The 57,236-nt window shown below is 63.3% G+C and carries 49 protein-coding genes and 1 pseudogene (2 of these 50 cut by a window edge); 37 read left to right on the forward strand and 13 right to left on the reverse strand.

The window, feature by feature from the left end; all coding sequences use genetic code 11:
* The 12 genes in view from LOY53_RS11720 to LOY53_RS11775 are tightly spaced (at most 34 nt apart) and all read left to right on the forward strand, a layout consistent with a single transcriptional unit that may run on beyond the window.
* Positions 1-1,351, forward strand: partial view of a GspE/PulE family protein gene (locus LOY53_RS11720; protein WP_258704042.1) — the 3' portion only. The gene continues 320 nt to the left of window position 1, outside the view; the window shows 1,351 of its 1,671 coding nt (coding positions 321-1,671); its start codon lies beyond the left edge, outside the window; the stop codon is at positions 1,349-1,351.
* A complete protein-coding gene (locus LOY53_RS11725; RefSeq protein WP_252823886.1) occupies positions 1,332-2,126 on the forward strand; it encodes a hypothetical protein in 795 nt (264 codons plus the stop codon). The genes LOY53_RS11720 and LOY53_RS11725 overlap by 20 nt, the downstream gene beginning before the upstream one ends.
* A gap of 1 nt (position 2,127) precedes the next feature.
* Positions 2,128-2,670: a pilus assembly protein gene (locus LOY53_RS11730; RefSeq protein ID WP_099429181.1), complete on the forward strand. Its 543-nt coding sequence runs from the start codon at positions 2,128-2,130 to the stop codon at positions 2,668-2,670.
* On the forward strand, positions 2,657-3,220 hold the full coding sequence (gene pilO / locus LOY53_RS11735) for a type 4a pilus biogenesis protein PilO (protein WP_252823888.1): 564 nt from the start codon (positions 2,657-2,659) through the stop codon (positions 3,218-3,220). The genes LOY53_RS11730 and pilO overlap by 14 nt, the downstream gene beginning before the upstream one ends.
* Positions 3,220-3,729, forward strand: a complete 510-nt coding sequence (locus LOY53_RS11740; protein ID WP_252823890.1) for a hypothetical protein — start codon at positions 3,220-3,222, stop codon at positions 3,727-3,729. The genes pilO and LOY53_RS11740 overlap by 1 nt, the downstream gene beginning before the upstream one ends.
* Positions 3,726-5,591, forward strand: coding sequence for a secretin N-terminal domain-containing protein (locus LOY53_RS11745; RefSeq protein ID WP_258704043.1), 1,866 nt, complete (start codon positions 3,726-3,728; stop codon positions 5,589-5,591). The genes LOY53_RS11740 and LOY53_RS11745 overlap by 4 nt, the downstream gene beginning before the upstream one ends.
* Positions 5,588-6,061, forward strand: a complete 474-nt coding sequence (locus LOY53_RS11750; protein WP_033694024.1) for a type II secretion system protein — start codon at positions 5,588-5,590, stop codon at positions 6,059-6,061. Before LOY53_RS11745 ends, LOY53_RS11750 begins: the two co-directional genes overlap by 4 nt.
* A 5-nt stretch (positions 6,062-6,066) precedes the next feature.
* Positions 6,067-6,441, forward strand: coding sequence for a type II secretion system protein (locus tag LOY53_RS11755; protein ID WP_085272959.1), 375 nt, complete (start codon positions 6,067-6,069; stop codon positions 6,439-6,441).
* The gene (locus tag LOY53_RS11760; protein ID WP_099454327.1) at positions 6,416-6,943 is read left to right on the forward strand and encodes a type II secretion system protein; all 528 of its coding nucleotides are present in this window, start codon (positions 6,416-6,418) and stop codon (positions 6,941-6,943) included. The genes LOY53_RS11755 and LOY53_RS11760 overlap by 26 nt, the downstream gene beginning before the upstream one ends.
* Positions 6,940-7,341: a curli production assembly/transport protein CsgE gene (gene csgE, locus LOY53_RS11765; protein ID WP_085272957.1), complete on the forward strand. Its 402-nt coding sequence runs from the start codon at positions 6,940-6,942 to the stop codon at positions 7,339-7,341. Before LOY53_RS11760 ends, csgE begins: the two co-directional genes overlap by 4 nt.
* Entirely contained in the window at positions 7,338-7,751 is a 414-nt protein-coding gene (locus LOY53_RS11770) for a curli assembly protein CsgF (protein ID WP_258704044.1), read from the forward strand. The genes csgE and LOY53_RS11770 overlap by 4 nt, the downstream gene beginning before the upstream one ends.
* Before the next feature lie 34 nt (positions 7,752-7,785).
* On the forward strand, positions 7,786-8,637 hold the full coding sequence (locus LOY53_RS11775) for a CsgG/HfaB family protein (protein ID WP_252823893.1): 852 nt from the start codon (positions 7,786-7,788) through the stop codon (positions 8,635-8,637).
* A 112-nt stretch (positions 8,638-8,749) separates the two neighbouring features.
* Here the strand turns inward: LOY53_RS11775 and LOY53_RS11780 are convergent, their stop codons facing one another.
* From LOY53_RS11780 to LOY53_RS11805, 6 genes are read right to left on the reverse strand one after another with little or no spacing between them, the layout of a single operon-like run.
* Positions 8,750-9,022, reverse strand: coding sequence for a PAAR domain-containing protein (locus LOY53_RS11780; protein WP_258704045.1), 273 nt, complete (start codon positions 9,020-9,022; stop codon positions 8,750-8,752).
* Between the two features lie 3 nt (positions 9,023-9,025).
* Positions 9,026-9,964 (reverse strand): hypothetical protein, encoded by a 939-nt coding sequence (locus LOY53_RS11785; protein ID WP_258704046.1) that lies wholly within the window; start codon positions 9,962-9,964, stop codon positions 9,026-9,028.
* 2 nt (positions 9,965-9,966) lie between these two features.
* Positions 9,967-11,841 (reverse strand): hypothetical protein, encoded by a 1,875-nt coding sequence (locus LOY53_RS11790; RefSeq protein WP_258704047.1) that lies wholly within the window; start codon positions 11,839-11,841, stop codon positions 9,967-9,969.
* On the reverse strand, positions 11,834-12,676 hold the full coding sequence (locus tag LOY53_RS11795) for a hypothetical protein (protein ID WP_258704048.1): 843 nt from the start codon (positions 12,674-12,676) through the stop codon (positions 11,834-11,836). The genes LOY53_RS11790 and LOY53_RS11795 overlap by 8 nt, the downstream gene beginning before the upstream one ends.
* Complete coding sequence (locus LOY53_RS11800) at positions 12,673-13,248, reverse strand: DUF4123 domain-containing protein (protein WP_252823898.1); 576 nt, start codon at positions 13,246-13,248, stop codon at positions 12,673-12,675. Before LOY53_RS11800 ends, LOY53_RS11795 begins: the two co-directional genes overlap by 4 nt.
* The gene (locus LOY53_RS11805; protein WP_258704049.1) at positions 13,245-15,347 is read right to left on the reverse strand and encodes a type VI secretion system Vgr family protein; all 2,103 of its coding nucleotides are present in this window, start codon (positions 15,345-15,347) and stop codon (positions 13,245-13,247) included. Before LOY53_RS11805 ends, LOY53_RS11800 begins: the two co-directional genes overlap by 4 nt.
* Positions 15,348-15,606: 259 nt before the next feature.
* On the opposite strand from LOY53_RS11805, the pseudogene LOY53_RS11810 reads away from it, so the two are divergent.
* The 7 genes and pseudogenes from LOY53_RS11810 to LOY53_RS11840 form a co-directional block, all read left to right on the forward strand.
* A pseudogene (locus tag LOY53_RS11810) lies at positions 15,607-15,816 on the forward strand (CsgG/HfaB family protein); the annotation flags it as partial.
* Positions 15,817-16,352: 536 nt separating this feature from the next.
* Positions 16,353-16,829 carry a hypothetical protein gene (locus LOY53_RS11815; RefSeq protein WP_252823901.1) on the forward strand — a complete coding sequence of 159 codons (477 nt, stop codon included), beginning with the start codon at positions 16,353-16,355 and terminating at the stop codon, positions 16,827-16,829.
* A 442-nt stretch (positions 16,830-17,271) separates the two neighbouring features.
* Positions 17,272-17,745 (forward strand): hypothetical protein, encoded by a 474-nt coding sequence (locus LOY53_RS11820; RefSeq protein WP_252823903.1) that lies wholly within the window; start codon positions 17,272-17,274, stop codon positions 17,743-17,745.
* 426 nt (positions 17,746-18,171) lie between these two features.
* Positions 18,172-20,082, forward strand: a complete 1,911-nt coding sequence (locus tag LOY53_RS11825) for a sigma-54-dependent Fis family transcriptional regulator (protein WP_258704050.1) — start codon at positions 18,172-18,174, stop codon at positions 20,080-20,082.
* 1 nt (position 20,083) lies between these two features.
* On the forward strand, positions 20,084-21,817 hold the full coding sequence (locus LOY53_RS11830; RefSeq protein ID WP_258704051.1) for an ABC transporter ATP-binding protein: 1,734 nt from the start codon (positions 20,084-20,086) through the stop codon (positions 21,815-21,817).
* Positions 21,807-22,484, forward strand: a complete 678-nt coding sequence (locus LOY53_RS11835) for a peptidase S8 and S53 subtilisin kexin sedolisin (protein WP_252823908.1) — start codon at positions 21,807-21,809, stop codon at positions 22,482-22,484. Before LOY53_RS11830 ends, LOY53_RS11835 begins: the two co-directional genes overlap by 11 nt.
* On the forward strand, positions 22,477-23,769 hold the full coding sequence (locus LOY53_RS11840; protein ID WP_258704052.1) for an NAD(P)/FAD-dependent oxidoreductase: 1,293 nt from the start codon (positions 22,477-22,479) through the stop codon (positions 23,767-23,769). Before LOY53_RS11835 ends, LOY53_RS11840 begins: the two co-directional genes overlap by 8 nt.
* A 36-nt stretch (positions 23,770-23,805) precedes the next feature.
* Here LOY53_RS11840 and LOY53_RS11845 read toward each other — a convergent pair whose 3' ends face one another.
* Both LOY53_RS11845 and LOY53_RS11850 read right to left on the reverse strand, forming a co-directional pair.
* A complete protein-coding gene (locus LOY53_RS11845) occupies positions 23,806-25,119 on the reverse strand; it encodes an alginate export family protein (RefSeq protein ID WP_252823911.1) in 1,314 nt (437 codons plus the stop codon).
* A 135-nt stretch (positions 25,120-25,254) separates the two neighbouring features.
* Positions 25,255-26,748, reverse strand: a complete 1,494-nt coding sequence (locus LOY53_RS11850; RefSeq protein WP_099454318.1) for an aldehyde dehydrogenase — start codon at positions 26,746-26,748, stop codon at positions 25,255-25,257.
* Between the two features lie 495 nt (positions 26,749-27,243).
* Here LOY53_RS11850 and peaA point away from each other — a divergent pair, with 495 nt between their 5' ends.
* From peaA to LOY53_RS11875, 5 genes are all read left to right on the forward strand, one after another.
* Positions 27,244-28,809: a quinohemoprotein amine dehydrogenase subunit alpha gene (peaA, locus tag LOY53_RS11855; RefSeq protein WP_258704053.1), complete on the forward strand. Its 1,566-nt coding sequence runs from the start codon at positions 27,244-27,246 to the stop codon at positions 28,807-28,809.
* Between the two features lie 47 nt (positions 28,810-28,856).
* Entirely contained in the window at positions 28,857-30,287 is a 1,431-nt protein-coding gene (gene peaB / locus LOY53_RS11860; protein WP_252823915.1) for a quinohemoprotein amine dehydrogenase maturation protein, read from the forward strand.
* A 1-nt stretch (position 30,288) separates the two neighbouring features.
* Entirely contained in the window at positions 30,289-30,612 is a 324-nt protein-coding gene (gene qhpC / locus LOY53_RS11865) for a quinohemoprotein amine dehydrogenase subunit gamma (RefSeq protein ID WP_008091708.1), read from the forward strand.
* Between the two features lie 32 nt (positions 30,613-30,644).
* The gene (peaD, locus tag LOY53_RS11870; protein ID WP_252823917.1) at positions 30,645-31,766 is read left to right on the forward strand and encodes a quinohemoprotein amine dehydrogenase subunit beta; all 1,122 of its coding nucleotides are present in this window, start codon (positions 30,645-30,647) and stop codon (positions 31,764-31,766) included.
* A 131-nt stretch (positions 31,767-31,897) separates the two neighbouring features.
* Positions 31,898-33,571 carry a fatty acid CoA ligase family protein gene (locus tag LOY53_RS11875; protein ID WP_258704054.1) on the forward strand — a complete coding sequence of 558 codons (1,674 nt, stop codon included), beginning with the start codon at positions 31,898-31,900 and terminating at the stop codon, positions 33,569-33,571.
* 36 nt (positions 33,572-33,607) lie between these two features.
* Here LOY53_RS11875 and uvrA read toward each other — a convergent pair whose 3' ends face one another.
* Complete coding sequence (gene uvrA / locus LOY53_RS11880) at positions 33,608-36,124, reverse strand: excinuclease ABC subunit UvrA (RefSeq protein ID WP_258704055.1); 2,517 nt, start codon at positions 36,122-36,124, stop codon at positions 33,608-33,610.
* 509 nt (positions 36,125-36,633) lie between these two features.
* On the opposite strand from uvrA, the gene LOY53_RS11885 reads away from it, so the two are divergent.
* The 4 genes from LOY53_RS11885 (at position 36,634) to LOY53_RS11900 (ending at position 41,498) form a co-directional block, all read left to right on the forward strand.
* Positions 36,634-37,809, forward strand: a complete 1,176-nt coding sequence (locus LOY53_RS11885) for a M20 aminoacylase family protein (RefSeq protein WP_252823922.1) — start codon at positions 36,634-36,636, stop codon at positions 37,807-37,809.
* Positions 37,810-37,889: 80 nt separating this feature from the next.
* Positions 37,890-39,200, forward strand: coding sequence for a citrate-proton symporter (locus LOY53_RS11890; protein WP_252823924.1), 1,311 nt, complete (start codon positions 37,890-37,892; stop codon positions 39,198-39,200).
* The gene (locus tag LOY53_RS11895) at positions 39,197-40,654 is read left to right on the forward strand and encodes an amidase (RefSeq protein ID WP_252823926.1); all 1,458 of its coding nucleotides are present in this window, start codon (positions 39,197-39,199) and stop codon (positions 40,652-40,654) included. Before LOY53_RS11890 ends, LOY53_RS11895 begins: the two co-directional genes overlap by 4 nt.
* 70 nt (positions 40,655-40,724) lie before the next feature.
* Positions 40,725-41,498 (forward strand): IclR family transcriptional regulator, encoded by a 774-nt coding sequence (locus LOY53_RS11900; protein WP_186678111.1) that lies wholly within the window; start codon positions 40,725-40,727, stop codon positions 41,496-41,498.
* On the opposite strand, the gene LOY53_RS11905 is transcribed toward LOY53_RS11900, so the two are convergent.
* The gene (locus tag LOY53_RS11905; RefSeq protein ID WP_252823928.1) at positions 41,487-42,401 is read right to left on the reverse strand and encodes a helix-turn-helix domain-containing protein; all 915 of its coding nucleotides are present in this window, start codon (positions 42,399-42,401) and stop codon (positions 41,487-41,489) included. The two genes, LOY53_RS11900 and LOY53_RS11905, sit on opposite strands and share 12 nt — an antisense overlap.
* Positions 42,402-42,578: 177 nt before the next feature.
* Between LOY53_RS11905 and LOY53_RS11910 the strand changes: the two genes are divergently transcribed.
* From LOY53_RS11910 to LOY53_RS11930, 5 genes are all read left to right on the forward strand, one after another.
* Positions 42,579-43,406 (forward strand): SDR family NAD(P)-dependent oxidoreductase, encoded by an 828-nt coding sequence (locus LOY53_RS11910; protein ID WP_252823930.1) that lies wholly within the window; start codon positions 42,579-42,581, stop codon positions 43,404-43,406.
* Positions 43,403-45,121: an FAD-dependent oxidoreductase gene (locus LOY53_RS11915; RefSeq protein ID WP_258704056.1), complete on the forward strand. Its 1,719-nt coding sequence runs from the start codon at positions 43,403-43,405 to the stop codon at positions 45,119-45,121. Before LOY53_RS11910 ends, LOY53_RS11915 begins: the two co-directional genes overlap by 4 nt.
* Positions 45,121-45,450, forward strand: a complete 330-nt coding sequence (locus LOY53_RS11920; protein ID WP_186678116.1) for an NIPSNAP family protein — start codon at positions 45,121-45,123, stop codon at positions 45,448-45,450. Before LOY53_RS11915 ends, LOY53_RS11920 begins: the two co-directional genes overlap by 1 nt.
* A gap of 68 nt (positions 45,451-45,518) precedes the next feature.
* Positions 45,519-46,862, forward strand: a complete 1,344-nt coding sequence (locus tag LOY53_RS11925) for an aromatic acid/H+ symport family MFS transporter (protein ID WP_252823934.1) — start codon at positions 45,519-45,521, stop codon at positions 46,860-46,862.
* Between the two features lie 164 nt (positions 46,863-47,026).
* Entirely contained in the window at positions 47,027-49,087 is a 2,061-nt protein-coding gene (locus LOY53_RS11930) for a TonB-dependent receptor (RefSeq protein ID WP_252823936.1), read from the forward strand.
* 51 nt (positions 49,088-49,138) lie between these two features.
* On the opposite strand, the gene LOY53_RS11935 is transcribed toward LOY53_RS11930, so the two are convergent.
* The gene (locus LOY53_RS11935) at positions 49,139-50,050 is read right to left on the reverse strand and encodes a LysR substrate-binding domain-containing protein (protein ID WP_027593440.1); all 912 of its coding nucleotides are present in this window, start codon (positions 50,048-50,050) and stop codon (positions 49,139-49,141) included.
* Positions 50,051-50,329: 279 nt separating this feature from the next.
* Positions 50,330-50,986, reverse strand: coding sequence for an HAD family phosphatase (locus tag LOY53_RS11940; RefSeq protein ID WP_027593439.1), 657 nt, complete (start codon positions 50,984-50,986; stop codon positions 50,330-50,332).
* A 92-nt stretch (positions 50,987-51,078) separates the two neighbouring features.
* Here LOY53_RS11940 and lexA point away from each other — a divergent pair, with 92 nt between their 5' ends.
* From lexA to LOY53_RS11960, 4 genes are read left to right on the forward strand one after another with little or no spacing between them, the layout of a single operon-like run.
* Positions 51,079-51,696, forward strand: coding sequence for a transcriptional repressor LexA (gene lexA / locus LOY53_RS11945; protein ID WP_252823938.1), 618 nt, complete (start codon positions 51,079-51,081; stop codon positions 51,694-51,696).
* Positions 51,696-52,310 (forward strand): translesion DNA synthesis-associated protein ImuA, encoded by a 615-nt coding sequence (gene imuA / locus LOY53_RS11950; RefSeq protein WP_252823940.1) that lies wholly within the window; start codon positions 51,696-51,698, stop codon positions 52,308-52,310. Before lexA ends, imuA begins: the two co-directional genes overlap by 1 nt.
* 12 nt (positions 52,311-52,322) lie before the next feature.
* Positions 52,323-53,741, forward strand: coding sequence for a DNA polymerase Y family protein (locus tag LOY53_RS11955; RefSeq protein ID WP_258704057.1), 1,419 nt, complete (start codon positions 52,323-52,325; stop codon positions 53,739-53,741).
* Positions 53,738-56,818 carry an error-prone DNA polymerase gene (locus tag LOY53_RS11960; protein ID WP_258704058.1) on the forward strand — a complete coding sequence of 1,027 codons (3,081 nt, stop codon included), beginning with the start codon at positions 53,738-53,740 and terminating at the stop codon, positions 56,816-56,818. Before LOY53_RS11955 ends, LOY53_RS11960 begins: the two co-directional genes overlap by 4 nt.
* 139 nt (positions 56,819-56,957) lie before the next feature.
* On the opposite strand, the gene LOY53_RS11965 is transcribed toward LOY53_RS11960, so the two are convergent.
* On the reverse strand, positions 56,958-57,236 hold the 3' end of the coding sequence (locus LOY53_RS11965) for an aldo/keto reductase (protein WP_258704059.1). The gene runs 543 nt beyond the window's last position; the window shows 279 of its 822 coding nt (coding positions 544-822); the start codon falls outside the window, past its right edge — the gene reads right to left on this strand; its stop codon occupies positions 56,958-56,960.

Here is a 57,236-nt window from a genome sequence, read left to right on the forward strand (position 1 = left end):
CGTGCTGCAAGGCGCGCCGCTGTACCTGGCGCACGCCGCCGAGCTGGCGACGTTTCTGGCCCGCCATGAAGAAAGCTTCCACGCGGTCGATGCGCTTGACCACGACAGTGAAGCCAGCAGCGAAAGCGACCCGCTGCAGCGCCTGTCGCTGACCAGCATCAGCGAAGACCAGAGCCGCGTGGTCAAGCTGGTCAACTCGACCCTCTACGACGCCCTCAAACTGCACGCCAGCGACATTCACCTGGGCATGACCGGCCAGGGCCTGACCATCAAGTACCGTATCGACGGTGTGCTCAACGGTGCCGGCAAGGCCAGCGGCAGCGCCTTCGCCGACCAGGTGATCTCGCGCATCAAGGTTATGGCCGAGCTCGACATCGGCGAGAAGCGCGTGCCCCAGGACGGCCGTTTCAAGGTCGCCGTGGGTGAGCGGCAGATCGACTTCCGCGTCTCGATCATGCCCAGCATCTTTGGCGAAGACGCCGTGCTGCGGGTGCTCGACAAACAGGACCTGTCCGACAAGGTGAGCGGCGTGCAGTTGCAGGCCCTGGGCTTTGCCGACGAAACCCTGCGTGCCTTGCGCCGGCTGGCCGCCGAACCCTACGGCATGATTCTGGTCACCGGCCCCACCGGCAGCGGCAAGACCACCACCCTGTACGCCATGATCAGCGAGATCAACCACGGCGTTGACAAGATCATCACCATCGAAGACCCGGTCGAATATCAACTGCCCGGCGTGTTGCAGATCCCGGTCAACGAGAAGAAGGGCCTGACCTTTGCCCGCGGCCTGCGCTCTATCCTGCGCCACGACCCGGACAAGATCCTGGTCGGCGAGATCCGCGACCCGGACACAGCACAGATCGCCGTGCAGTCGGCCCTGACCGGGCACCTGGTGTTCACCACCATCCACGCCAACAACGTCTTCGATGTGATCGGCCGCTTCAGCCAGATGCAGGTCGACCCCTACAGCTTCGTCTCGGCGCTCAACGCCATCCTGGCTCAGCGCCTGATCCGCCTGGCCTGCCCGCACTGCGCCAGCGCCTGCGAAGTGGACGAAGAAACCCTGCTGGCCTCGGGCCTGACCCGCGCCTCCGTGGCCGGCTGGACGTTCGTCCGCGCCCAGGGCTGTGGCCAGTGCCGCGGCAGTGGGTATCGCGGCCGCAGCGCCATCGCCGAGCTGCTGCACCTGGACGATGACCTGCGGCAGATGATCGTCGAACGCCGCCCCCTGTCGCAGATCAAGACACTCGCCTGCCAGCGCGGCCTGCGCTTGCTGCGGGCCTCGGCCCTGGACCTGGTCCGTGACGGCCGCACCACCCTTGAGGAGATCAACCGTGTCACATTCATTGCGTGATCGTGCTGCTCATAAATACTGTGCCGTGCTTGGCGCCGAGGGTGTTGGCCTGGGTTGCTGGAAAGGCAATCAACACCAGTGGCTGGGCAGCCGCGAATTCAGTTGCGACGCCGCCCAACCGGCCTGGGAAGCTGCCGTCGAAGCGCTGGGCGCACTGCTGGCCGAGCACGCCGTACGCGGCGCCCAATTGCGGGTGTTGCTGTCAGCCCGCTACAGCCGCTTCTGCCTGGTGCCGTGGAGCGATGCCATTGGCCATCCACGCGAGCTGGATGCTTATGCGCGGGCCTGCTTCGAGAACCTCTACGGCCAGTCGCTGGGTGACTGGCGTATCGTCCTCTCGCCGGAGCCGGCAGGTGCCGCACGCATTGCCACGGCGTTGCCCGAGGCCTTGCTGCAACGGCTGCAGGGGCTGGGCCGGGAAAGCCGCCTGAGCCTGCGCTCGGTGCAGCCGTACCTGATGGCGGCCTACAACCGTTGTTCGGCGCAGCTGGCACAAGGCGACTTCCTGTTCGTCCTCGCCGAGCCGCGCCGCAGCGTGCTGTTGCTGGCTGCTGGCGGTGCCTGGCAGCAGGTGCTGGCGCAAGGCTGTGCCGATACCGACCAGGCCCTGCAAGCGCTGATCGAGCGCACCTGCGAGCTGTACGGCGAGCATCTGCCACGGGTCTACCTGCATGCCCCCGGCCGCGGCGACGTGCCGCAACTGGCAGCGGTGCAGCTGTGCCAGCCGGCCAGCGAAGCCGACCCGCTGTGCGCCATGTGGCGGGCGGTGGCCTGATATGCGCCGCCTCGACCTGGAATTCCAGCCCCGCCGCAATGGCGCCTTGGCCTGGTCGCTGCTGGCCCTGGGCTGTGCAGGGGTGGCCGCACTGGTGCTGCTGCAACACCACCTGCAGGGCGAGCAAGTCGACCTCGAAGGCCGCCTGCACAGCCTGGAGCTGCAACTGGGCCGGCGCCCAGCCACCGCGGCGCCGCAAAGCAGTGCAGCCAGCCGCGAGCAGGCCGAGCGCCTGGCGCAGATGCGCAATGTCTCGCAGCAGCTGCAACGGCCCTGGCAGCAACTGTTCGCCATGCTCGAAGCACTGCCGCAGGACGATGTGGCGCTGCTTGGCCTGACCCCGGACGCCCGCAAGGGCCAGGTCCGCATTGCCGCCGAGGCGCGCAACCTGGAGGCGATGCTGCAGTACCACCAGCGCCTGGAGGCCAGTGCCGAGCTCAGCGATGTTTCGTTGCTCAATCACGAGGTGATGGTGAGCCAGCCGGAGCACCCGGTGCGTTTCACCCTGACCGCCACCTGGGAGACCGGCCATGCGCGCCCCTGAACCGCTAAGCAGCCTGATCATTCAGGAGCACCTGCGCCGTATCGGCCCGGTGGGCCTGGCCGCCGTTGCCGCTGGCCTGCTGGTGGTCGGCGTGGCAGTGGCCGGCGTATTGCCGCAATGGCAAAGCGTGCGCGAACTGCGGGCCAGCGAGGCAGACGCCAGTGTGCAAGTGGGGCGGGTGCAGCGCGGTGAGTTGAAAATCGCGGTCAAGCCCGAGCAGCAGGCCCTCGACACCCTGCGTCAACAACTGCCCGGTCAGCCGCAGGCCAGCGAACTGATCGAGCGCCTGTATCACCTGGCCAGTGCCGAGCATATCAGCCTGGCACGCGGCGAGTACGCCCTGGGCATCGACCCGAAAACCCAGTTGGCGCGCTACCAGATCGTGCTGCCGGTCCGCGGCAGTTACCCGCAAATCCGCGGCTTCCTCAAGGGCCTGCTTGGCCAGCTGCCGACCTTGGTGCTGGAAGACCTTGAGCTGCAACGCAAACGCATCGGCGACAGCGAGCTCAACGCCCGCCTGCGCATGACCCTCTACCTGTCGAGGTCGTGATGAATACTCAACGTGGGCTGGTCTGGCTCGGGTTTTTTGGGCTTTCTGCCGCGCTGGCGTGGGCGCCTGGGCATTGGTTTGGCCAGCAAGTCGAGGACGCCCCAATCGCCGGCAAGCCGGCTTCCACAGGTTCGGGGGTGCCCATGGAACCGGTGGGGGCGGGCTTGACCGCGAATAGGCCAGAACAGGCCTCCACCGACCTGTTCCCGAGCCAGCGCTGGACCAAACCCAAGGCGCTGGCCACCGTCACTGAACAACCGGTCATCGCCGCACCCGTGGTGGTTGCCGCACCCACGGCACCGGCGTTGCCCTTCCAGTTCGTCGGCCGCCTGGGCGATCGCGACGACCTGCAGGTGTTTCTGCAGAGCGGCGAAAAACTCTACGTCGTGCGCCAGGGCGACGTCATCGAAGACACCTACCGCCTCGACCGGGTCTCGGCCAACGAGCTGAGCCTGGTCTACCTGCCTTTGCATCAGTCGCAGACCTTGTCTGTCGGGAGCGCACCATGAAGTCATCGAAGCTGTGCAAGCCTGCTCCGTTCCTGCTGTTGGCGCTGTGCGTGGCCATCGCCGGCTGCGGCTCCAGTGCGGTACGCGAAGACAGCGCAGAACTGATGAAGGAGGGGCAGTACGAAGCCGGCATCGCGCGCCTGGAAGAGGCCCTGCGTGAAGACCCGCGTGACACCGAACTGAACATCGCCCTGGCCCATGGCCGCCAGGCGGCGGTCGAGGCACTGCTGAGCCAGGCCGACAGCGACCGTATCCGCCACGACTTTGCCGGTGCGCGCATGGGCTACGGCCGGGTGCTGAGCATCGAGCCCAACAACCGCCGCGCCCAGGAAGGCATCCGTCAACTGGAGCTGATCCGCACCCTCGACGAACGTGTCGCCCTCGGCCAGGCGGCCCTGCGCCAGGGCGACCTGTTCGGTGCCGAGCGCTACATGCGCGAAGTGCTGCGCCTGGACCCGCAGAACCAGAAGGGCATGACCCTGCGCAGCGACATCGAAAACGTCCAGGCACGCACCGCGCAGCCCTTCCCACAGCTGCGTAGCAAGCTGGAGCGTCCGGTCACCCTGGAGTTTCGCGATGCCAACCTGAAGACCATCTTCGAAGTGCTGTCCCAGGTCGCTGGCATCAACTTCATCTTCGACAAAGACCTGCGCCCGGACATGAAGGCCACCATCTTCGTCCGCGACGTCCGCATCGAGGACGCCGTGGCCCTGCTGCTGGAGCAGAACCAGCTACGCCAGAAGATCGTCAACGACAACACCCTGATGATCTACCCCGACTCGCCGCAAAAGGCCAAGGACTACCAGGAACTGGTCATGCGCACCTTCTACCTGACCAGCATCGACGCTAACACCGCGCTGAACATGGTCAAGACCATGCTCAAGACCCGCGACGTGTTCGTCGACGAGCGCCTCAACACCTTGACCATGCGCGACAGCCCCGACGCAGTGCGCATGGCCGAGAAGCTGTTGCAGTCCCAGGACCAGTCCAACCCCGAAGTGGTGCTGGAAGTGGAGGTTATGGAGGTGGCCACCTCGCGCATCCTCGACCTCGGCCTGCAATGGCCCAACACCTTCGGCGTGCTGACCTCAGACGGCAAACCGGTCAGCGTACTGGACCAGTTGCGCGGCATCGACTCCAGCCGCATCAGCATCTCGCCAGCCCCACAAGCCAAGATCAACGCCCAGGACAAGGACATCAACACCCTGGCAAGCCCGGTGATCCGCGTCAGCAACCGCGAGCAGGCACGCATCCACATCGGCCAGCGGGTGCCGATCATCAGCGCCACCTCGGTGCCGTCGACCCAGGGCCCAGTGATCACCGAAAGCGTCACCTACCTGGACGTGGGTCTGAAGCTTGAAGTGCAGCCTACCGTGCACCTGAACAACGAAGTGGCGATCAAGATTGCACTGGAGGTCAGCAACGCCACCCCACTGGAGGCCACGCGCCAGGGCACCATTCCGGTTCAGGTCGATACCCGCAACGCCCAGACCAGCCTGCGCCTGCACGACGGCGAAACGCAGGTGCTGGCCGGGCTGGTGCGTAACGACCACAACGCCAGCGGCAACAAGATTCCCGGCCTGGGCGACATCCCCGGCCTGGGCCGGCTGTTCGGCAGCAACAAGGACGACATGAGCAAGTCCGAACTGGTGCTGGCGATCACCCCGCGCATCGTGCGCAACCTGCCGTACCAAAGCCCGTCGGACATGGAATTCGCCACCGGCACCGAGTCGAGCCTGCAAGTCCGCCAGATGGCGCCGCTGCCGCCAAACGATGTACCGGGCAATACGCCGTCCGGTGACACGCCGGTGGTGGAAAGCCAGATGGCCGTGGTGCCTGCCAACGGGAGCCCGCGGCCATGAAACGCCGCATGCAAGGCTTCAGCCTGATCGAGGTGGTGCTGACCCTGGCACTGCTCGGGCTGCTCGCCAGCATGGCCGCGCCGCTGACCGAAACCGTGGTGCGCCGCGGCAAGGAGCAGCAACTGCGCGAGGCGCTGTACCAGATCCGCGATGCCATCGATGCCTACAAGCGCGCGTTTGACGCCGGCTACATCGAAAAGCGCCTGGATGCCAGCGGCTACCCGCCCAACCTGCAGGTGCTGGTCGACGGGGTGCGCGATGTGCGCAGTGCCAAGGGGGCCAAGTTCTACTTCCTGCGGCGCATCCCCCACGACCCGCTGCTGGCGGCCAAGGAGGACGATGAGGGCGCCTGGGGCCTGCGTGCCTACGACAGCAGCCCCGACAGCCCACGGGAAGGCGAAGACGTCTTCGACGTGTATTCCAAGGCCCGCGGCAAAGGCCTCAACAACATCCCCTACGGGCAATGGTGACGGCCATGAAACGCAGCCGAGGCTTCACCCTGATCGAACTGCTGGTGGTGATGGCGATTATCGCCACGCTGATGACCATCGCCATGCCGCGCTACTTCAACAGCCTGGAGAGCTCCCGCGAGGCCACCCTGCGCCAGAGCCTGGCAGTGCTGCGCGAGTCGCTGGACCACTTCTATGGCGACACCGGGCACTACCCCGATTCGCTAGAGCAACTGGTCGAGCTGCGCTACCTGCGCAACACCCCGGTGGACCCGATCACCGAACGCAGCGATGCCTGGCAACTGGTGCCACCGCCAGAAGGAGTGGCCGGTGGCGTGGCCGACATCAAAAGCGGCGCTACAGGGAGGGCGCGTGATGGCAGCCTCTATGCTGAATGGTAAAGCCTGTGCCGGCTTCACCTACCTGGGCGTGCTGCTGCTGATCGCGGTCAGCAGCGTGGCCCTGGCCGCCACCGGGACGGTCTGGTCGAGTGCCGCCCAGCGCGACCATGAGCGCCAGTTGCTGTGGGTCGGCAGCCAGTACGCCCAAGCCCTGCGCAGTTACTACCGGGCATCGCCGGGGCTGGCCCAGTACCCCCAGGACCTGGCCGACCTGTTGCAGGACAACCGCTTCCCCGAGGCCAAGCGGCACATCCGCAGGCTCTACCCGGACCCGATCACCAACAGCGACGACTGGGGCCTGCTGCGCTCGATCGACGGCCGCATCACCGGCGTGCACAGCCGCTCGGACGCCACCCCGTTCAAACGCAGTGGCTTTGCCGCCGAGTGGTCGGGCTTCGAAGGGCTGGAGCACTACAGTGACTGGCAGTTCGTCGCCGAGCAGGCGTTCGCCGACAGCCCCAACGGTGCCCAGCCCCATGCCGGCCCGGGAGACGCGCCATGAACCGCCTGGCTGCGCTGTGCCTGAGCCTGTTGCTGGCGAGCTCGCTGAGCAGCGCGCTGAAGGCGGCTGAAGAAGACGAGATGATGGGTTTTATCGTCGACAACACCATCTCGCACATCGGCCACGATTTTTACTACTACTTCGCTGACCGCCTGCGTGCCACCAGCCGCCTGGACTTCAACCTGGTGGTGCGCGAACGCCCGGATGCCCGCTGGGGCAGCCTGATCACCGTGGAGTTCGAGCGCGACGTGATGTACCGCCGCTTCCTGCCACCCAACACCACGGAACTCAAAGAAGAGGCCGTCGCGGCCGCCGACCTGGTCAAGCAGCAGATCATCCAACGCAAGTTGCAACGCCTGCTGCAGGACACCACCGATCTGGAGAGGGACGAGCTATGAAAACCCGCATTCCCCGTTGCATCGCCGCCTGCCTGCTGGCCAGCGCCTGTGCTGCCCAGGCCACCGAGCTGGTGTACACCCCGGTCAACCCGGCCTTCGGCGGCAACCCGATCAACGGCACCTGGTTGCTGAACAACGCCCAGGCGCAGAACGACTACGACGACCCCGACCTCAAGGACCGCGCGTCTGCCTTCTCGGGCACCTCGGCCCTGGAGCGCTTCAGCAACCAGCTGGAGTCGCGGATGTTGTCGCAGCTGCTGGACAACATCAGCAATGGCAGCACCGGAAGCATGGCCACCGATGCCTTCCTGATCGACGTTATCGACGATTCAGGGGCGCTGAGCATCAAGGTCACCGACCGCGCCACAGGAGAAATTTCGATCATTGAGGTCAGCGGCCTGAACCCCTGAGAGGGAAAGGCATTTATGTTGGGGAGAGAACACCATGAAACGTCTGCTGAGCACGCTGCTAATCCTCACCGCCCTTGGCCTGCAAAGTGGTTGCAGCCTGCGCGAACCCATGTCCGCCGAACAGGACTCGGAAACCCCGACCCTGACCCCGCGCGCCTCGACCTACTACGACCTGATCAACATGCCACGCCCCAAAGGCCGGCTGATGGCAGTGGTGTATGGCTTCCGCGACCAGACCGGGCAGTACAAGCCGACCCCGGCCAGTTCGTTCTCGACCAGCGTCACCCAAGGCGCGGCGAGCATGCTGATGGACGCCCTGAGCGCCAGTGGCTGGTTCGTGGTGCTGGAGCGTGAAGGCCTGCAGAACCTGTTGACCGAACGCAAGATCATCCGCGCCTCGCAGAAGAAGCCGGATGTGGCAGAAAACATCATGGGCGAACTGCCGCCGCTGCAGGCCGCCAACCTGATGCTCGAAGGCGGCATCATCGCCTACGACACCAACGTGCGCAGTGGCGGGGAAGGGGCGCGTTACTTAGGCATAGACATCTCCCGCGAGTACCGCGTCGACCAGGTGACCGTGAACCTGCGCGCAGTCGATGTGCGCACCGGGCAGGTGCTGGCCAACGTCATGACCAGCAAGACTATCTACTCGGTTGGGCGCAGTGCCGGGGTGTTCAAGTTCATCGAGTTCAAGAAGTTGCTGGAGGCGGAGGTGGGGTATACCACCAATGAGCCGGCGCAGCTGTGCGTGCTGTCGGCGATCGAGGCGGCGGTGGGCCATTTGCTGGCGCAGGGGATCGAGCGGCGGTTGTGGCAGGTGGCGGGGGATGCGGGAGATGGCAAGGCGACGGTGGACAAGTTCCTCACTCAGAATCAACAGCCGTGATTGGCTTTGATGGCCTCTTCACGGGTAAATCCGCAGGTCAGGGACCCCTGGTCCCTGTGGCGGCGTTACCCGGGAAGAGGCCTGTGCATGAAACCAATGATCTCCAGATCGTTCACCCCATTTTGGCATAAGGTCCCGAACAGGTAGATGAGACCCTGCAGCCACAAGCAAGCTCTGCCGGCTCGAACACCATCGAAATACCGTTGAACAAGACACTCCCGTCACCGCCAGAGATCAGTGCAAATGTCCCGCCATGGAGCGGGCACGGCGCACGATCACCGAGAATGCAGTGTTGCCGCCCACTGACAAGCACTCCACTCCCTTCACCCATACGACCACCCCCGCTGTGAGGGTCGCCTTTTCGAATCGCACCTTGTCTTGACATCGCTTAACCTTCTGCGCCGTTTTGCAGGATTGCTTCGTAAAGGCCCGCCGGTACGGCATCGGGATCGTGTTTGCAGGCGGCAGCCATGAAACGCATCAGCAGGTCATCGGCCTCGAAGCGCATGCCTGGCGGGCAGGTCAGCTGAGCGTAGGGCGTTTTCATCAATGGGTGGTCGATGGGAGGGTTCGGCAGGCCCAACGAACGGCGCAGGTTGAGAATGGCCAGGATCTCGGCGGGGTAGACGGCTTCGAAGGGGGAGCCGAACTCAAAATTGCCGGAGTCGAGTTCGCGGGATGTCAGGGCGATGCGTTGGACATGGGTATCGCAGGCCGCCACCAGAATTGGTGCCAGTTTATCGGGATCAGGCTCGCGCCAATGGGCGACCAATTGACCCCAGGCAGGGTCGCGGGGCAGGGCGTGCTTGTCGAGGTCGAGCGGCTTGCCCAACCAGTCGCCGATGATGCTCAGACCGAAGGCGGCGTAGCGTAGAGTGGTACCAATTGGCAGGTTGTTCCCATCCTCGACGCCATATCCACCCTCCAAAGCTGAGAGTACGGTTTGATTAAAGGGTGCTACGAGTCGGAGTTGCCCTGTTGCAATGGTACATAATATTACAAACGTTAAACCATCTAGGTCCTCAATGGCCATCTGTCGAGTTTTTTCAAGATTCTTGATGAGTATTAGGTCGGCGACGAGTCTCTTGGCAACTCCAGAAATGAAGCTCAATGACACGCAGTTGTAAGAGTGCTTGGCCGCATATTGCAGCCCATTGCCAATACTGTTCATTCCAGTTCGGTGTAGTTCGCCGCAAGCAAGGTCAAGTGAACCGCCATTTCCGATGTAGGAGGTTAGGGTTTCGGTCCTTACGATCAAGTCATCAGAGGCCCAGGTTTGGATTTGATTAAGACTGATTGGAAGCCTGTTTTGGTTTTTTTTGCTCATTGCTAATTCCAGAGATTTATTTGTATTCCGGCGCTATTGCCTGTAAGAGCGTTTGGGGCACCGTTGGAGTCAAAAAATACTTGAGCGTGCAGGTAGGCTGTTTTTCCTGAGCTTGTACTTTCTTTGATTGCTTGTAATTTATTTGAAAAATTTGGATCTGCTGTTGATAAAGGCTTTTCATTCCATCCTTGTCGCTTGTTTTCAATTAATCTTCGTATACGTACAAGGCTGGTCTCACCTCCTGACTTTTGAGTGCTGATGAACCCAGGTGTCTTACTTTTCCCCAACGTCGTCTTCACTTCGATCACCAACAACGTCCCAGCCTCGAACTTCAACTCTTCCAGCGGCGCCGTTCCCTTCAGCCCATCAATGTGGTGTCGCATCTCCAGCGTCGTTGGATTACGCACCGTCATCGAGGGCGGTGGTGGTACGTACACCAGCATGTCGATCCCTTGGTCGCTCTTGTTCTTCAATCCGAACTGGCTGGGCCGGGAAGGGTGGGTGCTCAGGCCGAGGATGTTTTCCGGCTTGACCTTCCAGTGGCTGACCAGGGCCGCCGCCAGGGCTTCTTCGCCGGCATCGGCGACGACCCGGGTCAGACTGCCGCCCATGCGCACCGGCCCGATGCTGTGCTGAATCATGGCCACCAGCCGGTCGCGCAGGGTGGTTGCCATGTAGGCGTAGTCGGCCTTGCCGCCGACCACATTGAGGGCAACCAGGCTGGCATTGCGCTCCACCGAATGCAGTTCATGCGCTGTCACCGGCAGTTCACCATCGCGGGGGCGTCGCTGGATGCGGGTTTCCAGTACGGTGACGTCGCCGGCGCTGCGGTTGCCAAGGCGGCGGGCTTCCTCTTGCGACAGTGCGGCGTTGTCGAGGCGGACGGTAGTCATGCTGCCGGGCCGCAACTTGTGCATCAGCCAACGGGCGCCGCCCAGGGCGGCTGGCAGCAGCAGCGCCAGGTTGATGGCCATGAACACCTGCTTGCCACGTGCCTGGGCAGTGTCGGGGTTGGCCAGGCGCGCCAGGTCGGTGAAGAACTGCTCGCCGATACTCAGGCCTTCGCCGGTGATCATGCGGCTGCTGCCGTCGACCATGGCATCGGCGGCCAGCGCGGCCTCCAGGGCGACGAAGGCATAGCGGCCGAGCGTTACGGCGCCTTTGATGCCACGGACCACTGGCACCATCGCCAACACCCCGAAAGCGAATTCGCCCGCACCGATAACGCCTTGCCAGAAACGGGCCCGGGCCTTGGCTTCGGCGTAGTGCCGGGCCATCTGTTCACAGGCTTGCCTGACCGGGTACAGGCCACTGGGCGTGTGCCAGGTGTACGGCGGGCTGATGCGGAGCGTGCCGTATTCGTCGACGTACTCTTCCCGTTGCGCTTCGGCCCACTGCACATGGGTGAAAGTGGCGAAATAGATCTTGTGGTCGGTGAACAAGAAATTGCTGTGCAGGGCAAAGCCATAGCCGTGCTGGCTACGCTCGCCCATGTGGTCGAGTACGGGTGGGGGCAGTTCGTCGAGGCGGATCTCGTCATCGATGCACACCAATTGAAGCTTTTCGCTGGCGGCAAAGGCATAGAACTCTGCTAACCAGGCATTGCCCAGCGTGTTGCCGGCATGCTCCAGCACCTGCTGGAGGAAAGTATCGCGGTGGTTACGTGCCTGATCACGGATCCAGGGGTTGTTGCGAAACCACGTGGGGCCAACGCCGCTCTGGGAAGGGATGCCCAGCAACTGGTCGCAGCCATCCCCGCCGTCGAGGGAGAACAGCGCGCCGGGCAGGGAGCAGGGTACGCAAGTGTCGGGTGGAACAGGCAGCGTACTGTTGAGTGCTGCTTGCCCCAGTGTTTGTAAAACAGATGCTTCAACCATGCGGACTAGGCCCCTTGAGTACTTGTTGGTGAGCTGCAAGTTGACTTGCCAACACCCGACAGCGCTCGCGGGGAGAGTCGGTGGCTTCCAGCAACTTCACCCAAGGGGTGAACAATGGGTTGAGGTAAAAGTGTCGACCGAACGCGATCGCCAGGAACACATGCAGCAGCACTTGGTTGCGGGATAGCGGGGGCAGCTTGTACAGGTCGTCGGACGGCTGCGGTAGCCGTTTGCCGTAATAGCGATAGGCGCGGATCTCGTTCTCGTTGAGTGCCATGTGGTTGATGGCGGGCAGCGCATAGCGGCTGCTCGCATCCGACTCATAGCAGCAATAGCAGGCCTGCTGCGCGTCAGCGGGTATGCCGCGCAGGGTCATCAGTTGCTCCAGTGATCGCCACTGCCGGTCGTGGTCGCAATCGTCGTCGGGCAAGCGCAACATCTGCCGTGTGACGTCATGCATAAGGGTAAGTTGACCTTCCCACTGTGAACGGTGAGCTACCGCGTGCACGGTCAGCATGTCGAGTCGCTCATCCTGGGTAAGGCCAGGAGCCTGGGTGATTGACCACACCGATTTGCTTGCGGGGTCGTTCCACCAGCTCAGGCCCAGCAAGAAGTGGCTCAGCACCAGCAAGCTGTATTCCCTGCCGCAGGTGTAGCCACTGTTGCTGACTAGAGCCCCCGCATCGGCTACCAGCAGGGGGACATCTTCGGGACGGGTATGAAAGCGCGCAAGGGAACCGCCCAACGTCTCCAGCACGAAGCGAGTCAGTTGGCGGTTGGTGGACCGTAGCGATGCAGCTTGTACCGCACCCAGATCCAGACCCGGTAGATTCATGCAGGAACCTCCTGGCGCAATGGCAGCCAAGCCAGGCAGCCTTCCTGTTCGGTGCTGCCTTCTGTTTGCTCGAACAGCGGCTGTGCGCCAAGTGCGAGCCCGGTGCGTGAATCGTGGAAGTAGAGCCTGCGTATCCGTCCGTGATCGAACAGCCGGGCCAAGATGTCGGGCCGGTGTGTCAGTGAACCGACGTACACACTTAATGACCGAGGGTCACCCAGCCTCAGAAAGTAACGACGTCGGCCTTGCTGGACTTTGCCAAAGCGGCGCAGGTGCCGTGCGAGGGTTTCGAGGGGCAGGGCGGCCTCGACCACGGTACAGGCGAACGCCCCATCCCGGCCGCCAAACCAGGCATCCAGTTCGCTGCCTGCGACCAGCTGGAACAGTATTGGTGCATGCTTCTCCAGCCCGGTGCCATGTTCCAGGTGCCACAGGCATTGGTGTTGGTTGGCATGAAATTCCAGCCTGCCCAGCAGGCCCGCATTGGCTGATGCTTCGGCAAGCACGAACAGGCTTGCGCTGACGACACCCGTGTACAGGCCGCCTTCACTTAATTGCTGATGCAGGCTCATGCGTCGTCCTTCCCGGCAAAGGGGCATTCTTCGATCAGCGGTGAGCCTTCTCGAATGGCGGTCTCGATGGCTTCGACCTGGGCCTGCACAGGGGTCTGGTAGGTGACATTGCCTTTGAAGCGGATGTTGGGCGCTTCGATGGTAATGCCGTCGGCATCGAAGATGATCTTGCCGCTCGGGCCACGGATGTAGATGCGTTCCGTGCCCTGAAGCATGTAATTCCGGGTGAGTAGGCGTTGTGCGGTACGGGCTTCAATGGCACGCGTACCTTCGATGACAAGCGACTGATTGCCGCCGATACTCAGGCTGTGGTCGGCGGCGATGGTGATTCGGCTTGTGTTGCCGACGGAGTGGATATCGTCACGGTCGATGCTCGTGAATCGGTTTTGGTGGACATGATCGCGGCGATCACGCCCCGTATCGATCGACTCGTCGCGTGCAATGCTGGTGGTGTGGTCCCGGCCAGTCGCAGTGGCGCGATCATTGCCGACGCTCAGGGTTTGGTCGTGTTTGACCTTGGTGTTCATGTCCCTTTCGGCATGCACGAACACTTCCTGCCGACCCAGCTCATCTTCGAAACGCAGTTCGTTGAAGCCATTACCCTTATGAGTCTGGCTCTTGATGGTCATGCGGGTCTTGTGTTCCGGCAGGTCGTAGGGCGGCATTTGATCACCGCAGTAGGTACGCCCGGTGATCATCGGCTGGTCCGGGTCGGCATTGACGTACTGGATGATCACTTCCTGGCCGATGCGTGGGATGGCCATCGAGCCCCAGCTACCGCCTGCCCAACCTTGTGACACTCGCACCCAGCAGGAGCTGAACTCGTTGTTTTCGCTCTCACGGTCCCAGGGAAAGCTGACTTTGACCCGGCCCCATTCGTCGCAATAAATCTCCTCGCCAGGTGGGCCGACGACAGTAGCCATGTGCGGGCCGTCGATGCGTGGCTTGGGCAACGGTGCCGGTCGCCATTCGACCCGGCCTGGCACCAGCACTGCTTCCTGCGTGTAGCGCGTTCCTTGTTTGGCTCCGGCAGCTTCTTCTTGCAGGCTGGTGAATTGGCTGCCCTCGTGATGCACACGCATCACGCGCCAGTGTGCGTTGAGGTCTTTGCGCGGGTGTTCGATGAGGGTGAAGCTCAGGCCTGGTTGCAGCCGCACATCGTCACCCTCTACCTCAGCAATTCGGGCGTCATGGCGCAGGGCCGTGAGGCGGGTGGCGGTGAAGGGGACGCCGACCACATCGCGCTTGTAGCGGCCGGGGAAGTCGAAGCGCTCATAGTCCTGGGACTGATGCGTGATGCCACTGTCATCTGCGCGGTGTTCCTGCCGGTACTGCGGGTGGGTGAAAGCGTAGTCTCGCTGTACCTGTCGTGAGGTGCGTACCTGCTCGCTGTAACGCAGGCGGTGCAGGCAAGGCCTCGGCTGATCACCACCGCTGTTGGCGTGGTACAGCACCTGGTTGGGGCCTACGTCATCGGTTTCAAAAAAACCTTCATCGTCGTCTTCGGTCTTGATCGCGCCTCGGCTGATCTGCCCCAGCGACAGCAACTGGTCGGTCATGACCAGCAGGTGGTGTTTTGGCGTGTGCTCGAAGCGATAGACAAACCCCTCTTCGGCAGCCAGGCGGGCAATGAAATCGAGGTCGGTTTCACCGGCCTGTACGCAGAACTCGCGCACCTGATGGTCGCCGAAACTGTGCAACTCGAAATGGAGGATACCCTGGCGCTGAACCATGCAATCGAGAATCTGTGGCACGGTTTTTTGCTGGAAAATTCGCCAATTCGAACGCAACCCGCCGCGGGCCAGCAGGGGCTCGACGAGGGCATGGTAACGGGTGTGATAAAAGCCCGTTTGACCCTGACTGAAGGTGCTGACCAGGCCGTGCACGTAGCGCAGTGGGCGTTCGCGCTGCCAGATCGTGAACAGCACCGGCTTGTCGAGCAACTGACCGAAGTCGACTTCATCTTCGTGACTGATGAGCGCCAGCTTCAACTGGAAGGGTGTGCTGATGGATTCGTCGAGTTCGAATGAAATAACCTCGAATTGAAGGTCGCCAGCCAAGAGTTGGAAGCTGAAGCGCAGATCAAATTGTCGGTACATGGCGTGTCTTCCTTTGTTAAGGATTACTCCGGTATCAGGCGCAGCATTGATGCAGAGGGGGAACCCAGTGACCGCTGCTGCGTGGGGTAAAGTTGAGGGCGAGGCGGACTTGCAGGGTAGGAGGACTGTGGAGGGATTTAAATGAACAGGGTGTGATCGTTTTGGCTATAAGTTAGGAACTTTCTGAAGCTTGTAAGTTAATGTGTATTTTTAGTGCTTGGATTGACTTTTGGCTCCCTTAGGGGGCGTGTGGGGTGTTCAATTCATCGAGTTCAAGAAGTTGCTGGAGGCGGAGGTGGGGTATACCACCAATGAGCCGGCGCAGCTGTGCGTGCTGTCGGCGATCGAGGCGGCGGTGGGCCATTTGCTGGCGCAGGGGATTGAGCGGCGGTTGTGGCAGGTGGCGGGGGAGGCGGGGGATGGCAAGGCGACGGTGGACAAGTACCTGAGTCAGTATCAGCCGCCGTGAGTGAATTTAGTTTGGCATTCGAGTGTGGACAGGTATGGCGAGCATTGGGACGATGCTATACCTGTGATGGTTAAGTAGTCTTGCGTATATCGCGGTTATGAAGGTTAATTTCACTGAGGCTCTCGAATAGTCGATTAAAATCGATTGAAACCTCGAAAAAAGACGAGGTTGTGTCCTGCTTGCACAGTGGCTTGCAAATGAATGCCACTATAAAAGTAATCGATGGTCTTCACTGTCGCAGCACCCAGGGGTCGTGTACTCGTTGCTGCAGTCTGAGGCCTTACGGATTGATGGCTACTAGCAAAACTGACAGTTCCGCGGGGCGGATGTTGCTGGCACCCGGCTGGAGCGGACAAGGCTAGCGTGCGCAAGCACTTGATCAGCCACAGTCGAAGGCGTTTTGCGGCGTCATCGCTCTCGCAAATTTGAATGCTATCACCTGACATTTTTATCAGTAGTCACAGGCTGTGGCTTGGCGTAGTTTGCCTAGGCAATGTGCGTAATCAAATTCCATCAATCGTAGTGAGGGTGATGCCATGGTCGAGTCAAACAACAGTGCCTCCAAGAAGAAGCATGCCTATAAAGCGCCGGTAGTAAACGGTTGGCGCTCGGGCACAGGTAAAGCACTATTTAAGGAAGAGATTAGAAAAGGCGGCTACAGCTATGGCAGTTTTGAAACGAAATCAGACTGTTATGTTGAGCGGTCCAATGATGGCACCATTCTTTTTGTTCAGGCACGGCAAAATGGGCTTTTAGGGGTGGGTTTTCTAGGGGCAACTTTCGAGCTGAAGCAAGGGCAGCAGGGATTAACGGTTGACGTAGCCCACATGAGCATTGATGGCGACGGGGCGAAATCAGGTGACGCTAGTAAATGCTACGTTTCATGGGATAAGGGAAGTGGCCTTCTCACTGTGACCTTTGAGTTCAAATTTGAATTCAATGGGGTTGCGAATTCGGCGTCTAAAGGTCTGATAGAAGTCAACGTGGAAGAGGCTCTTATGAAGTGGTCTTGAGTGGGTAGCGGTCCATTTCTCAAACCACCCTTTGCCCGAAGGAGACTTCGTTTCTGGCTAGGTGGGTGCAGACCGAGGGCGGCCCCGCGAGCGTGATACCTCATTCCGAGAGTTGATAGTGCTAGCCTTTCGCGGGTAAGTCTCTGCCACAGGTTCCGCATGATGCCAAGGACGGCGCGACTAACTCTTCCGTAATGGCACGAGGGCGGCCAACGCGCGGCTCATCGTTCAAACCAGCAATCCCAATTTTGAGAAGCGTTGGCGCCAGGGTGACACCACATCCTTTTTTAGACGTGTCCAGCACTTTTTCTATAGGGTTCGATGTTTGTTGATGTCAACTGCTATTTTTGCTAGTTGTCAAGTGGTCCGTATTTGAATTTAGATTGCGGGGTGCGTGAACGGTGGGTTTACGTGCTGATGAATCTTAATGCAGAGGTGTGAAATGGTTGATAAAAATAGGCAGTGCCCGGACTTACTTTATTATTCTTACCATTATCAAGGTGGTGCCACGGCGTGCTCGACAAATGAGTTTTACGTTCGTGATGCTAAGATGTTTATGCTCGATGTTATGTTTGAAAACAATACGGGCGAGGCCCTCCGCTTGGGCAAACCTTCGCTGTGGACCAACGAAGCGCTTGGTGATTACACCACGTTCTTGCCTGATTTTAAGTATTCTATTCCGACAGGTGATGTTTCTCCTGGCGAAAAATTTATGATTAAATTCAAATGTGATACTGGGGACGTTCCTGATAGCCATCAATTCATCACAATACGCCCCCAGTTGGAGAGAGGTGGGTGGTACCACCCGCTAGAAAAGGCAACACCGATTTCAAAGTATAATTTCCAGTGTGATGGCGGCACGCTGGAAACCAGCTTTAGAATTTTGAAATTGGTGCCAGGTAGGATAGATGTTTGAGGGGCTTAGCCCACCTGCATTGCTCCGGCCTTTTTACACGTTAGCTTCATAAAAAGGTCGGCGCTTGCTCGCGATGCGCCGCGCTCAATCGCTGTAGCCTCTTCTGGCGCCGTAAAACAAGGGCCTGACGAGTCTGCTGATTTACGCGCCAGGCCGCAGTCGTGGTGGCCCGTGAAAAGCATCAATAAAAGTGCAACCAGCCAACCCAAGGCCACGGTCTGGTTGCCGATGATCCAGTGCTGTGGCCGTCGCGGCAGCCCGAGCATCGTCTTGGCGTCAGCGCTCGATCTCAAGGGCAGTGCAAAATCAAATCCGGTCCTTCCCCATTCAACGATTCCCTAATGACGCGCAGAAAAAACTCCCGCACACTGCGGAAAAATCTCAAGCCAGTTGCCCCGCCGTGAGGAGGCACAGCCGGAGTAGAAAATGGCGCGACAACTAATAACAAACGCCCAAGACCCGCTACACGAATCCCGCCAGGCCCGGCTCAAGCTGGCCAGCGAAGGCGAGCTGCCACTGGGCATGCTGCGCGATGAAATCGACGCATCCTGGCGCCGCAGCCTGGGCCATGGCCTGGACTGCCTGCAAGGCGAGCAGGTCGGCCTGGGCCTGGAGCAAGGCCATGACCTGCGTATGTTGCTGGAGCGCAACCGCCTGCTGGTCGATGCCGTCACCCCCGAGCTGGATTACCTGGTCTCGCGCCAGGGCAAGGCGGGCATTATCATCCTCGGCGACGCCCAGGCCAACGTGCTAGCCATCGAAGGCCAAACCCACGTGCTCAGCCGCGAGGGCCTGCGTGATCTGCACCCAGGCAGTTGCTGGAGCGAATCCCTGCGCGGCACCAATGCCATCGGCACGGCCGTGGTAGAAGGGCGACCGACCTTGATCAATTGTGGTGAACACTATCTCGATCGCCTCAGCCCGTTCTCTTGCACCTCGGTGCCGCTGCGTGACCCGCGGGGCGAGGTGATCGGTGTGCTCGACATCACCCGCGAAGGCGTGATGGCGCAACCACAGGACAGCCTGTCGACGCTGATGCTGGCGGCCGGCAATATCGAAGGTCGGCTGTTCGGCCTGTGCCACCCCGAGCAACTGGTGCTGGCCTTCCACAGCCGCCCGCAGTACCTCAACAGCGCCTGGCACGGCCTGCTGGCGTTGAGCCTGGATGGCGAAGTGCTGGCGGCCAACGACAGTGCCTGCCAATTGTTGCAGGTGGTGCGCCAGGAGCTTATTGGCCGGCGTAGCAGCGACCTGCTCGGCGAGCGCTCACCAGCCTTCATCGCCCGGCTGTGGCAGGGCGGTGTCAGCAGTGTGCAGACGGCCAAGGGCGAGTTCTTCTTCCGGGCGTTGCAACTGCCACGTCATGGCCAGCTGAACGGCAGCGTGGCGGTGAGCAAGCCGGCGCTGGCCAGCACGTCACCGGCGCTCGATGCACTGGCCGGTGGCGACCCACGCCTGGCGCGCAATTTGCGCATGGCCCGCCAGGGCCTGGGCAACGGCCTGCCGGTGCTGCTGCTGGGTGAGACCGGCACCGGCAAGGAAGTCGTCGCCCGGGCCCTGCACCAAGCCAGCCCGCGGGCCGACAAACCGTTCGTGGCGGTCAACTGCGCGGCCATTCCAGAAGGGCTGATCGAGTCCGAACTGTTTGGCTACCGCGAAGGGGCGTTCACTGGCTCGCGCCGTGGCGGCATGGTCGGGCGGCTGATGCAGGCCCATGGCGGCACGCTGTTCCTCGACGAGATCGGCGACATGCCGCTGGCGCTGCAGGCCAGGCTGTTGCGGGTACTGCAAGAGCGCCGCGTGGCGCCGCTGGGCGCGGGTGACGAGCAGGACATCGACGTGGCGCTGATCTGCGCCACCCACCGCGACCTCAAACGCCTGGTGCTTGAACAGCATTTTCGCGAAGACCTCTATTACCGGGTCAACGGCGTCTCGCTGCGCCTGCCGGCCCTGCGCGAGCGTGAAGACCTGGCCGGGATCATCCAAGGGCTGCTGGACAAGTCCGGTGCCAAGGGCGTGAGCCTGGATCCGGCACTCAGCGCCTTGCTTGAAGGCTTCGACTGGCCAGGCAACATCCGCCAGTTGGAGATGGTCGTGCGCACCGCACTGGCCATGCGTGAGGACGGTGAGCAGGTGCTGACCCTCGATCACCTCACCGATTGCCTGCTCGATGAGCTGGCCAGTGGCACGACGCCGTCCGGCAGCCTCAAGGACAATGAGTTGGAGCTGATCCGCAGCGCTCTGGGCCGCCACCAGGGCAACGTCTCGGCAGCCGCCGAGGCCCTGGGTATCAGCCGGGCGACGCTGTACCGCAAGCTCAAGCAGTTGCGTAGCTGATATGGGTGGCCTGTTCGCAAGGCTGGTGGAGACCAGCGACCCTGTCCTCATGCGCCAGGCCCTGGCCTGGCTGTATGGTTTCGTCCGCCCGCATCGACGCGCCATCGGCGTGCTGCTGGGCTTGTCCTTGGGCGCGTCGATGCTGGCCCTGGCGCAACCCTGGCTGGTCAAGACCTTGATCGACGAAGGCCTGTTGGCCAAGGACTATCAGACCCTCTGGCACATGGCGGCGATCATGATCGCCGCGGGCCTGCTGGGCACCGTGCTGGCCGGGGTCAACCGCTACCTGCATACGCGATTGTCCGGACGCATTCTGTTCGCGCTGCGTGATGACCTTTACCGCCACCTGCAACAGTTGTCGCCGACTTTTTACGGGCGGCGGCGCATCGGCGATATCCTTTCGCGGCTGGATGGCGACGTCGCCGAAATCCAGCGCTTTGCCGTGGACTCGCTGTTTTCGGCGGTGTCTGCCGTGATCGGGCTGATGGGGGCGGTGGCCTTGATGCTGATGTTGTCTTGGCAGCTGTCGCTGTTGTTGGCGCTGCTGATCCCGATCGAGGTGCTGTGGTTGCGCTGGATGCGGCGCAAGGTCGAGCGCGAGGTGCGCAGCTTGCGTGAGCGCTCGGCCGATGTGTCGTCGTTTCTGGTCGAAACACTGCCGGCCATGAAGTTCATTCAGGCTGCGGGCCAGCAGGGGCGCGAAGCCGGGCGCCTGGACCAGTTGGGCCAGGGCTACATGAGCCAGTTGCTGAAGGTGCAGGTGACCGAATTCTTTACCCAGGCGATACCCGGCACGCTGACCTCGTGGTGCCGTGCTTGCGCCTTTCTGGTGGGTGGCTGGTGGGTGATCCAAGGTACCTGGCAACTGGGCGCGCTGATCGCGTTTTCCACCTACATGGGCATGGCAGTCGGGCCGGTGCAAAGCCTGTTGGGCTTGTATGTAGCAGTGCAGCGCATGGCCGTGAGCCTGGGCCGGGTGATGGAGCTTAAGCAAGAAGCCGTTGCCGTGCGCCAGGCGGACACGCCACAGCCGATACCCGAAGGGCCAGGTGAATTGCGCCTGGAGGCCTTGCACTTCGCCCATGACGGGCGCCAAGGCGCGGTGCTCAACGACGTGAATATCTGCGTGGCGGGTGGCCTGAAGGTCGCCATCAGCGGCGCCTCCGGGGTCGGCAAGTCGACCTTGATTGATCTGTTGCAACGGTTCTACGACCCGGACGCCGGGCGCATCCTGCTGGATGGCACCGACCTGCGCGAACTCGACCTGGCGGCGCTGCGTCGGCGCATTGCCGTGGTCAGCCAGGACATTGTGCTGTTCCGTGGCACCCTGGCGCAGAACCTCGCCTACGGCGTGCCCGAAGCCAGCCGTGCCGAGCTTGAGCGGGTGGTGCGCCTGGCGCGCCTGGACAGCCTGGTCGAAAGCCTACCCTTGGGGCTGGACGGGCTGTTGGGCGAGCGTGGCCAGCAGCTGTCTGGCGGGCAGAAGCAACGTATCGCCATTGCCCGCGCGGTGTTGCAGGCCCCTGCGATCCTGGTGCTGGACGAGGCCACGTCGGCGGTAGACGAAGCGACGGAGCGCGAAGTGATCGCGGCCATCGACCAGCTGTTTGCCGGGCGCACGCGCATTTTGATCAGCCACCGTGCCTCGACCCTGGCCGATGCCGACTTGCATTTGCACCTGCATGACGGGCAAATGCGAGTGTTGCCTCAGGAGGCTATCAAGCATGGGCACTGAGTTGCGTGTCGGGGTCATCGACAGCGGTTGCTCGTCGGCCCAAGCACTAGATTTGCTGGGCGCACGGCGTTTCTGGCTTGAGGAAGGCCAGCTGCGCGAAGGCGAAGCGTTGCCCGACCAACTTGGCCACGGCAGTGCCGTGGTCACTGGCCTGCTGCGTGAATCTGGCCCGGTGCCGCTGTTGCTGGCCCAGGTGTTTTCTGCGCAGGCGAGCACCAGTGCATTGCAAGTGGCCGCCGCATTGCTATGGCTGGTGGAAGAGGGGGCGACACTGATCAACCTCAGCCTCGGCCTGCTGCAGGACCGGCCCGTGCTGCACCAGGCCTGCGCCGAGGCCCAGGCGGCTGGCGTGCTGCTGTGCGCCTCCAGCCCGGCGCAGGGTGGGGCGGTGTACCCGGCCAGTTATCCGGGCGTGATTCGCATGACCGGCGATGCGCGTTGTGCACCGGGGCAGTGGTCCTGGCTGGGCACTGCACAGGCGGACTTCGGTGGCCATGTCGGTGCCGGTGGCCTGGCTGGGGCAAGCCTGGGTTGCGCTGCGCTGAGCGGGCGCGTTGCAGCGTTACTGCGTGAGCGACCCGGCATGGGCCGGCAGCAGGTGTTCGACTGGCTGCGCGCCCATGCCGCATTCAGCGGCCCTGAGCGGCGAGGTGCCGAGGATGAGTGAGCCGCACATCGTGGTGCTGGGTGCCGGGCCTGCGGGGGCTGCCACGGCGATCGGCCTGCGCCGCCTGGGCTACCTGGTCACGGTGGTATCTGAGTGGCGCCGCTTTGCTGCCGTGGAAGGCGTTTCGCAGCGGGTGCTGGAAGGTCTGCGCCACGCGGGCCTAGGTGGGGCCCTGAGCGAGGCGGCGATGCCAGCGACACGTCAGGTGCGCTGGAATGGCGAGCACCTGCAGATGAACCAGGAGTTTCTGCTCGACCGGCAACGCTTCGACCGTGCCTTGCGTGATGACCTTGCACGGACGGGAGTGACGCTGGTTGAAGGGCGCATCCGTGAGGTGGCGCGTGCCGAGGGTCATCAGGTGCGCCTGGACGACGGGCAAACGCTGCAGGCTGAATTCCTGGTTGAGGCGCGTGGGCGCCAGGCACCGTTGGCAGCTGACCGCATGCGCGGACCTGAGACGATCAGTTTGCTCAACCTCTGGCATGACGCCCCTGGCGCACCGGCTTCGGCGGTGGAAAGCCTGGATGACGGCTGGGCCTGGATGGCCAGGTTGGCCGATGGGCGCTGTTATTGGCAGATTACCCTCGATGCCCAAGGGGTGCCGACCAAGGCCGCCCTGCCTGAGTACTGCGCCACACGGCGCCGTGACTCGGCGTTAGTGGCCGAATTGTTCGGGGCGCAGGCGATGGAAGCTGCACAGGTACATGCCCGTAGCAGTACCGCGATACTGGCCGGCGAATGCGTGGGGGATGACTGGATACGGGTGGGGGATGCTGCGATAGCGGTTGACCCACTATCGGGGAATGGGATTTTCCAGTCGCTGTCGTCGGCGCTGCAGGCGCCTGTGGTGATCAATACCCTGTTGCGACGGCCCGAGCGGGCTGCGCTGGCTCGCCAATTTCATCAACAGCGGGTTGAGCAGTTGTTCATGCGCTTTGCCCGTATTGGGCGGGATTTTTATAGTCAGGAGCAGACACGCGCAGGGCTGCCGTTCTGGGCGCGTCGGCGGCGTTGGCCCGATGCCCAGCCGCTGCATTTGGCGGCCGATTGGCAGTCAGTACAGGTAGCGCGCAGGCCGGTGTTGCGTGATGGTTTTGTGGATGAGGCCGAAGTGGTAGTGACGGCGGATCAGCCGTTGGGGGTTTGGCATTTGCAGGGGGTGGAACTGGCGCCGGTGGTGCGCGCGGTGCTGGTTGGGCAGGCGTTGGATGAGGTCATGAGCAGCCACTCTGAGGCGCAACAGATGATGCTGCGACGGTGGCTGGCGGAGCAGGGCAGGTCCTGAGAACCAGGGGCTGCAAAGCAGCCCCAAGATCCCCAGTCAGAAGAACGTTCCTACCACCAACTGCATATAGGTCCCGGTATCGCGGCTACCCATCTGCGTACCGCCATTCGCCGCACTGCGCTCCGGCTTGTAGAACCCCACCAGCGGGCTGATCAGCAGGTGGTCGTTGACCATCCATTCCACATACAGGTCCAGCTCGCGCCCACCCAGGTTGCCCTGGTCGGTGTCGAGCGTATCAAAATCAAAATACAGCGCCCCTAGCGTCAGGTTGTCACGCGGCTTGCCTTTGAGCGCGACGTGGTGCACCTGGCTGTTCTTGTTGAAGGGCCCGGCATAGTTGGCGGCCACCTCGCCCTGAAACCAGGTGCCGTAGCCGCGGCTCAGGCCATAGAACAGCGGGTCGAACGCTTCCGAAAAACGGCTGTAGCGGTAGGTGGCGGTGGGCGTCCAGGGCAGTTCGGAAAACGTCCAGTTGCCCTCCAGGTACCAAGCGTTCTCGCGCCCGCCCGTGCGGTCTTGGGTGACGTATTCGCCTGCCAGCTCCAGGTCCTTGACCCCCAGGTTACCGCGCCCGCGCAGGCTGACTGTGTCCATGCCGTCGCGGTGCTCCAGGCCCATGATCTGCGCGTAGCGCTGGTCGACGTCGAGGCTGCGGATCCAACTGAGGCCGACTGTGCCGGCGTCAGCGACATGCTCGAGGTTGGTCACTGCCATCGACGTGTCGGCCTGGTAATGGTTGTCGGATTTGAGCCACATCAGGTCGCCACGCCAGCCTTGCTTGCCGCCCAGGCGCAGCACGGCGGTGCGGTCGAAGGCTTTACGTGCAGCCAGGTAATAGGCGCCGCCGCGGTCGAAGTTGGCGCCCAGGTCGACCTTGCCCAGGTTGACCGGATCGCCCTGGATCAGGAAACCATCGCCCAGGGTCACCACCTGACGGCCACCGGAGAGGTCGATGCCATCTTCGCCCAGGGCCGGGAACAGGTTGGCTGAACGCCAGCCCAGGTACAGGTCTTCGAGGGCGGTGCGGCGTTCGTCGCCGAGGGTCAGACCTGCAGCGTCGCCATCACCCCAGGTGGCGGAGCTGAGCAGGTTGACGGCGCCGTACAGTGCGCCGCTGTCGGCCAGGGCCTGGCTGCCGCTTAGGCCGTATTTGACGTAGCCCTCGCGCCAGTTGCTGCTGCCAGGTTGGCGGTTGCCGGCCTGGTTGTAGCTTTCGTCGCTGTGGAAGACGCCGAACAGGGCTTCGAGGTCGGCGTTGAGGGTGGTGCCGTTTTGGTTGTAGAGCTCGTGGGCTTGGGTGAGGGTTGGGGTGAACAAAAGTGCTAACGTGCAGGCGAGCGTGTGCTTCATGGTGTGCTCCATGTTTTTGTTGTTGTGTTTGGGTTGCCTGTGCCGGCCTTTTCGCAGCACAAGGCTGCTCCTACAGGGACCGCGTGCTTTTGTAGGCGCAGCCTTGTGCTGCGAAGAGGCCGGTAAAGGAAAAGATCAGAGCTTGATCAACACTGACTTCAGCTCGGTGTAATGCTCGATGGCCGCCGCGCCCATCTCGCGGCCGACGCCGGACATCTTGTAACCACCAAACGGCAGCGCCGGGTCGAGTGCGCTGTGGCAGTTGACCCACACCGAGCCCGACTTGATCCGCGGGATCATCCGGTGCACCGCCCCCAGGTCGTTCGACCAGATACTCGCCCCCAGCCCGTAGGGGTTGTCGTTGGCCATGCCGATCACTTCGTCGAGGTCATCGAAGGGCATCGCCACCAGCACCGGCCCGAAGATTTCTTCCTGCACCAGGCGATGACGCTGGTCCACATCGACGATGACCGTTGGCTTGACGAAGTAACCCGGCCCGAAGCCTTCGCCGCCGCAGGCAATGGTCGCGCCCAGCTCACGGCCGAGTTCGATGTAGCCGGTGACCCGGTCCTGCTGCTTGGCCGAGATCAACGGGCCCATCTGTACCGAAGGGTCCAGCCCGCTACCCAGCTTCATGCCATTGGCGATACCGGCGATGTCGGCGATCACGTTGTCGAAGTGCTTGCGGTGCACATACAGCCGGGAGCCTGCGCAGCACACTTGGCCCTGGTTGAAGAAGATAGCTGTGGCAGCGCCGGCAGCGGCTTCCTGCAGGTTGGCGTCGGGCATGACGATGGTCGGCGACTTGCCGCCCAGTTCCAGGGTGACGCGGGTCATGTTGTCCATGGCCGCTTTGCCGATCAGCTTGCCGACCTCGGTGGAGCCGGTGAAGGTCAGTTTATCGACGCCGGGGTGGCGGCTCAGGGCAGCGCCGGCATTCAGGCCGGTGCCGGTGATCACGTTGAACACGCCTGCCGGGTAGCCGGCTTCCTCGATCAGCTCGGCCAGTTTCAGTGCGGTCAGAGGGGTTTCGTCGGCTGGTTTGAGCACCACGGTGCAGCCCGTGGCCAAGGCTGGGCCCAGCTTCCAGCAGGCCAGCAGCAGCGGGAAGTTCCAGGCGACGATGGCACCCACCACGCCCACCGCCTCGCGGCGGACAAAGCCGTGGAACTGGTCGTTGGGCATCAAAGGCATCGAGGCTTCGACGGTGCTACCCTCGATCTTGGTGGCCCAGCCGGCCATGTAGCGCAGGAAGTCGATGGCCAATTGCACGTCCATGACCTTGGCCACTGCGGCGCTCTTGCCGTTGTTCAGGCACTCAAGCTCCGCCAGTTGTTGCGCGTCACGCTCCATCAGGTCGGCCAGGCGCCACAGCATGTTCTGCCGCTCACGCGGGCGCAGGCGGCTCCAGGGCGAGTCATCGAAGGCCTGGCGCGCAGCCCGCACGGCGCGGTCGACATCGTCGGCGTCGGCGGCGGGTACTTCACCCAGCACCTCGCCGGTGGCCGGGTTGCGGAACGACAGGGTGCGACCGCTGGCGGCGTCCTGCCAGTCGGCGCCGATGCGCATTTTCAGTTTGCGTTCGAGGAAGGCGCGGGTGGCGGGCAGGATGGGCAGTTCGGAAAGCATGGGGCAGTGCCTCTTGTCATTGGGTGTGCCGGGCACAGGCGCAATGGGCGTGCCAACCTGAGCAGATGGGGTTCAAGCCCCGTAGCTATTGGGTTTTGCCTGAGTGCAAGGTTGTGATTGCGGGCGTGCGCTGTTGCACATTGAGACGGTGTGAGACGGTTGTGGAACAGTGGCTATACAGGCCTCTTCGCGGGGCAAGCCCGCTCCCACTGGGATAGAGCCGAATTCAGGCGCTGGCAGTTTCGGTGGGAGCGGGCTTGCCCCGCGAATGGCCCGTAGAGCAGGCCCTGTCTCAACATGAAACACCCTGTCGCGAAATGGCACGCTCTGGCTGCACCCCGGCAAGCCTTCACAGCCACGTGAAACCTACTAAGAGGCTGAAATACAACAACTTTCCAGCATGTGGCACAGTTTCTGTATCACGACTGTCACATGCACACCTGCTGTACCAAAGCGTGCGAGAACGATAAGAACAACAACCGTGGAGGTCTGACCTTGAAGACGACTCGACTCCGCCGGCATGCGGGCAAACTGGCGCTGGTCGCCGCCGCGCTGCTGAGCACCCAGGCCATGGCGGCCGAGCAGGGCCCTAACCTGTTGCAAAGCAAGTGCATGGGGTGCCATATCCCCGAAGGCAACGACACCTACAGCCGTATCAGCCATCAGCGCAAAACGCCGGAAGGCTGGCTGATGAGCATCGCCCGCATGCAGGTCATGCACGGCCTGCAGATCAGCGACGATGACCGGCGCACCCTGGTCAAGTACCTGGCCGACAAGCAAGGGCTGGCGCCCAGCGAGACCGATGGCGTGCGCTACGCCATGGAGCGGCGGCTGAACACCGTCGAACACTTCGACCAACAGCTCAGCGAAACCTGCGGCCGTTGCCACTCCGGTGCCCGCGTTGCCCTGCAGCGTCGCCCGGCCCAGGAATGGGAACACCTGGTCAACTTCCACCTCGGCCAATGGCCGTCTCTCGAATACCAGGCCCAGGCGCGTGACCGCGACTGGCTTGAAATCGCCCTCAAGCAAATGGTGCCGGACCTGGCCAAGCGCTTCCCGCTCGACAGCCCGGCCTGGGCCGAATGGCAGCAGGCCCGGCCAAAGGCCGATGCCTTGCCAGGGCAGTGGGCGTTCAGCGGTCACATGCTGGCCAAAGGCGATGTCCGTGGGGTGATGACGGTCAGTGCAGGGGAGGGTGACACCTTCAAGGTCGAGGTCAAAGGCAGCTACGCCGATGGCACGCCGTTCAATGGCAGCGGCTCGGCGATCCTCTACAACGGCTATGAATGGCGCGGCAACGTGAAGGTGGGCGACAGCAACCTGCGCCAGGTATTCGCGGCGCTGGATGGCGAAATGAAAGGCCGCATGTTCGAGGCCGATCACGACGAGCGCGGCCTGGATTTCAATGCAGTGAAAGATGGCAAGGCACGCCTGCTGGCGGTGCAGCCAGCATTCATCAAGGTGGGCAGCGAAAGCGAGATCACCCTGGTCGGCAACGGCCTGACGGGCAAGCCGGAACTGGGTGCAGGCGTTGAAGTGACAGAAGTGCTGGAGGCCACCCCGACCCTGGTGCGGGTCAAGGCGCGCGCGGCAGCAGACGCCAAGCCAGGCCAGCGAGACGTTGCAGTGGGCGCACTCAAGGGCGTCAACCTGGCGGTTTACGACAAGGTCGACGAGGTCAAGGTGGTGCCAGCGTTCTCCATTGCCCGCATCGGCGAAAACGGCGCGTCCGTGCCGAAGGTGCAGGGGCGCTTCGAAGCCGAAGCCTGGGGCAAGGATGCCAGCGGCCAGCCGCTGCGCATCGGTTACCTGCCCGCCCAATGGAAGGTCGAGCCGTTCAACGAGCGTGCCGTCGAGGACGAGGACGTCAAGTTCGCCGGGCAGATGCAGGCCGACGGCGTCTTCGTACCCGGCGGTGCGGGGCCTAACCCGGCACGCAAGATGATGACCAACAACGCCGGCAACCTGAAAGTCATCGCCACCCTGGCTGACGGCGGCCAGACCGGCGAGGGCCACATGATCGTCACCGTCCAACGCTGGAACAACCCGCCCTTGCCATAAGGCAGGTGTGAACGCGTTTTCCAACGGATCGATTATCGGAGGTCGCCATGGGCGCACTATTGAACCTGGTCGAACGCAACCTGCATGAAGTGCAGGTGGATGCCGACCGCATGCTGTTCCACATCCCTAGCAGTTCGCTGTTCGCCACCGACGCGGTGACCGGCGGCATCATCGACACCCTGCGCCAGCAAGGCTGCTCTGCCGAGGAGCTGATGCAGCGCCTCGGTCAGCAGTTTGCCGGCACCGACATCCAGGACACCCTGCGCGAGCTGATCGCCCTGGAAGTGGTCAGCGACGGCTCGCCATTGACGCCGGAAATCGCCCTCAAGCAGGTCGAGCGCACGGCCTTGAACACGGTGGTGCTCAACGTCAACACCGGCTGCAACCTCAGCTGCACCTATTGCTACAAGGAAGACCTGGACAAACCCTCTGCCGGCAAAAAGATGAGCACCGCCACTGCCGAGGCCTCGGTGGAGATGCTGCTCAAGGAGTCCCCCGACGAGCACCGCTACAGCGTGGTGTTCTTCGGCGGCGAGCCGTTGTCCAACCGGCCTTTGATCGAGCACATGGTCGCTTACTGCGAGCGGCGTTTCGCCGAGGCCGGCAAGCAGGTGGAGTTCATCATGACCACCAACGCCACCTTGCTTACCGAAGAGATCATCGACTGGCTCAACGCCCACCGTTTCGGGTTGTCGATCAGCATCGACGGGCCGAAGACCGTGCACGACCGCAACCGCATCACCGTGGGCGGGCAGGGCACCTATGACGTGGTGCGGCGCAAGGCCGAGATGCTGCTGTCACGCTACACCAGCCGCCCGGTAGGGGCGCGGGTCACCCTGACCCGTGGCATCACCGATGTCGAGACCATCTGGAATCACCTGTTCAACGAGATGGGCTTTGCCGAAGTCGGCTTCGCCCCGGTGACCTCGGGCGACCTGTCGGCATTCAACCTCACCAGCGACGAACTGGTGCAGGTGTTCGCCAACATGAAGGCCCTGGGGCGTCGCTACCTGGAAGCCGCGCTGGAGCACCGCAACATCGGCTTTTCCAACTTGCACCAACTGATCACCGACATCCACGAGGGCCACAAGAAGGCCCTGCCGTGTGGCGCTGGGCTAAAAATGCTGGCCGTGGACCATGAAGGTGAATTGAACCTGTGCCACCGCTTCACCGGCTCCAGCCTGCCGACGTTCGGTAACGTGCACCAAGGGGTGAAACAGGCCCAGCTCAATGATTTCCTGTCGCAACGCCTGGACCGCAGCAACACCGGCTGCGAGAGCTGCCGTATTCGCAACCTGTGCTCCGGTGGCTGCTACCACGAGAGCTATGCCCGCTACGGCGACCCACAGCACCCGACCTACCACTACTGCGAGCTGATGCGCGACTGGGTCGACTTCGGCATTGAGGTCTACAGCCGCATCATGGCCGCCAACCCGGCCTTCATCGACCGCTACATCACCCCGCGGAAGGCGCACTGACATGAAGCACTTGAAGCCCCTGAACAACAAGGCGCGCATCCTCGAACAGGCCGCTGCCGAAGACCGTGTCGAAGAAGTCATGGCGATGAGCGCGGTGGCAGGCTGTACCGCCACCACTGACCCGGGTTGGGAAGTGGACGCCTTTGGTGGCGTGAGCTCGCTGTGCCAGCCCATGGAAGCCGACCTTTACGGGTGTTCCGACCCTTGCTGGTGGCCAGCGCAGGTGCCGGACATGATGAGCACCTACCAGGACTGGAACGCCCAGGCGACCAACTCCCAGGACGACTGGCGCAACCTCGGCACCGTGTTCCCGAAAGACAAGTGACCGGCCCAACAAGAATGACAAGGGGAAACCGCATGAAACCTGGACTCTGCGCGCAACTCGCGCTCACCGTCGCCGCCACGGCCAGCGCCTGGGTGGTACAGGCTGACGACAGCGGCCCGGCCTTGAAGGCTGGCCATGAATACCTGATCGTGACCAACTACCCGAACAACCTGCATGTGGTCGATGTGGCCAGCGATGCGCTGTACAAGAGCTGCCGCATGCCCGATGCGTTCGGCCCCGGCACGGCGATGATGGCGCCGGACAATCGCACCGCCTACATCCTCAACAACCACTACGCCGACATCTACGGCATCGACCTGGACACCTGCAAGACCACCTTCCACGCCAACTTGTCCAGCGTGCCAGGGGAGGTCGGCAAGTCGATGTATTCGTTTGCCATCAGCCCTGACGGCAAAGAGGTGTATGCCACCGTCAACCCGACCCAGCGCCTGAATGATCACTATGTGGTTAAGCCGCCACGCCTGGAGGTGTTCCGCACGGCCGATGGCCTTGATGCGAAACCTGCGCGTACCTTCCCGATGCCGCGCCAGGTATACCTCATGCGCGCCGCTGATGATGGCAGCCTGTTTGTGGCGGGCCCGGACATCTACAAGATGGACGTGCAAACCGGCAAGTACGAGGTAGCGTTGCCGCTGCGTTCCTGGAACCGGCCCGGCTACAGCGCCCCGGATGTGCTGTATTTCTGGCCGCATCAGAGCCCTCGGCACGAGTTCTCGATGCTCTACACCATTGCCAAGTTCAAAGACGAAAAGCAGGACCCGAATACCGCCGAACTGCTCTACGGTTACCTGAGTGTCGACCTCAAAACCGGCAAGACCCACACCCAGGAATTCGCCGACCTGACCGAGCTGTACTTCACCGGGTTGCGCTCGCCGAAGGACCCGAACCAGATCTACGGCGTGCTCAACCGCCTGGCGCGCTATGACATCAAGGAACGCAAGTTGATCAAGGCGGCTAACCTTGAACACACCTACTACTGCGTGACCTTCGACAAGAAGGGCGACAAGCTGTACCTGGGCGGCACCTTCAATGACCTGGCGGTGTTCGACCCTGAAACGCTGCAGAAGGTGAAGAACATCAAGCTGCCGGGTGGGGACATGTCGACCACGACGCCGCAGGTGTTCGTCCGCTAGATACAAGGTGGACTTACCGGCCGCTTCGCAGCACAAGGCTGCTCCTACAGTCCACCGCGCTCCACTGTAGGAGCAGCCTTGTGCTGCGAAAAGGCCGGTTCAAACAACACAAGAACAACAAGAGAACGCCCATGCCCCAGCCAAGCCACTCCCAGGGCAACCAGGACAAACCCCTGCTCACCCACTGCATCGGCGACGCCTTCGACACCACCGTGGCCCGCTTCCCCGACCGCGAAGCCCTGGTGGTCCGCCACCAGGCCTTGCGCTACACCTGGCGGCAACTGGCCGAAGCGGTCGACCAGCACGCGCGCGCCCTCATGGCATTGGGCGTGCAAGCCGGCGACCGCCTGGGCATCTGGGCCCCCAACTGTGCCGAGTGGTGCATCACCCAGTTCGCCAGCGCCAAAGTTGGTGCGATCTTGGTCAACATCAACCCAGCCTACCGCGCAAGCGAACTGGACTACGCCCTGGGCCAGGCGGGTTGCCGCTGGGTGATCTGCGCCGACGCCTTCAAGACTTCCGACTACCACGCCATGCTGCTGGGCCTGATCCCCGGCCTTGCTGATGGTCACCCAGGCGCGCTGGCCAGTGAGCGGTTCCCCGAATTGCGCGGGGTCGTGAGCCTGGCCGCTTCACCGCCGCCGGGTTTTCTCGCCTGGCATGCCCTGCAGGCCCGCGCCGACGCCATCAGCGCCGAAGCGTTGGCCACCCGCCAGGCGCAACTGCACAGCGACGACCCGATCAACATCCAGTACACCTCCGGCACCACCGGCTTCCCTAAGGGCGCCACGCTGAGCCACAGCAACATCCTCAACAACGGCTACATGGTGGGCGAAAGCCTCGGCCTGACCGAGCACGATCGGCTGGTGGTGCCGGTGCCGCTGTACCACTGTTTCGGCATGGTCATGGCCAACCTGGGCTGCATGACCCATGGCAGCACCTTGATCTACCCCAACGACGCCTTCGACCCACTCGCCACGTTGCGCGCAGTGGCCGAGGAAAAGGCCACCGCGCTGTACGGCGTGCCCACCATGTTCATCGCCGAACTGGACCATCCGCAACGCAGCGACTTCGACCTGTCGAGCTTGCGCACCGGCATCATGGCCGGCGCGACCTGCCCGATTGAGGTGATGCGGCGGGTCATCGACGAGATGCACATGGCCGAGGTACAGATCGCGTATGGCATGACTGAAACCAGCCCGGTGTCCTTGCAAACCGGTGCCAATGACGACCTGGAGCGCCGCGTGACCAGCGTCGGCCGCACCCAGCCACGGTTGGAGAACAAAGTCATCGATGCCGATGGCCGCACAGTGCCGCGTGGTGAAATCGGCGAACTGTGCACCCGCGGCTACAGCGTAATGCTGGGGTACTGGAACAACCCCAAGGCCACGGCCGAAAGCATCGATGCCGAGGGCTGGATGCACACCGGTGACCTGGCGGTAATGGACGAGCAGGGTTATGTGCGCATCGTCGGGCGCAGCAAGGACATGATCATTCGGGGCGGCGAGAACATCTACCCACGTGAGCTGGAAGAGTTCTTCTTCACCCATCCAGCGGTGGCCGATGTGCAGGTGATTGGCGTGCCCTGCAGCAAATATGGCGAGGAGATCGTCGCCTGGGTGCGCTTGCACCCGGGGCATGCAGCCACTGAAGACGAGCTGCGTGACTGGGCGCGGGCGCAGATTGCGCATTTCAAGGTGCCGCGCTATTTCCGCTTCGTCGAGGAGTTCCCGATGACGGTGACCGGCAAGGTGCAGAAGTTTCGCATGCGCGAGATCAGCATTGAGGAACTGTCGGCGGGGTAATGGCATGGGCACCGGCGAGGCCGGTGCCCAGCTCCGCTACAACGCCTTGGCCAGGAAGCTGGCGGTACGGCTTTCAACGCATCCGGCGACGGCCTGCGGTGTGCCACTGGCCACGACCTTGCCCCCCGCATCCCCAGCCCCTGGCCCGATATCAATCACCCAATCACTTTGCGCTACCACGCGCATGTCATGCTCGACCACCACCACGCTGTGCCCGGCATCGACCAGGCGGTTGAGTTGCACCAGCAGCCGGTCGATATCCTGGGGGTGCAGCCCGTTGGTGGGTTCGTCGAGCACATACAGCGTCGCCCCACGCGCCGTGCGCTGCAATTCGGTGGCCAGCTTGATGCGCTGTGCTTCACCGCCAGACAGCTCCGTAGCCGGTTGGCCCAGGCGCAGGTAACCCAGGCCGATATCCTGCAGCACTTGCAAGCTGCGCCGTACCGACTGCTGTTCGGCGAACACCGCCAGGGCTTGTTCAACTGTCAGTTGCAGCACCTGGGCGATGTTCATCCCTTGCCAGGTCACCGCCAGTGTCTCGGGGTTGTAGCGGGCACCGTGGCAGGTCGGGCAGGGCGCGTAGACACTGGGCATGAACAACAGCTCGACGCTGACAAACCCTTCGCCCTCGCAGGTTGCACAGCGGCCCTTGGCGACGTTGAAGGAGAAACGCCCGGCATCGAAGCCTTGCGCCTTGGCGTGCTCGGTGGCAGCAAACAGTTTGCGCACGGCGTCGAACAGGCCGGTGTAGGTGGCCAGGTTGGAGCGGGGGGTACGGCCGATGGGTTTCTGATCGACCTGCACCAGGCGCTTGATGCTGCCCAACCCGGCCTTTACCCGGCCGCTGCTGGTTTGTTCGGGGTCGTCCTCCAGGCTCTGTTCTTCGCGCTCGGCAGGCTGTTCGGCATGGCCCAGGTGCGCGCCGACCAGCTCCAGCAGCGCCTGGCTGACCAGGCTGGATTTGCCCGAACCGGAGATCCCGGTCACTGAGGTGAAGCACCCCAATGGGAACTGAGCGCTGAGGTTGTCGAGGTTGTTACGGGTGATGCCTTCCAGTACTAGCCAGTCCTGCGCCTGGCGCGGTGTGCGAACGGCCTGGGCGTGCTCGCCGAACAGGTAGGCGCGGGTGCACGATTGCTCGACCCGGGCGAGCCCCTCGGGCGGGCCGCTGTAAAGGATGGTGCCGCCGTGTTCGCCGGCGGCAGGGCCAACATCCACCAGCCAGTCGGCGCGGCGCATGGTGTCGAGGTCGTGCTCCACCACATAAACCGAGTTGCCGGCCTGTTTCAGGCGCTGCAAGGCCTCGAACAAGGCCTCGCTGTCGGCAGGATGCAAGCCGGCCGAAGGCTCGTCGAGCACATAGATCACGCCGAACAGTTGCGAGTTGAGCTGGGTGGCCAGGCGCAGCCGCTGCAGCTCGCCTGAGGACAGGCTCGGGGTGCTGCGCTCCAGGGCCAGGTAGCCCAGCCCGAGGTCGAGCAGGGTGTCGATGCGCGCCAGCAACTCGTGGGCGATACGCTGGGCGGCCAGGCGTTTTTCCAGGGTCAGGTCGTCCTGGTGCTGTTCCAGGTAAGCCGGCGCCGCCACCGTGCGGAATACTCCGGCCAATGCCTGTAACGAGAGGTGCGACAGCTCGGCGATGTCCAGCCCTGCGAAGGTCACGCTCAGCGCTTCGCGCTTGAGGCGTTTGCCCGCGCACAGCGGGCAGGGGCTTGGGCGCATGAACTGCGACACGCGCTTGCGCATCTGCGCGCTTTGCGAGTGCATGAAGGTGTGCAGTACGTAGCGCCGGGCGCCGCTGAACGTGCCCTGGTAGCTGGGTTCCTGCTTGCGCTTGAGGGCGGCGCGGGTTTGCGCCGGGGTCAGGCCGGCGTACACCGGGGCGGTGGGGGTTTCTTCGGTGAACAAGATCCAGTCGCGCTGCGCTTGTGGCAAGTCGCGCCAAGGAATATCGACGTCATAGCCCAGGGTTACCAGGATGTCGCGCAGGTTCTGGCCCTGCCAAGCCATGGGCCAGGCCGCCACCGCGCGCTCACGGATGGTCAGTGAAGGGTCCGGGACCAGGGTTGCCTCCGTCACTTCATAGACGCGGCCCAAACCGTGGCATTCGGGGCAGGCGCCCTGGGGGGTGTTGGGCGAGAAGTCTTCGGCATACAGCATCGCGTGCCCGGCCGGGTAATGGCCGGCGCGCGAGTAAAGCATGCGGATCGAGCTGGACAGCGTCGTCACGCTGCCCACTGAGGACCGCGCGCTGGGCGTGCCGCGTTGCTGTTGCAGAGCCACCGCTGGCGGCAGGCCTTCGATGGCGTCCACGTCGGGCACGCCAACCTGGTCGATCAGGCGCCGGGCATAGGGCGCGACGGATTCGAAGTAGCGGCGCTGGGCTTCGGCATACAGGGTGGAGAAGGCCAGCGAAGACTTGCCAGAGCCCGATACGCCGGTGAACACCACCAGCGCGTCGCGGGGGATATCGACATCGATGTTCTTGAGGTTGTGCTCGCGGGCGCCACGGACACGGACGAAACCGGCAGGGCTTGGGTGACGTTGTGGCATTGGGCACTCCTTGGCTGGGGAGGGGGCACGGTAGCAGTGTTTTCGGATTTGTAGGTGCTTGCCTTGAGGTTTTCAGCGCCTGACAGATCGAGCGCCGCCCGCGCGGCGCTTCGCAGCACAAGGCTGCTCCTACATCTGTTTCGGGCCAGTCACGCCTGTGAAAGCGCCGCGCGACCGCCTTGTTTGTTGGACTCGATATCAAGGTGCGCACCAAGGGGCCGCGCGCCTATACCACAGGAATAATTGGCCCGAAACAGATGTAGGAGCAGCCTTGTGCTGCGAAGCGCCGCGCGGGCGGCGCTCGATCGCCTAGGCGCTGAAGATCTCAACCCGTACCCCTGGCGGCCCGCATGCAATCCCCCATGCCCAGTTCCACCCTGTGGAACCACATTCGATTGTGCTCCCCCCATCACTCGCGTTTATCTGTCAGCCAGCACGACCTGCCTTCCCCGTCGTGATCTCAACGCGAACAACAAGAACGGGAACATACCCGCGCAAGGAGATTCCGCATGTCCCGACATCAACACATCCTGGCCTGGCTCAATGACGTGGCCAGCGACCTGCACGCCATCCGTCACGATATTCACGCACACCCGGAATTGGGTTTTGAAGAAAGCCGCACCTCGGCGCTGGTCGCCCGGCTCCTGAAAACGTGGGGCTACGAGGTTCACACCGGAATCGGCAAGACCGGCGTGGTGGGGGTGCTGCGCAACGGCAGCAGCCCACGCAACCTGGGGCTGCGCGCCGACATGGACGCGCTGCCGATCCATGAGGCCACCGGCGCGGCCTACAGCAGCCGGCACCAAGGCTGCATGCACGCCTGCGGCCATGATGGCCACACCACCATGCTGCTGGGCGCTGCACGTTACCTGGCGGCGACCCGGCAGTTCGACGGCACGCTGACGCTGATCTTCCAGCCAGCCGAAGAGGGCCAGGGCGGTGCCGAGGCGATGCTCGCCGACGGCTTGCTGGAGCGCTTCCCCTGTGATGCCCTGTTCGGCATGCACAACATGCCGGGGCTGCCGGCAGGTCACCTGGGCTTTCGTGAGGGGCCGATGATGGCCTCGCAGGATTTGCTCAGCGTAACCCTCGAAGGCGTCGGCGGGCATGGCTCGATGCCGCACTTGACCGTCGACCCGCTGGTGGCAGCGGCCAGTGTAGTGATGGCATTGCAGACGGTGGTGGCGCGCAATATCGATGCCCAGGAAGCCGCGGTGGTCACGGTGGGGGCACTGCAGGCGGGCGAGGCGGCCAACGTGATTCCGCAGCAGGCAGTGCTGCGCCTCAGCCTGCGGGCGTTGAATGCCGAAGTGCGGGCGCAGACCCTGGCGCGGGTACGCGCGATCATCGTTAGCCAAGCCGAGAGTTTTGGCTGCAGCGCCAGCATCGAACACCGGCCGGCGTATCCGGTACTGGTCAACCATGCCGCAGAGAACGCCTTTGCCCAACAAGTGGGCGTGGAGCTGCTCGGTGCCGAAGCGGTGGACGGCAACACCCGTAAATTGATGGGCAGCGAGGATTTCGCCTGGATGCTGCAACGGTGTCCAGGCGCCTACCTGTTCATCGGCAATGGGCTGTCGCGGCCGATGGTGCACAACCCGGCCTATGACTTCAACGATGACATCCTGCTGACCGGCGCCGCTTATTGGGGCGCGCTTGCCGAGCGCTGGCTCGAGCCCGTCTGACCTTTCTTTGACGACTGCCGCTGGAACCTGGGCGCGGCTGTGCCTGGGTCATCACCCAACAGATGAATGGAGTGTTCCCTATGCAGACTTCAAGCACCGGCGTGTCGCGTACCCGGCAGGTGGTTGCTGCCGTCATCGGCAATGCGCTGGAGTGGTATGACTTTATCGTGTATGGCTTTCTGGCGAGCATCATCGCCCGGCAGTTCTTCCCCTCCGACGACGAATACGCCTCGCTGCTGATGGCCCTGGCCACCTTCGGCGTGGGTTTTTTCATGCGCCCGGTGGGCGGCGTGCTGCTGGGCATGTACGCCGACCGCAAAGGCCGCAAGGCGGCCATGCAGATGATCATCCGCCTGATGACGGTGTCCATCGCCATGATCGCCTTTGCGCCCAACTACCTCGCCATCGGCATGGGCGCACCGTTGCTGATCGTGGTGGCGCGCATGCTCCAGGGCTTCGCCACAGGGGGCGAATACGCCAGCGCAACGGCGTTTCTGGTAGAAAGCGCACCCGCCCATCGCAAAGGCCTGTATGGCTCCTGGCAACTGGTGGGGCAGTGCCTGGCGGTGTTCTCGGGGGCGGCGATGGTGGCCCTGGTGACGCACCTGTGCACGCCAGAGGCGCTGGACAGCTGGGGCTGGCGAATCCCGTTCGTGCTTGGCCTGCTGATTGGCCCGGTGGGGCTGTGGATTCGCAAGCACATGGAAGAACCCGAAGAGTTCCTCGAGGCGCGTAAACAGGCCAAGGGCCAGGCGCCGGGCCTGTGGCAGGTACTGCGTGAACACCGCCGCAGCCTGCTGGTGTCGATGGGCCTGGCGTGTGGCGCCACGGTATCGTTCTACGTGGTGCTGGTGAACATGCCGACTTTTGCCCACAAGAACCTCGTGTTGCCGCTGGACCAGGTGCTGTTGGTGCAGATGCTCGCGGTGGGGCTGATGACCGTGGTCATCCCGCTGGCGGGGGCCTTGTCTGACCGGCTGGGCCGGCGTCCGGTATTGATGGCCTTCACCCTGGCCTTCTTCGTGATGGTTTATCCGTTGTACGTGTGGGTGGCGGCGGCGCCGTCGATAGAGCGCCTGCTGGTGATGCAACTGCTGCTGTGCACTGCCATCGGCGGCTTCTTTGGCCCGGCGCCGACTGCCCTGGCCGAGCAGTTCCCGGTCGAGGTGCGTTCGACCGGCGTCTCGGTGGCCTACAACGTGGCGGTGATGGTGTTCGGCGGCTTTGCGCCGCTGATCGTCACCTGGCTGAGCAAGGCCCTTAACACGCCGGTGGCGCCGTCGTTCTATGTTCTGTTCGCTTGCCTGCTGACGCTGTTGGGCACCTACTGCCTGAAAGAAGCGCCGCGTGCGGGTAAAGCTGTCGCGTTCAACCTTGGAGTGAAACCGTGAAGCCGTTAGCCATCGACCCAATCGTAGCGCTGGATGCCGAGGTATTGTCCCGCGCGATTCATGCCCGCCAAGTATCGTGCCGTGAGGTGATGCTGGGGTACCTCACCCATATCGAGCGTTTCAACCCGCAGGTCAATGCGCTGGTGTCGCTGCGTTCGGCCGAGGCGCTGCTGGCTGAAGCCGATGAGCGCGACGGTGAACTGGCGCGGGGGCATTCAAGGGGCTGGATGCATGGCATGCCCCAGGCAATCAAAGACCTGGCTGCCACGGCTGGGCTGCGCACCACCCTGGGCTCGCCGCTGTTCGCCGAGCAGGTACCCGAGCACGATGCGGTCAGCGTGGCGCGGGTCAGGGCCAGTGGGGCGATCATCGTCGGCAAGAGCAATGTGCCGGAGTTTGGCCTGGGCTCGCAAAGCTACAACACCCTGTTCGGCACCACCCTCAATGCTTACGACCCAAGCCGGGTGGCCGGTGGCAGCAGTGGTGGGGCCGCTGCTGCTTTGGCCCTGCGTCTGCTGCCGGTGGCCGATGGCAGCGACATGATGGGCTCGCTGCGTAACCCGGCGGCGTTCAATAACGTGTTCGGCCTACGCCCGTCCCAGGGGCGGGTGCCGCATGGGCCGGCGCCGGAGGTGTTCCTGCAGCAACTGGCCACCGAAGGGCCGATGGGGCGCAGCGTGGTCGATGTCGCGCGGCTGTTGACGACCCAGGCAGGCTTCGATGCACGGGTGCCGTTGTCGCTGAGTGGCGGCAAGGTTGATTTCGCTGAAGGGTTGCAGCGCGACTTCAAGGGCGCGCGGCTGGGCTGGCTGGGCGATTATGACGGCTACCTGCCGATGGAAGACGGGGTGCTGAGCCTGTGCGAGTCGGCACTGGCGGATTTTGCTGAGCTGGGTTGCCACGTCGAGGCCTGCCAGCCGGCCTTTGACTTGGCGCGCCTCTGGCAATGCTGGCTGACCCACCGCCACTTCCTGGTGCACGGCACCCTCGGTGTGGCCTATGCCGACCCCAGCAAGCGCGCCCTGCTCAAGCCTGAGGCGCAGTGGGAAGTCGAGGGTGGCCTGCACTTGAGTGCGGCGCAGGTGTACCAGGCTTCTATAGACCGCAGTGCGTGGTACCAGGCACTCGGCAGGTTGTTCGAACGTTACGATTTCCTGCTGTTGCCCTCGGCCCAAGTGTTCCCTTTCGATGCACAGCAGGCGTGGCCGAAGGCGGTCGCAGGGCGAACGATGGACACCTATCACCGCTGGATGGAGGTGGTAATCGGGCCGACCCTGGCCGGGCTGCCGAGCATCAGTGTACCGGTGGGCTTCAGTACCACGGGGTTGCCGATGGGCCTGCAAATCATTGGCCCAGCCCAGGCGGACCATGCGGTGTTGCAACTGGCCCATGCCCATGAGCAACTGACTCGCTGGGTCGAACGGCGGCCGCCGCCGTGCCTGCAACTTCCGTAAAGGCCCTGGGCAGGCGCGGTTCTTGCTGTGCATGATGACCAACCCGCCAAGTGACAGGGAGGTCAGACACATGGGCAACATGACAGACAGTGGTGGCGTACGCTCGGTGGAGCGGGCGCTGGCCATTGTCGACTTGCTGGGCGAACACCAGGCATTGGGGCTTGAAGAACTTCACTACCTGACGGCGCTGCCCAAGGCCACGGTCTCGCGCATGCTCGCCACCTTGCAGGAGCAGGGGTGGGTCTACCGGGGCTTGAGCGACCGGCGCTATCGCTTGTGTGCCCGGCGCCTGTTCGGCGACCGCCAGCTGCGCTTCAAGCGGCGCCTGGTGGAGCAGGCGGCGCCCTGGCTGCTTGAGCTGAGCGAGCGCACCGGGCTGGTGGCAGACCTGTCGTGCTTCGATGGCGAGCGGCTGGAGGTGATGGAAAGCGCCATCCCTCAGGTGTTACGCAAGCGCTACCCGAACAACTGCCAGATCGTCGGCCACCATGCCAGCCTGTTTCATTCGGCGATGGGGCGTGCGTGCCTGGGGGAGCTGGATGGCGACGAAGTGCAGCGCTTGGCCAGCCACCAACGGTTGGGTGATGACAGCCTGTTGCGCGATATCGAGGAGGATGCGCACAAGGGCTTTGGCCAGCGTACCGAGGGGCATTGGGAATACCCGGTGCGGTTGCCGTTTCTGATCCGGGCGATCGCCTTGCCGGTACGGGTCGAGGGGCAACTGGCGGGCAGCATCGCCCTGCACTGGCCGGTGGACCAGGCGCCTGTGGAGCGGGTGTTGAGCCTGCACCTGGACCAATTGGCGGCGACAGTGGGCCAGGTGCAGCATGCGCTAGAGGCTTGAAGAAAACCTTGTGCTTGCCTGCGAAGAGACCAATGCAGCCTCGCGAAACCCGCTCGGGCTCACCCCCGAGTGCTTGCGAAAAAACCGGCTGAAATACCCCACATCGACAAACCCCAGGTCATGGGCAATCTCTTTCACGCTGAGGCTTGAATGCCCCAACGCCCGTTTGGCCTCCAGCACCAACCGGGCATTGATGACATTCATCGGGGTCATGCCCAGGTGTTCCTGGCACAGCCGCCCCAGCGTAGCCAACGTCAGCCCGAGTTCAGCGGCATAAGCCCCCAGCGACCAATGCTCGCGAAAGTGCATGTCCACCAGCTCGCGGAACCCGGTCAGTTGCTGGCTGCGCCTGGACGGTAGGCGACGCCCGTCACCACTGGCCTGTGGTTCGTGGCGCAGCACCTGGATCAGCAGCGCCAGCAACAGCGACATGCTGCTGGCCACATGCTCGCGAGCGCGGTTGTGGTATTCCTCGTGCAGGGCACGGCACAACGGCAGCAGGGGGTCTTCGTCGGTTTCCCAGTGGGGCAGGGCGATCACCTGGGGTTTGCGGACCGTTGCCAGCAGGTTCGGCGCCAGTACCTGGGTGATGCTTTCCAGCGGGTGCTGCGCCGCCGTGATCACCTGGCCCTCGACCGCACCGGCCCAGTGGAAGCCATGCACCACCTGCGCCGGGACGTACACCACGCAGGGCGCCTGGGCCTGCACGCGGTCACTGTCGAACAGCACTTCACCGCCGCCGCTTTGCAGGTACAGCAACTGCAGTAAACCTTCGTGACGGTGCGCGGCGATCTCCCAGTTGTGGGCACCGGAGCGTTTGGAGATCGACTCCACATGCAGCGACTCGTGCCACACCGGCTGTGCAGTCTCACCGTACAGGGCGTAATTGGGGATCTTGTTCATGCTGTTGTAATTGTTTTGATCGGTACCCGGCTACTGTGCCACAGCCGCTGAACAGGTTCAGGGGCGGTGCAGCAAATTGTCGGGAATGTGGGGCTGGTTGCAGGTTTTGTCCATTCTGCCCGGGTGCCTGTCAGCCCTAGGCTGTTCGCCAGATGAAGCGACACTCTGGAGAGCAGCATGCATAACAACAAGATTAGCGCTCACTGGCTGGGCCTGGATTCAGCCGTTTGTGTAGTGACCGGCGCGGCCGGCGGCATTGGCGCGGCACTGGCTGCCGCGTTGGTCGAACAGCAAGCCCATGTGGTGTTGCTGGACCGCGACCTGGGCAAGTGCCGTGAGCTGGCGGCCAGCTTGGGCGAGCACAGTGTCGGCGAGGTCAGCGCGCTGGGGTGCGACATCGCCGACCCCGATAGCGTAAGCCAGGCCGCCGTACAGGTGCAGGCGCTGCACGGCCGCTGCGATGTACTGATCAACAACGCCAGTGTGCTGCGCCCGGGTTCGCTCGACGTGCTGACCCTGGAGCAATGGAACCAGGTGTTGGCGGTCAACCTCAGCGGCTACCTGCTCTGTTCCCAGGCCTTCGGCAGCTTGATGCTTGCCCGAGGCCAGGGGCGCATCGTGCATGTAGCGTCGATCGCGGCCCATTACCCCCAACCCAACAGTGGTGCCTACAGCGCGGCCAAGGCCGGGGTCAGCATGCTGTCCCGGCAGATTGCCGTGGAGTGGGGGCCGCGCGGGGTACGCAGCAACGCGGTGTGCCCGGGGTTGATCCGCACGCCGCTGTCGGCGGCGTTTTACGCGGACCCGCACATCGAACGCCAGCGCAGCGCCATGACCGCCAACCAGCGCATCGGCGAGCCGCAGGACATCGCCGAGGCGGTGCTGTTTCTCGCGAGCCCGCGTGCCGACTACATCAACGGCGCCGAGCTGACGGTCGATGGCGGGCTGGAGAGCATGCCCATGGCGTTGATCCCGCGCCCCGGTTTCGAGGGCGTACGCGCATGAACACACGCACCTGCGATGTACTGGTGGTGGGGGCGGGGGCCGGCGGACTGGCGACGGCGATCACTGCGAAAAAACATGGCCTGGATGTGGTCGTCATCGAAAAGGACGACTGCTTCGGCGGCACCACGGCGTTCTCCGGTGGGGTGCTGTGGGTGCCGGGCAGCCGGCATGGGATGAACGACAGCGATGAGGCGGCGCTGACCTACCTGCGCAACGAAACCGGCGACTGTTTCGACGAAGTGGCGGTCAAGGCGTTTCTGCGTCACGGGCCAGACATGGTCGAGTTCTTCGAGCGCGAGACCGCCGTCAAATTCGTCCCCACGCTGTACCCCGACTATCACCCAGACGTGGAAGGTGGCGTCGATGTCGGGCGCTCGATACTGGCAGCGCCCTACGACATTCGCGGCCTTGGGCCCGACATGGCACGCCTGCGGCCACCGCTCAAGACCATCACCTTCCTCGGCATGATGTTCAATTCGTCGAATGCCGACCTCAAGCACTTCTTCAATGCCACCCGCTCGCTGACGTCGTTCGTGTATGTGGCCAAGCGCTTGCTGACCCACCTCAAGGAGTTGGCGCTGTACCGGCGTGGCACCCAGGTGACCAGCGGCAATGCCTTGGCGGCGCGGCTGGTGAAGTCGGCGCTGGACCTGGGCATTCCGATTTTGACCGGGACCCCGGCCAGGCACCTGTTGCGTGAAGGCAATCGGGTCACTGGCGTGTTGGCGAAACAAGGCGACAGCGAACTGCGCATCGAGGCGCGGCGTGGCGTGGTGCTGGCCTGTGGTGGGTTTTCCCATGACGTGCAACGGTTGAAGCAGGCCTACCCGCATGTGCGTCGGGGTGGCGAGCATTTTTCGCCGGTGCCAGCAGGCAACACGGGTGATGGTGCGCGCATGGCTGAAACGATGGGCGCCAAGGTCGATATCCGCCTGCAAGCGGCGGCGGCGTGGATGCCGGTGTCCAAGGTGCCGATGGGGGCAGGGCGATTTGTCGCGTTCCCCCATTTGCTCGACCGTTACAAGCCCGGTGTGATCGGCGTGCTGCGCTCGGGCAGGCGCTTTACCAACGAATCCAATTCCTACCACGACGTGGGCGCCGCCTTGATCGAGGCGTGTGCAGAGCAACCGGAAACCGCCATGTGGCTGGTCTGTGACCGGCGCACCCTGGCCAAGTACGGCCTGGGTTTCGCCAAGCCCTCGCCGATGCCGCTGGGGCCGTTGTTGCGTAACGGCTACTTGCTCAAGGGCAGCAGCCTCGCCGAGCTGGCGCGCAAGGCCGGGATCGATGCCGCCGGGCTGGAGCAGACCGTACATGAGTACAACCTAGGCGCCGTTCAGGGTGAGGACCGCCAGTTTGGGCGAGGTACCACGCGTTTCAATCGCTACCTGGCCGACCCGCAGCACACGCCCAACCCGTGCGTGGCGCCAGTGGCCGAGGGGCCTTACTTTGCCGTGAAGGTGATTATGGGTGACCTGGGCACCTTCGACGGCATCCGCACCAGCGTGGTCGGCGAAGTGCTTGGCGCCGATCAGCAGGCCATCGACGGCCTGTACGCCGTCGGCAACGACCGCGCCAGCATCATGGGCGGCAATTACCCCGGTGCGGGCATCACCCTGGGGCCAATCATGACCTTTGGCTACATCACCGGGCGCCACCTGGCGGGCGTCGAACAAGGCCTGGCTACAGCGGGCAACGCGCGGGAGGTTGCATAATGGACAAGCCTGTCGTCGATCACAGGGTCTACACCATCCGCCCCCGTGGCATGGCGGCCTTTCTCGAAGCCTTCGACCAGCTGGCGATGCCGATTCTGCTGCGCCATCTCGGTGCGCCGCTGGCGTTCTACACCAGCAGCATCGGCCCGCTCAACCAGGTGGTGCACTTGTGGGGCTATGACAGCCTCGATGACTTCGAAAAACGCAGCGCCGCGCGGGACGCTGACCCGGACTTCGCAGCCTACCTGCAGGCCACCCGCGATCTGGTCGTGGCCCAAGAGACCCGGATCATCCGGCCTGTGCGGCTGCCCAGCCTCGTTCACCGGTAATGCTGTGTGGGCCGCATGGCGGCCCACTGCCGATGCACCTTCATAAAAACAACAACAGGTGATACCCCATGAGCAACGCCATTGATGTGCGCCAACTGATCGACCAGCAACCCATCGGCCGCTACCAGAAATGGGTAGTCTTCCTGGGCTTTCTGATCATCGCCCTGGATGGGCTGGACGTCGCCCTCATCGGTTTCATCGCACCGCAATTGAAAAGCGATTGGGGCCTGGGCGCGCAAAGCCTGGGCCCCGTATTGAGCGCGGCCCTTATCGGCCTAGCGCTCGGGGCATTGATCGCCGGCCCCTTGGCCGACCGCTATGGGCGCAAGGCGGTCTTGCTGGGCAGTGTCCTGCTGTTTGGTATCTGGACCTTGGCCTCGGCATTCTCGCCCGACCTCGAGACCCTTGTTGCCCTGCGTTTTCTGACCGGCCTGGGCCTGGGCGCCGCCATGCCCAATGCCAGCACCCTGGTCAGTGAATACGCGCCGGCGCGCAGCCGCTCGCTGTTGATCACCTTGGCCTTCTGTGGTTTCTCACTGGGTGCGGCCGCAGGCGGCTTTGTCAGTGCCTGGATGATCCCCAACCTGGGCTGGCGCAGCGTGCTGGTGCTGGGCGGCGTGCTGCCGCTGCTGACAGTGCCGTTGCTGTGCTGGCGGTTGCCCGAGTCGGTCACCTTCCTGGTCAGCAAGGGTGCTGACAAGCGTCGCATCCACGCCATCGTCAGCCGCCTGGCACCGGAGCGTGTCAACGCCGACAGCACCTTCATCGTACCGGCCAGCGCACCCAGCAGTGGTGGGGCGATTGCGACCATTCTCTCGCCGCGCTACCGCTTTGGCACCTTGATGCTTTGGGCTGGCTACGTGCTGGCGCTGTTTCTGGTTTACCTGTTCAGCGGCTGGTTGCCCACCTTGGTCAAGGAGGGGGGCGGCTTCTCGGTAGCCGAAGCGGCCATCGTCACCGCCTGTTTCCAGATCGGCGGTCCGCTGGGGGCGATCTCGGTGGGCTGGGCCATGGACCGCTGCAACCCGCAACGGGTACTGATGCTGACTTTCTTGTTCAGCGGTGCGGTGATCTTCGCCATTGGCCAGGTGGCTGGGGATTTTGCCTGGCTGTGCGCGATTGCCTGGGCCGTGGGCTTTGGCCTCAATGGCGCGAGCGTGGGCATGAATGCCTTGGCGGCGGCGTTCTACCCCACTGAAGCACGGGCGACCGGTGCCAGTTGGATGAGTGGCATCGGCCGCTTCGGGGCGATTCTCAGTGCGTTTGCCGGCGCCCAGATGCTGGCCATGGGCTGGAGCTTTGCACAGGTGTTCGCGTCGTTGCTGATCCCGGCGGTATTGGCTGCGCTGGCGGTGTTGTTGCAAGGGCGCCATGCCGGTGCAGGCCGGCGTACTACCCGGCAAACCGCCTAACTGCGACTGGAGTACACATATACCCAGTTGTTATTGCTAGCAAATGAGAGGCGTTATCAATAGTATTTACTTTACATTTCCTTTACATCAGAATCCGCCTCGCCAGCACGAACGCGCGTGCATGCATACAAAAAAAGAACAGCAATCTGTCGAAGGAGCGGGGCGTGGACGTGAAGAAAAGTACTCTGGCGCTGGCGGTGGGCTCGGCCCTGTGCCTGGCGAACACTGCTTGGGCGGCAGCGCAGGAGGGGGCGGTCCAGTTGGATGCGATCACGGTGACCGGGGAGAAGATCAACCGCACCCTGGAGCAGACCCAGTCGAGTGTCGTGGTCATCACCGACAAGCAGCTGCGTGAAAAAGAAGACCACAGCCTGGTCGATGTATTTGCCCGTACCCCCGGCGTCTACAATCAGTCCGGCAACGAAAACTGGGGTATCCGCGGCGTGCCGGTGTCAGGCTTCGACGATCAGGGCCCGGCCACACTCAATGGCGCGGTGTCGGTGTTCGTCGATGGCGCCGTGCAGCCGAACCGCTCGCTCACCCTCAGCCCCATGCCGCTGTGGGATGTCGAGCAGGTCGAAGTATTCCTCGGCCCGCAGTCCACCACCCAGGGCCGTAACTCCCTGGCGGGCGCGGTGGTCATCCAGACCCGTAACCCGACCTTCGACCCAAGCCTTTCGGCGCAGACCAACGTGGGTAACTATGGCGAACACGGTGCGGCGGTCGCCGGTGGCGGTGCATTGGTCGACAACAAGATTGCCGGGCGCATCGCCGTGGACTACCAGGAAGGTGACGGCTATATCGACAACAGCACCCTGCACGACGACGCCAACCCCAGCCGTACGGCCAATGCACGGGGCAAATTACTGATCCTGCCCTCGGACGACCTCGACATTCTCTTGACCTATGCCCATGGCGAGAGCCGCAAGGGCGACAACACGGTCATGCGTGAGAATGGCAAAGTTCGTTATTACAAGATGACCTCCAACACCAAGGCCTTCGATAAGCTCGAGCAGGACACGGTCAGCGCCAAGGTCGACTACCGCCTGGATGACTACTGGTCGTTGACCAGCCTTACGGCCAACACAAGTTCTGATTACGACGCCCGCTTGGACTTCGACCAGTCTGCTGACGCCAACCAAGTGGTGTTGCGTCAGCAGGACGGCAACCTGTTCAGCCAGGAACTGCGCCTGAACTACACCGGCGATACCCTGAAGAGCTTCGTAGGTGCCTACTATGGCCATAACACCAACGACTTCCATGATCGCCTGCTGTTCAACGAGCGTTTGTTCGGTACGGCCAAAGGCGATACCACCCTCAAGAACGCGGCGCTGTTCGGTGAGATCAACTGGACGTTCGTCCCGCGCTGGACGCTGATTACCGGTCTGCGCTATGACCATGAGACCAACGACACGGATATCGATCAGGACGATTTCTCCAGCCCTGGTAAGGTCAGCAAGTCGTTCAACGCTGTGCTACCCAAGCTTGGTCTGGACTATGAAATGGCCGACGGGCAGTACCTGGGCTTCATGGTGCAAAAGGGCTACCGTGGCGGTGGCGTGAACATGCGTGCCGGTGGCGGGCACGAGTCTTACGACCCGGAATACACCACCAACTATGAACTGTCCTACCGTGGTAGCTTCCTCGACGGCTCCCTGCGTACCCGTGCCAACCTGTACTACACCGACTGGAAAGACCAACAGGTCAGTGTGCTGGACCCAAACACCGAGTTCTTGCATGTATTCAACGCCGGCAGCAGCGATATCAAGGGCCTGGAAGTGTCTGTCGAGAAAGACATCGGCGAACAGTTGACCCTGAACGCCGCTGCCTCGGTGACCGACGGCACGTACAAGGACTTCGTCACCGGTGATGGCCGCGACATGAGCGGCGAAGACTTCCTCTATTCACCCAAGTACAAGATGTCGCTGGGCGCGACCTACCGCTGGAACGAGCACCTGACCCTCAATACTGACCTTGTGTACCAGAGCACATCGCCTTCGGAATACGAATTCGATGATGCCGGCCAAGTCACGGGCGAGCGCCGCAGTGACAACTACTGGTTGGTCAATTTCAATACCGAATACAAGATCACCCGCAATATCGCCGTCTCCGGCTTTGTGAAGAACGCCTTCGACAAGGGGTACATCACCAATAACCGCAGCGGTGACATTCTGGATGTGGGCGCGCCGCGCACGGTGGGCCTGGCACTGCGTTACGACCTCTAGGCTGTGTAGAAAAGATGCCTGCGGTGGCCTGCCAACCCCGCAGGCCTTCGCTCAGTTTTCGCGGCTGTACATCCTGCATTCAGCCAGCAACGCCAGCAGGTTCGGCTCTCGTTCCCGCGCCTTCAAGAACACCACGCCAATGTGCTGTTGCAGGCGATAGCGTGGTTGCAGGGCAATCAACTTCACCCGGTTCTCGTAGACCGCGGCGATACGCCCTGGCAGCAGGGCAAAGCCAACGCCGGAGCTGACCATGCTAAGCAGGGTGAAGATATCGTTCACCTGCATGGCCACCTTCGGCTCGAACCCTGCCTGCTCGAATACCCGCGCACCATCACGGTGGGTGGCAAAGCCTTGGGTCAGGGTGATGAAGGTGGAGTCGGCGAGGTCGGCCAGGTCCACCTCGGCGTGCTCGGCAAAGGGCGAGTCGGTGGGGACGGCAAGGAAGATGTCGTCGGAGAACAGCGGCAATTGCTCGCAGGCGGGGTCGCTGACGCTTTCGTCCAGCGACACCAGGATGGCCTCCAGTTCGTGGTTTTTCAGGCGTTGCAGCAGGTCGACGTTCGAGCCCAGGGTCAGGTCGATGTTGAGCGCGCTGCGGCGCAGTTTCAGGCCCATGACCAGCTTTGGCACGGTTTTCACCGTTAGCGAATACAGGGCGCCCAGGCGGAAACGTTCGGCATAGAACCCTGCAGCCTCACGGGTCTGGCGGACCATCTGCTCGGCGTCCTGGATCAGCTGGCGGGCTTTTTTCTCCAGCACGTAGGCGCTTTCCAGCGGGATCAGTTGCCGGCCTTCGTGCTTGAACAGGGGGCAACGCAAGGCGCTTTCCAGCGAGTGGATGGCGCGGTGCACGCTGACAGCACTGGTGGACAGCTCGGCGGCGGCGCGGCCGAGGTTGCCACTGCGCATGAAGGCGAGGAAGGTTTCCAGCTTTTTGAGGGTCAGTTCTTCGTCGATAAGCATGGGCGGCCTGATAGGTGGGGCAGCGGTTGAAGGTTAGAGCATTGAGGTGTAGGGGTTGAGTTTTGTGGCGCCAGTGAGATCGAGCGCCGCCCGTGCGGCGCTTCGCAGCACAAGGCTGCTCCTACATTTCTCTCGGGCCAATTATTCCTGAGGCGGTCGCGCGCAAATATCACAGGCCTCACTGGCCCGAAACAGATGTAGGAGCAGCCTTGTGCTGCGAAGCGCCGCGCGGGCGGCGCTCGATCTCAAAGGCGCCATTGAACTCATGGCATGCACACCTCACCCCATCGATTCAATCAACGCCCACAACCGCGCATCATCAAAGTCCTCGATCACCAGCCCAGCCCCCGCATCCATCAGGCGTTCAGCAGTCTGAGTAGTCGCAACCCCAACCGTAAAGATCCCCGCACCACTGGCAGCCTTGACCCCAGGCAACGAGTCCTCGAAGGCCAGCGCCTGGCCGGCCTCGGCCCCGAGCCGCTGTAGCCCGGTGAGGTAGGGCAGCGGGTCCGGCTTGGCTCGCTCAAGCTCCTCGGCCACCAACACATGCTCGAAGCGGGCCTCCAGCCCCATGGCCTGCAACATGTGCTCGGCATTGAGCCGGGGGGCGTTGGTCACCACGCACATCCCCAGGCCACAGGCCTGGCCGTGCTCCAGCAAGCGCAACAGGCCGGGCATGGGCGCGAGCGACGGCGCCAGCGAGCGGAACAATGCCTCTTTGCGATCCGCCAGGGCCAGGCATTGCTGCGGGCTGGCATCGGCAAACAACTCGGCGAACAGTTCGCCGTTGGCCCGGCCACTGACCTGTGCATCGAACTGGGCCTGGCTCAGTTCACGGCCGTCATGCTCGCGCAGCAACTGGCGGAAAGCCTGCAGGTGCAGGGTGTCGGTGTCGGTGAGGGTTCCGTCGAGGTCGAACAGCAGGGCAGTCAGCATCAGGTATCCAGGTATGAAAAACACAAGCCCGACGATCATAACCAAAGCGGACGACGAAGGGGGCTGTTCAGTGTGTTGCGAAAAGAGTACAAATGTACTCCATGGACAATCTAACCCCCAAACGCCGCGCCATTCTCGAATTCATTCGTGAGCGCATTGCTGACCACGGCCAGCCACCGAGCCTTGCCGACATCGCCACGCGCTTCGGCTTCGCCTCGCGCAGCGTCGCGCGCAAACACATCACCGCCCTGTGCCAGGCCGGCCATATCGACGTCACGCCGAACCAGGCGCGAGGTATTCGCCTGGCTCAACCGCTGCGCCGCCCGGAAATCCTCGAAGTGCCGGTGCTGGGCCAGGTCGCGGCAGGTGCCCCGATCGGCCCGGACCTCGACATTCACGAGCAGTTGCTGCTCGACCCCAGCCTGTTCCGGCGCACGCCCGATTACCTGTTGAAAGTGCGCGGCGACTCGATGGTCGATGACGGCATCTTCGAGGGTGACCTGGTCGGCATTCGGCAACAGGGCGAGGCCCGTGACGGGCAGGTCGTAGTCGCCCGCCTGGACGGCGAGGTGACCATCAAGCGCTTGCAGCGTCAGCCTGGCGGTTACCGGCTGTTGCCGCGCAACCCGGCCTATGCGCCGATCGATGTGGGCCCTGAGCAGGAGTTCTTCATTGAAGGCGTGTTCTGCGGCCTGCTGAGGCGCGACTGATGGGCGCGGTGGTCGATCTCGACAGGCTGCTCGACCAGCGTCAGGTCTGGCGTGGGCGGCAGGTTCAGGCCCGGCCCATGGGGTTGCAGCCGACCGGGCATGCCGCGCTCGACCAACGCCTGCCCGAGGGCGGCTGGCCGGCTGCGGCACTCAGCGAACTGTTGCTGGCCAGCCCGGGGTGCGGTGAGCTGCAACTGCTGTGGCCCTCACTGGCGCGCCTGACTGCAGAAGGTGGCCGCGTGGTGCTGGTCGCGCCACCGTTCATTCCCTATGCCCCGGCCTGGCAGGCAGCGGGGGTGGATCTACGTTGGCTGGCCCAGGTTAGCGCCACGCCTGCAGACGCACTGTGGGCGGCTGAGCAATGCCTGCGTTCAGGCAGTTGCGCCGCCGTGTTGTGCTGGCCGGAGCGCGCCGATGACCGGGCACTGCGGCGCCTGCAGGTGGCCGCCGAGACCGGCCAGGCGCTGGCGTTCGCCTGTCGCCCACAGCAGGCGGCCCACAACCCGTCGCCGGCCGCTCTGCGTATTGCCATCGACACCCGGCCGGCACAGTGGCGTGTGCTCAAGAGCCGGGGCGGCATGCCGCCAGCGCTGCCCATCGCGCTGCCCGGCTGAGGCTGATGCACCATGCTCTGGGCCTGCATTCTGCTGCCACAGCTGGCGCTGGACACTGTTCTGCGCGAGCGTGACGACCCTGAAACGCCCCTGGTAGTGATTGGCGGCCCGACGCAGCGCCGTGTGCTACAGGCGGTCAACCCCGCTGCCGCAGCGCTCGGCCTGCGTGCCGGGCAAACCCTGACCACGGCGCGTGCCTTAGCCGATGGCTTCACCTGTGTAGAGGCGGATGACAAACGCATCGAGCAGTTGCAACAGCTGCTGGCAGCCTGGGCCTATCGCTTCAGCGCCCAGGTAAGCCTGCATTACCCAAGGGCTTTGTTGTTGGAGGTCGGCTCCAGCCTGCAGCTGTTTGGCCCCTGGCCGTTGTTCGAGGCACGCCTGCGCCAGGAGCTCAGCGCGTTGGGCTTGCGGCAGCGCATCGTGCTGGCCAGCAACCCGGTGGCGGCCCGTATGCTTGCCAACGGCCATGATGGCCTGGCGGTGACCTGTGCCGACGCCACCCGCGCCGTGCTGGCACAGATGCCCATCGACCGTGTCGGCTTGCCGCTGGAGGCCGCCGAAGCCTTTGCCCGCATGGGGTTGCGCCAGGTGGGCCAGGTGCTGGCCTTGCCGCGTGACGCCCTGGCCAAGCGCTTTTCTGCGCAGGTCCAGCTGCACCTGGACCAACTGCTCGGCCTGCGCACCCTGGGGCTAGGCTTCTACCAGCCGCCGGACCGCTTCGAGTCGCGCCTGGAGCTGAACTTCGACGTGGAATCGCACCAGGCGTTGCTGTTCCCGCTGCGCAGAATGCTCAACGACCTTGGCGCGTTCCTGGCTGGGCGCGATTGTGGCGTGCAGCGTTTTTGCCTGCACCTGGAGCATGCCGAAGGGCCGGACACGTTGCTCAAGGTTGGCCTGCTGGCGGCCGAACGTGATCCCGGCATGCTCTTCGAATTGGCCAAAGGGCGCCTGGAGCTGCTGCAAATCCCCGCCCCGGTACGCAACCTGCGCTTGGTCGCCGATGACCTGCCACCCTTCGTGCCCCAGCACCAGGCGCTGTTCGACCCCCGCGCCCAGCAAGCGCAGCCCTGGGAACAGTTGCGTGAACGCTTGCGCGCACGGTTGGGCGACGAGGCCGTCAAGGGGTTGAGCGCCGAGGCCGATCACCGCCCCGAATGTGCCTGGCAAGCGGCGGAGCAGGGCGCACAAGGCAGCCTGCCGGTGTTGCCGGGTAGCCGCCCCGGCTGGCTGTTGCCGGCGCCCGTGGCGTTGGAGGCGGCCGGCCACCGTGTGCTGGGGCATGCCGAGCGCATCGAGTCGGGCTGGTGGGACGGAGGCGACGTGCGCCGTGACTACTACCGCATCGAAACCCGCGACGGCCTGCGCGGCTGGGCCTACCGCGACCTCAGCCAGCCAGGCCCCTTGTGGCTGCAAGGCTGGTTTGCATGAGCCGGTTCGGGTATGCCGAATTGCACTGCCTGTCGAACTTCAGCTTCCAGCGGGGGGCATCGAGTGCCGATGAGTTGTTCAAACGTGCCCGCGAGCAGGGCTATGACGCCCTGGCGATCACCGATGAGTGCACCTTGGCCGGTATCGTTCGCGCCTGGCAGGCCGCCAAGGCGCACCAGCTGCGGCTGATTATCGGCAGCGAAGTCCGCTTGCAGGATGGCCCGAAACTGGTGCTGCTGGCGGAAAACCTCACCGGCTACCAGAGCCTGTGCGCGCTAATTACCCGTGCGCGACGGCGGGCGGACAAGGGCGACTACCAACTGTTCAGCGAGGACCTGCGCGAGCATCATCAAGGCTTGCTGGCGCTGTGGGTGGCCGAGGATGCCGACGACCCTGCACCCGGTGAGGGTTTGCGTGCGCTGTTCGCCGAGCGGCTGTGGCTGGCCGTGCACCTGCACCGTGGCAGTGATGACGAGGTGCGGCTTGGCAAACTGCGCCAGTTGGCGAGCAAGGTCGGTATCCGCGCAGTGGCCTGCGGTGACGTGCACATGCATGCACGCGGTCGCCGTGCCCTGCAGGATTGCATGACCGCCATCCGCCAGCATTGCCAGGTGGCCGAAGCGGGTCGCTACCTGTACGCCAATGGCGAGCGTCACCTGCGCAGCCCTGAGCAGTTGCTGGAACTGTACCCGGCCGACCTGCTGGCCGAGACCCTGGTCATCGCCGAGCGCTGCCGTTTCGACTTGAGCGAACTGAAGTACCAGTACCCGCGTGAATTGGTGCCAGACAGCCACACCCCAGCGAGCTGGCTGCGCGAGCTGTGCGAGCGCGGTTTGCCGATGCGCTGGCCGGGTGGGCCGAGCGACAAGGTGCGCGAGGTGCTGGCAAAGGAGCTGGCGCTGATCGAGGAACTGGCCTACGAAAGCTATTTTTTGACCGTGCACGATATCGTCGCCTTTGCCCGCAGCCAGCATATCCTCTGCCAGGGCCGGGGCTCGGCCGCCAACTCGGTGGTGTGTTTCGTGCTGGGGATCACCGAGTTGGACCCCATGGAGCACCGTTTGCTGTTCGAGCGCTTTCTGTCACGCGAGCGCAATGAGCCGCCCGACATCGACGTGGACTTCGAGCACGACCGCCGCGAAGAGGTGATCCAGTATGTGTTCCGGCGCTATGGCCGGCACCGGGCCGCACTCACTGCCGTGGTCAACACCTACCATGCTGCCGGTGCGGTGCGTGATGTGGCGCGGGTGCTGGGGCTGCCGGCCGACCAGGTGGATGCGCTGGCCAAGTGCTGTGGCCGCTGGAGTGATCGCATCCCCGATGCGCAACGCCTGGCCGAGGCCGGTTTCGAGGCCAGCAGCCCGTCGCTGCGGCGGGTGCTGATTCTGGCCGGTGAACTGATCGGTTTTCCCCGGCACCTGTCGCAACACCCTGGTGGGTTCGTCATCTCGCAGCAGCCGCTGGATCAACTGGTGCCAGTGGAAAACGCCGCGATGCAAGACCGCACCGTGATCCAGTGGGACAAGGACGACCTGGACATGGTCGGTTTGCTCAAGGTCGATGTGCTAGCGCTGGGTATGCTCAGTGCCTTGCGCCGTTGCTTCGACCTGCTGCAGCGCCACCGGGGCCGGCAATTGACGCTGGCAAGCATCCCAGCTGAAGACCCGGGCACCTACGCGATGATCAGCCGAGCCGAAACCATGGGCGTGTTCCAGATCGAATCTCGGGCGCAGATGGCCATGTTGCCGCGGCTCAAGCCCAACACGTTCTACGATCTGGTCATCGAGGTGGCCATCGTGCGCCCCGGGCCGATTCAGGGTGACATGGTGCATCCGTACTTGCGCCGCCGCCTGAAGCAGGAGCCCGTGACGTACCCCTCGCCAAAATTGCAGGAAGTGTTCGAGCGCACCCTGGGTGTGCCGTTGTTTCAGGAGCAGGTGATGGAGCTGGCGATGGTGGCAGCCGATTACAGCCCGGGTGAAGCCGACCAGCTACGCCGGAGCATGGCGGCCTGGAAGCGCCATGGCGGGCTGGAGCCGCACCGCGAACGGCTGATTCAGGGCATGTTGCGCAATGGTTACGAACTGTCGTTCGCCGAGCGCATCTTCGAGCAGATCAAGGGGTTTGGCAGCTATGGCTTCCCCGAGTCCCACGCGGCCAGTTTCGCCTTGCTGTGTTACGCGAGCAGCTGGCTCAAATGCCATGAACCGGCCATTTTCACCTGCGCGCTGGTTAACAGCTGGCCGATGGGCTTTTACAGCCCTGACCAACTGCTGCAGGAGGCCCGGCGTCAGGGCGTCGAGGTGCGGCCGGTGGATGTGTTTCACAGCGAATGGGATTGCACGCTTGAACCGGTGGGTGAACACGCGCTGGCCATACGCTTGGGGCTGCGCCAGGTCCGTGGTTTTGCCGAAGCCGATGCCCGTCGTCTGGAGCAGGCGAGGGCGCAACGGCCTTGGCGCGATGTTGAAGACTTGTGCCTGCGTGCAGGGCTCGACTACCGCGCCCGTGCCCGCCTGGCTGACGCCGGGGCCCTGAGGGCTTTGGCACGTGACCGTCATCAGGCGCGTTGGCAGGTGGCGGCGGTGCAGCCCCAGTTGCCCTTGTTCGCCGAGGTCGAAGCGTTGCCTGAGGCCGTGGTAGCGCTGCCTGCACCGACTGTAGGCGAGGACCTGGTTGCCGACTACCAGACCCTGGGCACTACGCTTGGGCCTCACCCGTTGCGGCTGCTGCGCCCTCGTTTGCGAGCGTTGGGTTGCCGCAGTTCGCACGAGCTGTCAGCTGTCGAACATGGCGACAACATTGCCGTGGCCGGGCTGGTGGTGGGCAGACAACGCCCGCAGACGGCCAGTGGGGTGACGTTCGTGACGCTGGAGGATGAGTACGGCATGGTCAACGTGGTGGTCTGGCGTGACTTGGCCGAGCGGCAGCGTAGGGCGTTGGTGGGGTCGCAATTGCTCAAGGTGAGCGGGCGGCTGGAGCAGGAGAACGGGGTGCGTCACCTGATTGCAAGGCGGCTGGAGGATATCAGCCCGTTGCTGCAGGGGCTGGATGTGCGCAGCCGCGATTTTCATTAGTCAATGTTACCTGTTGCGTTGACTGTTGTAGGAGCAGCCTTGTGCTGCGAAGAGGCCGGCGATACCAGAGAAGATTCGCTGTGTTGTCACCGGCCTCTTCGCAGCACAAGGCTGCTCCTACAAGGGTCAGGCAAGGGCTTCAGACCATCGCCAAGCGCTGCTTGCGGGTCGGTGCTGGGAATGCCCGGTCAATTGCCCGCAGGTCTTCGCTGCTCAGGGTCAGCAAGCCGGCCGCCGCATTCAGTCGCACATGCTCTGGGTTTACCGCCTTGGGAATGGCAATCACCCCCTCATCACGGGTCACCCAGGCCAGGCTGACCTGGGCCGGTGTCGCACCGTGGCGCTCGGCAAGTTCGGCCAGCACAGGGTGCTGCAACAACTGCCCGGCCTGGGCCAATGGGCAATACGCCATGGTCGG

Source organism: Pseudomonas sp. B21-031 (genome assembly GCF_024748985.1).
Taxonomy (GTDB): Bacteria; Pseudomonadota; Gammaproteobacteria; order Pseudomonadales; family Pseudomonadaceae; genus Aquipseudomonas; species Aquipseudomonas kermanshahensis.

Coding starts and splice junctions, on each gene's coding strand:
- LOY53_RS11825 (WP_258704050.1), top strand. CDS start 18,172: ATGGCGCGACAACTAATAACAAACGCCCAAGACCCGCTACACGAATCC.
- LOY53_RS11955 (WP_258704057.1), top strand. CDS start 52,323: ATGCTCTGGGCCTGCATTCTGCTGCCACAGCTGGCGCTGGACACTGTT.
- imuA (WP_252823940.1), top strand. CDS start 51,696: ATGGGCGCGGTGGTCGATCTCGACAGGCTGCTCGACCAGCGTCAGGTC.
- LOY53_RS11770 (WP_258704044.1), top strand. CDS start 7,338: ATGAAAACCCGCATTCCCCGTTGCATCGCCGCCTGCCTGCTGGCCAGC.
- LOY53_RS11940 (WP_027593439.1), bottom strand. CDS start 50,986: ATGCTGACTGCCCTGCTGTTCGACCTCGACGGAACCCTCACCGACACC.
- qhpC (WP_008091708.1), top strand. CDS start 30,289: ATGAAGCACTTGAAGCCCCTGAACAACAAGGCGCGCATCCTCGAACAG.
- uvrA (WP_258704055.1), bottom strand. CDS start 36,124: ATGCCACAACGTCACCCAAGCCCTGCCGGTTTCGTCCGTGTCCGTGGC.
- LOY53_RS11890 (WP_252823924.1), top strand. CDS start 37,890: ATGCAGACTTCAAGCACCGGCGTGTCGCGTACCCGGCAGGTGGTTGCT.
- LOY53_RS11790 (WP_258704047.1), bottom strand. CDS start 11,841: ATGGTTGAAGCATCTGTTTTACAAACACTGGGGCAAGCAGCACTCAAC.
- LOY53_RS11830 (WP_258704051.1), top strand. CDS start 20,084: ATGGGTGGCCTGTTCGCAAGGCTGGTGGAGACCAGCGACCCTGTCCTC.
- LOY53_RS11815 (WP_252823901.1), top strand. CDS start 16,353: ATGGTCGAGTCAAACAACAGTGCCTCCAAGAAGAAGCATGCCTATAAA.
- LOY53_RS11800 (WP_252823898.1), bottom strand. CDS start 13,248: ATGAGCCTGCATCAGCAATTAAGTGAAGGCGGCCTGTACACGGGTGTC.
- LOY53_RS11820 (WP_252823903.1), top strand. CDS start 17,272: ATGGTTGATAAAAATAGGCAGTGCCCGGACTTACTTTATTATTCTTAC.
- LOY53_RS11845 (WP_252823911.1), bottom strand. CDS start 25,119: ATGAAGCACACGCTCGCCTGCACGTTAGCACTTTTGTTCACCCCAACC.
- peaD (WP_252823917.1), top strand. CDS start 30,645: ATGAAACCTGGACTCTGCGCGCAACTCGCGCTCACCGTCGCCGCCACG.
- LOY53_RS11740 (WP_252823890.1), top strand. CDS start 3,220: ATGAATACTCAACGTGGGCTGGTCTGGCTCGGGTTTTTTGGGCTTTCT.
- LOY53_RS11905 (WP_252823928.1), bottom strand. CDS start 42,401: ATGAACAAGATCCCCAATTACGCCCTGTACGGTGAGACTGCACAGCCG.
- LOY53_RS11755 (WP_085272959.1), top strand. CDS start 6,067: ATGAAACGCAGCCGAGGCTTCACCCTGATCGAACTGCTGGTGGTGATG.
- lexA (WP_252823938.1), top strand. CDS start 51,079: ATGTACTCCATGGACAATCTAACCCCCAAACGCCGCGCCATTCTCGAA.
- LOY53_RS11960 (WP_258704058.1), top strand. CDS start 53,738: ATGAGCCGGTTCGGGTATGCCGAATTGCACTGCCTGTCGAACTTCAGC.
- peaB (WP_252823915.1), top strand. CDS start 28,857: ATGGGCGCACTATTGAACCTGGTCGAACGCAACCTGCATGAAGTGCAG.
- pilO (WP_252823888.1), top strand. CDS start 2,657: ATGCGCGCCCCTGAACCGCTAAGCAGCCTGATCATTCAGGAGCACCTG.
- LOY53_RS11925 (WP_252823934.1), top strand. CDS start 45,519: ATGAGCAACGCCATTGATGTGCGCCAACTGATCGACCAGCAACCCATC.
- LOY53_RS11875 (WP_258704054.1), top strand. CDS start 31,898: ATGCCCCAGCCAAGCCACTCCCAGGGCAACCAGGACAAACCCCTGCTC.
- LOY53_RS11910 (WP_252823930.1), top strand. CDS start 42,579: ATGCATAACAACAAGATTAGCGCTCACTGGCTGGGCCTGGATTCAGCC.
- LOY53_RS11805 (WP_258704049.1), bottom strand. CDS start 15,347: ATGTACCGACAATTTGATCTGCGCTTCAGCTTCCAACTCTTGGCTGGC.
- LOY53_RS11775 (WP_252823893.1), top strand. CDS start 7,786: ATGAAACGTCTGCTGAGCACGCTGCTAATCCTCACCGCCCTTGGCCTG.
- LOY53_RS11760 (WP_099454327.1), top strand. CDS start 6,416: ATGGCAGCCTCTATGCTGAATGGTAAAGCCTGTGCCGGCTTCACCTAC.
- LOY53_RS11915 (WP_258704056.1), top strand. CDS start 43,403: ATGAACACACGCACCTGCGATGTACTGGTGGTGGGGGCGGGGGCCGGC.
- LOY53_RS11840 (WP_258704052.1), top strand. CDS start 22,477: ATGAGTGAGCCGCACATCGTGGTGCTGGGTGCCGGGCCTGCGGGGGCT.
- LOY53_RS11900 (WP_186678111.1), top strand. CDS start 40,725: ATGGGCAACATGACAGACAGTGGTGGCGTACGCTCGGTGGAGCGGGCG.
- LOY53_RS11730 (WP_099429181.1), top strand. CDS start 2,128: ATGCGCCGCCTCGACCTGGAATTCCAGCCCCGCCGCAATGGCGCCTTG.
- LOY53_RS11750 (WP_033694024.1), top strand. CDS start 5,588: ATGAAACGCCGCATGCAAGGCTTCAGCCTGATCGAGGTGGTGCTGACC.
- csgE (WP_085272957.1), top strand. CDS start 6,940: ATGAACCGCCTGGCTGCGCTGTGCCTGAGCCTGTTGCTGGCGAGCTCG.
- LOY53_RS11850 (WP_099454318.1), bottom strand. CDS start 26,748: ATGCTTTCCGAACTGCCCATCCTGCCCGCCACCCGCGCCTTCCTCGAA.
- LOY53_RS11745 (WP_258704043.1), top strand. CDS start 3,726: ATGAAGTCATCGAAGCTGTGCAAGCCTGCTCCGTTCCTGCTGTTGGCG.
- LOY53_RS11795 (WP_258704048.1), bottom strand. CDS start 12,676: ATGAATCTACCGGGTCTGGATCTGGGTGCGGTACAAGCTGCATCGCTA.
- LOY53_RS11935 (WP_027593440.1), bottom strand. CDS start 50,050: ATGCTTATCGACGAAGAACTGACCCTCAAAAAGCTGGAAACCTTCCTC.
- LOY53_RS11920 (WP_186678116.1), top strand. CDS start 45,121: ATGGACAAGCCTGTCGTCGATCACAGGGTCTACACCATCCGCCCCCGT.
- LOY53_RS11785 (WP_258704046.1), bottom strand. CDS start 9,964: ATGAGCAAAAAAAACCAAAACAGGCTTCCAATCAGTCTTAATCAAATC.
- LOY53_RS11885 (WP_252823922.1), top strand. CDS start 36,634: ATGTCCCGACATCAACACATCCTGGCCTGGCTCAATGACGTGGCCAGC.
- LOY53_RS11835 (WP_252823908.1), top strand. CDS start 21,807: ATGGGCACTGAGTTGCGTGTCGGGGTCATCGACAGCGGTTGCTCGTCG.
- LOY53_RS11780 (WP_258704045.1), bottom strand. CDS start 9,022: ATGTCAAGACAAGGTGCGATTCGAAAAGGCGACCCTCACAGCGGGGGT.